54 protein-coding genes (1 of these 54 running past the window's edge) are annotated in these 57,479 nt (G+C 68.6%); 12 read left to right on the top strand and 42 right to left on the bottom strand.

Translation table 11 applies throughout. The features are described from left to right. From ctaD to AC1ROC_RS01050, 4 genes are all read right to left on the bottom strand, one after another. Positions 1–1,582, bottom strand: partial view of an aa3-type cytochrome oxidase subunit I gene (gene ctaD, locus AC1ROC_RS01065; RefSeq protein WP_085367930.1) — the 5' portion only. The gene continues 170 nt to the left of window position 1, outside the view; the window shows 1,582 of its 1,752 coding nt (coding positions 1–1,582); the start codon lies at positions 1,580–1,582; its stop codon lies beyond the left edge, outside the window. 11 nt (positions 1,583–1,593) lie between these two features. After that, a complete protein-coding gene (gene ctaC / locus AC1ROC_RS01060) occupies positions 1,594–2,481 on the bottom strand; it encodes an aa3-type cytochrome oxidase subunit II (RefSeq protein WP_085367932.1) in 888 nt (295 codons plus the stop codon). 143 nt (positions 2,482–2,624) lie between these two features. Beyond that, the gene (gene erpA / locus AC1ROC_RS01055; RefSeq protein WP_085367934.1) at positions 2,625–2,981 is read right to left on the bottom strand and encodes an iron-sulfur cluster insertion protein ErpA; all 357 of its coding nucleotides are present in this window, start codon (positions 2,979–2,981) and stop codon (positions 2,625–2,627) included. 103 nt (positions 2,982–3,084) lie between these two features. Continuing rightward, positions 3,085–4,512 carry a dipeptidase gene (locus AC1ROC_RS01050; RefSeq protein ID WP_492997545.1) on the bottom strand — a complete coding sequence of 476 codons (1,428 nt, stop codon included), beginning with the start codon at positions 4,510–4,512 and terminating at the stop codon, positions 3,085–3,087. 41 nt (positions 4,513–4,553) lie between these two features. On the opposite strand from AC1ROC_RS01050, the gene AC1ROC_RS01045 reads away from it, so the two are divergent. Then, entirely contained in the window at positions 4,554–5,150 is a 597-nt protein-coding gene (locus tag AC1ROC_RS01045) for a DUF3043 domain-containing protein (RefSeq protein WP_085367938.1), read from the top strand. Between the two features lie 2 nt (positions 5,151–5,152). Further along, the gene (locus AC1ROC_RS01040; protein ID WP_492997543.1) at positions 5,153–6,076 is read left to right on the top strand and encodes an RNase H family protein; all 924 of its coding nucleotides are present in this window, start codon (positions 5,153–5,155) and stop codon (positions 6,074–6,076) included. Here AC1ROC_RS01040 and AC1ROC_RS01035 read toward each other — a convergent pair. From AC1ROC_RS01035 to hisD, 3 genes are read right to left on the bottom strand one after another with little or no spacing between them, the layout of a single operon-like run. Then, positions 6,041–7,084, bottom strand: a complete 1,044-nt coding sequence (locus tag AC1ROC_RS01035) for a quinone-dependent dihydroorotate dehydrogenase (RefSeq protein ID WP_492997541.1) — start codon at positions 7,082–7,084, stop codon at positions 6,041–6,043. The genes AC1ROC_RS01040 and AC1ROC_RS01035 overlap by 36 nt on opposite strands. Positions 7,085–7,110: 26 nt before the next feature. Continuing rightward, positions 7,111–7,593, bottom strand: coding sequence for a transcriptional regulator NrdR (nrdR, locus tag AC1ROC_RS01030; RefSeq protein ID WP_085367944.1), 483 nt, complete (start codon positions 7,591–7,593; stop codon positions 7,111–7,113). Positions 7,594–7,647: 54 nt separating this feature from the next. Beyond that, the gene (gene hisD, locus AC1ROC_RS01025; protein ID WP_492997538.1) at positions 7,648–8,952 is read right to left on the bottom strand and encodes a histidinol dehydrogenase; all 1,305 of its coding nucleotides are present in this window, start codon (positions 8,950–8,952) and stop codon (positions 7,648–7,650) included. 63 nt (positions 8,953–9,015) lie between these two features. Between hisD and AC1ROC_RS01020 the strand changes: the two genes are divergently transcribed. After that, the gene (locus AC1ROC_RS01020; protein WP_168689641.1) at positions 9,016–9,576 is read left to right on the top strand and encodes a flavin reductase family protein; all 561 of its coding nucleotides are present in this window, start codon (positions 9,016–9,018) and stop codon (positions 9,574–9,576) included. Between the two features lie 7 nt (positions 9,577–9,583). Here AC1ROC_RS01020 and dnaE read toward each other — a convergent pair whose 3' ends face one another. The 21 genes from dnaE to AC1ROC_RS00915 form a co-directional block, all read right to left on the bottom strand. Continuing rightward, positions 9,584–13,054, bottom strand: coding sequence for a DNA polymerase III subunit alpha (gene dnaE, locus AC1ROC_RS01015; protein WP_492998895.1), 3,471 nt, complete (start codon positions 13,052–13,054; stop codon positions 9,584–9,586). Positions 13,055–13,144: 90 nt separating this feature from the next. Beyond that, the gene (locus AC1ROC_RS01010) at positions 13,145–14,065 is read right to left on the bottom strand and encodes an RluA family pseudouridine synthase (protein ID WP_085367952.1); all 921 of its coding nucleotides are present in this window, start codon (positions 14,063–14,065) and stop codon (positions 13,145–13,147) included. A 2-nt stretch (positions 14,066–14,067) separates the two neighbouring features. After that, positions 14,068–14,613, bottom strand: a complete 546-nt coding sequence (lspA, locus tag AC1ROC_RS01005; protein ID WP_085367954.1) for a signal peptidase II — start codon at positions 14,611–14,613, stop codon at positions 14,068–14,070. A gap of 31 nt (positions 14,614–14,644) precedes the next feature. Continuing rightward, complete coding sequence (locus AC1ROC_RS01000) at positions 14,645–15,520, bottom strand: DivIVA domain-containing protein (protein ID WP_168689644.1); 876 nt, start codon at positions 15,518–15,520, stop codon at positions 14,645–14,647. Positions 15,521–15,670: 150 nt separating this feature from the next. Then, a complete protein-coding gene (locus AC1ROC_RS00995) occupies positions 15,671–15,967 on the bottom strand; it encodes a YggT family protein (protein WP_085367958.1) in 297 nt (98 codons plus the stop codon). A 112-nt stretch (positions 15,968–16,079) separates the two neighbouring features. Then, positions 16,080–16,592, bottom strand: coding sequence for a cell division protein SepF (locus AC1ROC_RS00990; RefSeq protein ID WP_085367960.1), 513 nt, complete (start codon positions 16,590–16,592; stop codon positions 16,080–16,082). Between the two features lie 63 nt (positions 16,593–16,655). Further along, a complete protein-coding gene (locus tag AC1ROC_RS00985; RefSeq protein ID WP_168689645.1) occupies positions 16,656–17,357 on the bottom strand; it encodes a YggS family pyridoxal phosphate-dependent enzyme in 702 nt (233 codons plus the stop codon). Continuing rightward, entirely contained in the window at positions 17,323–18,495 is a 1,173-nt protein-coding gene (gene ftsZ, locus AC1ROC_RS00980) for a cell division protein FtsZ (protein WP_085367964.1), read from the bottom strand. The genes AC1ROC_RS00985 and ftsZ overlap by 35 nt, the downstream gene beginning before the upstream one ends. Before the next feature lie 154 nt (positions 18,496–18,649). Further along, positions 18,650–19,654, bottom strand: coding sequence for an FtsQ-type POTRA domain-containing protein (locus tag AC1ROC_RS00975; RefSeq protein WP_492997529.1), 1,005 nt, complete (start codon positions 19,652–19,654; stop codon positions 18,650–18,652). A 10-nt stretch (positions 19,655–19,664) separates the two neighbouring features. Next, positions 19,665–21,074 carry a UDP-N-acetylmuramate--L-alanine ligase gene (gene murC / locus AC1ROC_RS00970; RefSeq protein WP_492997527.1) on the bottom strand — a complete coding sequence of 470 codons (1,410 nt, stop codon included), beginning with the start codon at positions 21,072–21,074 and terminating at the stop codon, positions 19,665–19,667. A 56-nt stretch (positions 21,075–21,130) separates the two neighbouring features. Then, positions 21,131–22,204 (bottom strand): UDP-N-acetylglucosamine--N-acetylmuramyl-(pentapeptide) pyrophosphoryl-undecaprenol N-acetylglucosamine transferase, encoded by a 1,074-nt coding sequence (locus tag AC1ROC_RS00965; protein WP_492997525.1) that lies wholly within the window; start codon positions 22,202–22,204, stop codon positions 21,131–21,133. Next, entirely contained in the window at positions 22,201–23,445 is a 1,245-nt protein-coding gene (ftsW, locus tag AC1ROC_RS00960; protein WP_247597088.1) for a putative lipid II flippase FtsW, read from the bottom strand. Before ftsW ends, AC1ROC_RS00965 begins: the two co-directional genes overlap by 4 nt. Further along, entirely contained in the window at positions 23,411–24,952 is a 1,542-nt protein-coding gene (gene murD, locus AC1ROC_RS00955) for a UDP-N-acetylmuramoyl-L-alanine--D-glutamate ligase (RefSeq protein WP_085367972.1), read from the bottom strand. The genes ftsW and murD overlap by 35 nt, the downstream gene beginning before the upstream one ends. Further along, entirely contained in the window at positions 24,937–26,049 is a 1,113-nt protein-coding gene (gene mraY / locus AC1ROC_RS00950; RefSeq protein ID WP_085367974.1) for a phospho-N-acetylmuramoyl-pentapeptide-transferase, read from the bottom strand. Before mraY ends, murD begins: the two co-directional genes overlap by 16 nt. After that, complete coding sequence (locus tag AC1ROC_RS00945; RefSeq protein ID WP_492997522.1) at positions 26,046–27,473, bottom strand: UDP-N-acetylmuramoyl-tripeptide--D-alanyl-D-alanine ligase; 1,428 nt, start codon at positions 27,471–27,473, stop codon at positions 26,046–26,048. Before AC1ROC_RS00945 ends, mraY begins: the two co-directional genes overlap by 4 nt. Continuing rightward, positions 27,473–29,017 carry a Mur ligase family protein gene (locus tag AC1ROC_RS00940; protein WP_492997520.1) on the bottom strand — a complete coding sequence of 515 codons (1,545 nt, stop codon included), beginning with the start codon at positions 29,015–29,017 and terminating at the stop codon, positions 27,473–27,475. Before AC1ROC_RS00940 ends, AC1ROC_RS00945 begins: the two co-directional genes overlap by 1 nt. A gap of 11 nt (positions 29,018–29,028) precedes the next feature. Next, a complete protein-coding gene (locus tag AC1ROC_RS00935; RefSeq protein ID WP_085367981.1) occupies positions 29,029–30,777 on the bottom strand; it encodes a peptidoglycan D,D-transpeptidase FtsI family protein in 1,749 nt (582 codons plus the stop codon). A 20-nt stretch (positions 30,778–30,797) separates the two neighbouring features. Further along, positions 30,798–31,505 (bottom strand): cell division protein FtsL, encoded by a 708-nt coding sequence (gene ftsL / locus AC1ROC_RS00930; protein ID WP_492997518.1) that lies wholly within the window; start codon positions 31,503–31,505, stop codon positions 30,798–30,800. Next, entirely contained in the window at positions 31,502–32,455 is a 954-nt protein-coding gene (gene rsmH, locus AC1ROC_RS00925) for a 16S rRNA (cytosine(1402)-N(4))-methyltransferase RsmH (RefSeq protein WP_492997516.1), read from the bottom strand. Before rsmH ends, ftsL begins: the two co-directional genes overlap by 4 nt. Before the next feature lie 104 nt (positions 32,456–32,559). Further along, positions 32,560–32,991 (bottom strand): division/cell wall cluster transcriptional repressor MraZ, encoded by a 432-nt coding sequence (gene mraZ, locus AC1ROC_RS00920; RefSeq protein ID WP_085367985.1) that lies wholly within the window; start codon positions 32,989–32,991, stop codon positions 32,560–32,562. Between the two features lie 252 nt (positions 32,992–33,243). Further along, complete coding sequence (locus AC1ROC_RS00915; RefSeq protein ID WP_492997514.1) at positions 33,244–33,633, bottom strand: SCO2097 family morphological protein; 390 nt, start codon at positions 33,631–33,633, stop codon at positions 33,244–33,246. Between the two features lie 76 nt (positions 33,634–33,709). On the opposite strand from AC1ROC_RS00915, the gene AC1ROC_RS00910 reads away from it, so the two are divergent. Continuing rightward, positions 33,710–34,828 carry a polyprenyl synthetase family protein gene (locus tag AC1ROC_RS00910; RefSeq protein WP_492997511.1) on the top strand — a complete coding sequence of 373 codons (1,119 nt, stop codon included), beginning with the start codon at positions 33,710–33,712 and terminating at the stop codon, positions 34,826–34,828. Between the two features lie 19 nt (positions 34,829–34,847). On the opposite strand, the gene AC1ROC_RS00905 is transcribed toward AC1ROC_RS00910, so the two are convergent. Further along, positions 34,848–35,189 (bottom strand): Rv2175c family DNA-binding protein, encoded by a 342-nt coding sequence (locus tag AC1ROC_RS00905; protein WP_085367990.1) that lies wholly within the window; start codon positions 35,187–35,189, stop codon positions 34,848–34,850. A 238-nt stretch (positions 35,190–35,427) separates the two neighbouring features. On the opposite strand from AC1ROC_RS00905, the gene AC1ROC_RS00900 reads away from it, so the two are divergent. Continuing rightward, entirely contained in the window at positions 35,428–36,477 is a 1,050-nt protein-coding gene (locus AC1ROC_RS00900; RefSeq protein ID WP_492998893.1) for a LysM peptidoglycan-binding domain-containing protein, read from the top strand. A 91-nt stretch (positions 36,478–36,568) separates the two neighbouring features. After that, positions 36,569–38,485: a Stk1 family PASTA domain-containing Ser/Thr kinase gene (pknB, locus tag AC1ROC_RS00895; protein ID WP_492997509.1), complete on the top strand. Its 1,917-nt coding sequence runs from the start codon at positions 36,569–36,571 to the stop codon at positions 38,483–38,485. A gap of 85 nt (positions 38,486–38,570) precedes the next feature. Here pknB and AC1ROC_RS00890 read toward each other — a convergent pair whose 3' ends face one another. The 3 genes from AC1ROC_RS00890 to AC1ROC_RS00880 form a co-directional block, all read right to left on the bottom strand. Next, positions 38,571–39,899 carry a class II 3-deoxy-7-phosphoheptulonate synthase gene (locus AC1ROC_RS00890; RefSeq protein WP_143465573.1) on the bottom strand — a complete coding sequence of 443 codons (1,329 nt, stop codon included), beginning with the start codon at positions 39,897–39,899 and terminating at the stop codon, positions 38,571–38,573. A gap of 128 nt (positions 39,900–40,027) precedes the next feature. Then, entirely contained in the window at positions 40,028–40,717 is a 690-nt protein-coding gene (locus tag AC1ROC_RS00885; protein WP_085367997.1) for a lysophospholipid acyltransferase family protein, read from the bottom strand. A gap of 9 nt (positions 40,718–40,726) precedes the next feature. Then, positions 40,727–41,677, bottom strand: a complete 951-nt coding sequence (locus AC1ROC_RS00880; RefSeq protein ID WP_085367999.1) for an ROK family glucokinase — start codon at positions 41,675–41,677, stop codon at positions 40,727–40,729. A 146-nt stretch (positions 41,678–41,823) separates the two neighbouring features. Between AC1ROC_RS00880 and AC1ROC_RS00875 the strand changes: the two genes are divergently transcribed. Beyond that, the gene (locus AC1ROC_RS00875) at positions 41,824–43,653 is read left to right on the top strand and encodes an AMP-dependent synthetase/ligase (protein WP_085368000.1); all 1,830 of its coding nucleotides are present in this window, start codon (positions 41,824–41,826) and stop codon (positions 43,651–43,653) included. Between the two features lie 12 nt (positions 43,654–43,665). Here AC1ROC_RS00875 and AC1ROC_RS00870 read toward each other — a convergent pair whose 3' ends face one another. From AC1ROC_RS00870 to AC1ROC_RS00855, 4 genes are all read right to left on the bottom strand, one after another. Then, complete coding sequence (locus AC1ROC_RS00870; RefSeq protein WP_085368002.1) at positions 43,666–44,511, bottom strand: NAD-dependent epimerase/dehydratase family protein; 846 nt, start codon at positions 44,509–44,511, stop codon at positions 43,666–43,668. A gap of 38 nt (positions 44,512–44,549) precedes the next feature. Further along, positions 44,550–45,041, bottom strand: coding sequence for a peptide deformylase (gene def, locus AC1ROC_RS00865; RefSeq protein WP_492997502.1), 492 nt, complete (start codon positions 45,039–45,041; stop codon positions 44,550–44,552). A gap of 35 nt (positions 45,042–45,076) precedes the next feature. After that, positions 45,077–46,393, bottom strand: a complete 1,317-nt coding sequence (locus AC1ROC_RS00860) for a MinD/ParA family ATP-binding protein (RefSeq protein ID WP_492997501.1) — start codon at positions 46,391–46,393, stop codon at positions 45,077–45,079. 140 nt (positions 46,394–46,533) lie between these two features. After that, positions 46,534–49,938 (bottom strand): pyruvate carboxylase, encoded by a 3,405-nt coding sequence (locus tag AC1ROC_RS00855; RefSeq protein ID WP_168689653.1) that lies wholly within the window; start codon positions 49,936–49,938, stop codon positions 46,534–46,536. 80 nt (positions 49,939–50,018) lie between these two features. Here AC1ROC_RS00855 and AC1ROC_RS00850 point away from each other — a divergent pair, with 80 nt between their 5' ends. Continuing rightward, positions 50,019–50,825, top strand: coding sequence for a ParA family protein (locus AC1ROC_RS00850; protein ID WP_085368010.1), 807 nt, complete (start codon positions 50,019–50,021; stop codon positions 50,823–50,825). An 80-nt stretch (positions 50,826–50,905) separates the two neighbouring features. On the opposite strand, the gene AC1ROC_RS00845 is transcribed toward AC1ROC_RS00850, so the two are convergent. The 4 genes from AC1ROC_RS00845 to AC1ROC_RS00830 form a co-directional block, all read right to left on the bottom strand. Further along, positions 50,906–51,451, bottom strand: coding sequence for a MerR family transcriptional regulator (locus AC1ROC_RS00845; protein ID WP_085368013.1), 546 nt, complete (start codon positions 51,449–51,451; stop codon positions 50,906–50,908). Between the two features lie 142 nt (positions 51,452–51,593). Continuing rightward, positions 51,594–52,292 (bottom strand): transcriptional regulator FtsR, encoded by a 699-nt coding sequence (gene ftsR / locus AC1ROC_RS00840; protein WP_168689654.1) that lies wholly within the window; start codon positions 52,290–52,292, stop codon positions 51,594–51,596. Continuing rightward, positions 52,292–52,741: an FHA domain-containing protein gene (locus tag AC1ROC_RS00835; RefSeq protein ID WP_085368106.1), complete on the bottom strand. Its 450-nt coding sequence runs from the start codon at positions 52,739–52,741 to the stop codon at positions 52,292–52,294. The genes ftsR and AC1ROC_RS00835 overlap by 1 nt, the downstream gene beginning before the upstream one ends. A 67-nt stretch (positions 52,742–52,808) precedes the next feature. Next, positions 52,809–53,423, bottom strand: a complete 615-nt coding sequence (locus tag AC1ROC_RS00830; protein ID WP_256921843.1) for a CDP-alcohol phosphatidyltransferase family protein — start codon at positions 53,421–53,423, stop codon at positions 52,809–52,811. Positions 53,424–53,502: 79 nt separating this feature from the next. On the opposite strand from AC1ROC_RS00830, the gene AC1ROC_RS00825 reads away from it, so the two are divergent. From AC1ROC_RS00825 to AC1ROC_RS00810, 4 genes are all read left to right on the top strand, one after another. Next, positions 53,503–54,333, top strand: a complete 831-nt coding sequence (locus AC1ROC_RS00825) for a DUF1295 domain-containing protein (protein WP_179150706.1) — start codon at positions 53,503–53,505, stop codon at positions 54,331–54,333. Between the two features lie 65 nt (positions 54,334–54,398). Next, the gene (locus AC1ROC_RS00820; RefSeq protein WP_492997497.1) at positions 54,399–54,845 is read left to right on the top strand and encodes a HEAT repeat domain-containing protein; all 447 of its coding nucleotides are present in this window, start codon (positions 54,399–54,401) and stop codon (positions 54,843–54,845) included. 2 nt (positions 54,846–54,847) lie between these two features. Further along, positions 54,848–55,219, top strand: a complete 372-nt coding sequence (locus AC1ROC_RS00815) for an RNA-binding S4 domain-containing protein (protein ID WP_168689657.1) — start codon at positions 54,848–54,850, stop codon at positions 55,217–55,219. Continuing rightward, a complete protein-coding gene (locus AC1ROC_RS00810) occupies positions 55,219–56,031 on the top strand; it encodes a DUF72 domain-containing protein (protein ID WP_168689658.1) in 813 nt (270 codons plus the stop codon). The genes AC1ROC_RS00815 and AC1ROC_RS00810 overlap by 1 nt, the downstream gene beginning before the upstream one ends. A 4-nt stretch (positions 56,032–56,035) precedes the next feature. Here AC1ROC_RS00810 and AC1ROC_RS00805 read toward each other — a convergent pair whose 3' ends face one another. Continuing rightward, positions 56,036–56,425, bottom strand: a complete 390-nt coding sequence (locus AC1ROC_RS00805) for a VOC family protein (protein WP_168689659.1) — start codon at positions 56,423–56,425, stop codon at positions 56,036–56,038. A 67-nt stretch (positions 56,426–56,492) separates the two neighbouring features. Further along, positions 56,493–57,443 (bottom strand): DnaJ domain-containing protein, encoded by a 951-nt coding sequence (locus AC1ROC_RS00800; RefSeq protein WP_434948880.1) that lies wholly within the window; start codon positions 57,441–57,443, stop codon positions 56,493–56,495. Between the last annotated feature and the right edge of the window lie 36 nt (positions 57,444–57,479).

The raw sequence follows: 57,479 nt of genomic DNA, 5'->3' as shown, positions 1-57,479 counted from the left end.
TGGCCCACTCGAGCGAGCGGCCGTAGCCCCACGGGTCGTTGACCGTGACCTTGGGCGCATTGCGCGCCGTGAGGTACACGTTCACGAAGAACGGGATCATCGAGACGGCCAGGATTCCGGCGCCGATGGACGACAGCTGGTTCATCCAGGTGAAGCCGTCGGACGGCAGGTACGTGGCGTACCGACGCGGCATGCCGACGACACCCAGCCAGTGCTGCACGAGGAACGTGGTGTGGAAGCCGATGAACAGCAGCCAGAAGTGCCACTTGCCGAGGCGGTCGTTGAGCATCTTGCCCGTCCACTTCGGCCACCAGAAGTAGAAGCCGGCGAACATCGCGAACACGACGGTGCCGAAGACCACGTAGTGGAAGTGCGCGACGACGAAGTACGTGTCGGACACGTGGAAGTCGAGCGGCGGGGACGCCAGGATGACACCCGTCAGACCACCGAACGTGAAGGTGATCAGGAAGCCGATCGACCACAGCATCGGAGACTCGAACGTGAGCGAGCCACGCCACATGGTGCCGATCCAGTTGAAGATCTTCACGCCGGTCGGCACCGCGATGAGCATCGTCATCAGCGAGAACCAGGGCAGCAGGACCGAGCCGGTCACGTACATGTGGTGCGCCCACACGGTGACGGACAGGGCCGCGATGGCGATCGTCGCGTAGATGAGGGTCTTGTATCCGAAGATCGGCTTGCGGCTGAACACCGGGAAGATCTCGGACACGATGCCGAAGAACGGCAGCGCGATGATGTAGACCTCCGGGTGACCGAAGAACCAGAACAGGTGCTGCCAGAGCAGGGCTCCGCCGTTGGCCGCGTCGTAGATGTGCGCGTCGAAGACACGGTCGGCCGCGAGGGCGAACATGGCGGCGGCGAGCACCGGGAAGGCCATCAGCACGAGGATCGAGGTGACCAGCGTGTTCCAGGTGAAGATCGGCATGCGGAACATGGTCATGCCGGGGGCGCGCATCGTGATGATGGTGGTAATGAAGTTCACGGCGCCGAGGATCGTTCCGAAGCCGGACAGACCGAGGCCGACCACCCACAAGTTGCCGCCGATGCCTGGTGAGAACGTGGTACTCGATAGTGGCGCGTATGCGAACCAGCCGAACGATGCCGCACCCTGCGGGGTGAGGAAGCCGGCGACCGCGATCAGCGATCCGAAGGAGTAGAACCAGTACGCCAGCGCGTTCAGACGCGGGAAGGCGACGTCAGGAGCACCGATCTGCAGCGGCATGAGCACGTTGGCGAAGCCGGCGAACAGCGGCGTCGCGAACATGAGCAGCATGATCGTGCCGTGCATGGTGAAGAGCTGGTTGTACTGCTCCTTGGTCTGCACGACCTCCAGTCCGGGCTCGAACAGCTGAGCACGGATGATGAGCGCCATCACACCGCCGATGAGGAAGTAGATGAACGACGAGATCAGGTACATGTACCCGATCGTCTTGTGGTCGGTCGACGTGATGTAGTTCACGAGGATGTTGCCCTTGCGCTCCACCTGGTTGGCGCCGAGGGCCGGATTGGCCTTCGGTGCCGGCGCCGTGGTGGCCGCTGGGGCCGGTGCTGTCGTCGTCATTCGTGGATGCCCTACTCGTTACCCTTGGGAGCGCCCGTTCCGGGCAGGTTCTGATTACGGTCGTACTCGGAGCCCAGCTGGCCCTCGAAGCCCTTGTCGCGGAGGCTCTTGATGTGGGCGTCGTACACGTCCTGCGGAACGATCTTCACGTTGAAGAGCATCGCAGAGTGGTACTCGCCGCAGAGCTCGGCGCACTTTCCGACGAAGGTGCCGGTGCGGCCGGTCGTCTCGAAGTACATGTAGTTGGTCTTGCCCGGGATGATGTCTTTCTTGTAGAGCATCGCGGGAACCCAGAACGAGTGGATCACGTCGCGCGAGTCGAGCTGGATCGTGATCTTCTTGCCCTCGGGCAGGTACAGGGTGGGGATCTCGCCCTCCTGCACGGAACCGGGGGTGGCGCTCGCGTCGTCCGGCTGCACCTGGATGCCCGGGTCGTAGACGTTGTCGCTCACGTAGTTGAAGTCCCACGCCCACTGCTTGGCGTAGACCTGGATCTTGAGGTCCGGCTTGGCGTACGGCTGCTCGATCGCGTTCTGGTCCCTCGCCGTGAAGGCGAAGAAGCCGAGGACGAGGATCAGCGGGACGATCGTGTAGAAGATCTCGATCGGCATGTTGTAGCGCATCTGGACCGGGAGACCGGTCTGACCCGTACGGCGGCGGTACACGATGACCGCCCAGACGATGAGACCCCAGACGATCACGCCCACGATGAGGAGGACGATCCAGCTCGTCACCCACAGACCGCTGATGCGCTCGGTGTGGTTGGTGACGGGCTCCTTACCCTCGACGAATCCGGGAAGGAATCCGTTCAGCTGTGCCTGCGTGCATCCCGCAAGAACGACGACGAGCGTCGCTGCGATCGGGATGGCAGCCCATCGGAGACGGCGATTGTGACGCACCGGTGACCTTTCGAGTGACTCATGGACAGTTCACACGTAACTGTATTTGGCTGTATCCACCCTACTCCGCCGCACGCGCCGATTTGAACAGAAAGGGCCGCCCCGATGGGGCGGCCCTCAACCTTTTCGTGTGTTATAGCGACTCAGTGGAACGAGTCTCCACAGGCGCACGAACCGGATGCGTTGGGGTTGTCGATCGTGAAGCCCTGCTTCTGGATGGTGTCCTCGAAGTCGATGGACGCGCCATCCAGGTACGGGACGCTCATCTTGTCGACGATGACCTCGACGCCGTCGAAGTCGACGGTCGCGTCGCCGTCGAGCATGCGCTCGTCGAAGTAGAGCTGGTAGATCAGGCCGGAGCATCCACCGGGCTGGACGGCGACGCGCAGACGCAGGTCGTCGCGGCCCTCCTGCTCGAGCAGGCTCCTGACCTTGCTCGCCGCGGCATCGGACAGCCCGACGCCGTGCGCCTTCGTCTCGGTCAGCGTTGTGTCGGTCATGGGACTCCTCTTACGGGTCTTGTTCGGACTTCTGGACGAAATCTGGGACGATTCTACGTCGGAAAACCGGGAAATCGCCCCGCGCATTCCGCAATCGGCGCGACTACGCCTCCGTGCGCCCGTCGAGCCGCGCGAGGAGCAGGGCCTCGGCGAGGATCGCGCGCTTGAAGACGCCGAGGTGCAGGGACTCGTTCGGGCTGTGCGCACGGGAGTCGGGGTCTTCGACGCCGGTGACCAGGATCTGCGCCTCCGGGAACTCGCGGACCAGGTCGGCGATGAACGGGATGGACCCTCCGATGCCGGTCTCGACCGCGTCCTTGCCCCAGGCGTCCGTCATCGCCCGCTTGGCCTCCGTCGCCGCCCAGCCGTTCGTGTCGACCAGGAACGCCTCCCCGGTGTCGACGTCGTCGATGGCGACGTGCGCCCCGAACGGCGCGTTGGCGCGCAGGTGGCGCTCCAGGGCCGCGTACGCATCCGCGGCCGGCTGGCCGGGAGCCACGCGCGCGCTGATCCGCACGGAGACGCTCGGCAGCAGGGTGTTGGATGCGTTGGCGACGCTCGGAGCGTCGATGCCGGTGACCGTGATGGTCGGCTGCGACCACATCCTGGACAGGATGGGACCGGTGCCGATCGGCGTCACGCCGTCGAGCAGCGCCGCCTCCTCGCGGAACTGCTCCTCGCTGAGGGCGGGCGGCTCCGCCGCGTCCGTCCTGGCGGTGAAGCCGTCGACGGCCACCGAGCCGTTGTCGTCGTGCAGGGTGGCGAGCAGCTTGACCATGGCGAGCATCGCATCCGGTGCTGCTCCCCCGTACATGCCGGAGTGCGACGCGTGCTCGAGCGTGGAGACGGTGAGCCGGAAGGTCACATTGCCGCGCAACGACACGGTGAGCGCGGGAGTGTCGACGTCGACGTTGTCCGAGTCGGCGACCACGATCACGTCTGCTTCGAGCGCCGCCTTGTTCTGCTCCAGGAAGTTCGCGAAGGAGCGGGAGCCGAACTCCTCCTCCCCCTCGATGAACACCGCGAGGCCGAGGTCGAAGTCGTTCCCGAGCGCATCCACCAGCGCCCGCACGCTCGCGACGTGCGCCATCACGCCCGCCTTGTCGTCCGCCGCCCCGCGGCCGTACATCCGGTCTCCGCGCACGGTCGGCTCGAACGGCGGCGTGTTCCAGTCCTCGTCCTTGCCCTGCGGCTGCACGTCGTGGTGGGCGTAGAGCAGCACGGTCGGGCGGCCGTTCTTCGCCGCCCGGGTGGCGAGCACGGCGGGCTGGCCGGACTCCTCGCCGTCTCCGATCGGCGCGCGCTTGATCTCGACGCTCTCGAACGCCCCCGTGTCGCGCAGCAGCGTCGCGACGGCGTCGGCGCTGGCCGCGACGTTCGCCGGGTCGAACGCCGACCAGGACACCGACGGGATGCGCACGAGCGCCGCCAGGTCGGCGACGGTCGACGGCAGGGCGGCCTCCACGCTGGAGCGCACCGCCTCCTCCGCTGCTGTGGGTTCGGTGGGCGGGGTCTGCTGTCCGTTCGTCATGACGGTAATCTTAAGCGGACCCCACTATCGAAGGCTTGACGTTGGCAAAACGAGAGAACCCGCAGGCGACCAAGGCAGAAGCCCCGGCCGTCGAGACCGCAGAAGAGACGGAAGAGCGTCTGAGGCAGGGCAAGGGCGCCCCGACCCCGACCCGCCGTGAGCAGGAGGCCGCCCGCAAGCGCCCCCTGGTGCCCGAGGACCGCAAGGAGGCCGCCCGCCAGGCCCGCGCGAAGACCGCCGAGGCCCGCGAGAAGGCACGCGTCGGCATGGCCGCCGGCGACGACCGCTACCTCACCGCGCGCGACCGCGGACCGCAGCGACGCTACGTGCGCGACTACGTGGATGCGCGTTTCAGCATCGGCGAATACCTCATCCCGGTCATGCTGCTCGTGATCGTGCTCTCCTTCCTTCCCGGGTACTTCCAGGTCTACGGCCTGCTCGCGCTCTGGGCGTTCTTCGCCATCGCCGTGATCGACTGCTTCGTGCTCGGCATGCTGGTGCGCAAGCGCCTGCGCGAGAAGTTCGGAGAGAGCAAGGTCGAGCGCGGCGTGCGCTGGTACGCGGCCATGCGTGCTCTGCAGCTGCGCGTCATGCGCCTGCCGAAGCCGCAGGTCAAGCGCGGCCAGTACCCCAGCTGACCGTGACGATCGTCGCAGCGGCGGACGGCTCCGCACTAGGCAATCCGGGTCCGGCAGGGTGGGCGTGGTACGTCGACGACACCACCTGGGCGGCCGGCGGATGGCCGCACGGCACGAACAACCAGGGCGAGCTGATGGCCGTGATCGACCTGCTCGACTCCACGGCGCACCTCGATGAAGACCTGCGCATCCTGTGCGACAGCCAGTACGTCATCAACGCCGTCACCAAGTGGATGCCCGGCTGGAAGCGAAAGGGCTGGCGCAAGGCCGACGGCTCCCCCGTGCTCAACCGCGAACTGCTGGAGCGGCTGGACCGCGCTGTGCAGGGTCGCCGGTACACCTTCGAGTGGGTCAAGGGCCACGCCGGTCACGCGCTGAACGAGGCGGCCGACGTGCGCGCCCGCGCGGTCGCGACGGCGTACCAGAAGGGCGACCCCATCCCGATCGGACCGGGCTGGCCCGGCCGTTCGCGCACGGACGAGGCGACGGGAGAGGTCATCGAGGCGACCGGGACTGCGACCGGCGGCCCGGCTCAGGAGAGCGTCGAGCTCGACCTGTTCGCCGACCTGGCGCCCGCGGAGACCGACGCAGAGGTCGTCGCCCGGCTGGAGCAGGAACTGCTCGATCCGGCCGTGCGCGCGGACGCCTCGCGCGTTGCGGCACTGCTGCACCCCGACTTCGAGGAGATCGGCCGCTCGGGACGCCTCTGGGGGCGCGACGCCATCGTGCAGGAGCTGTCGGCGGAGACCGACGAGTCCGCAGCGGGTTTCGAGCTGCTCGGCACCGAGGCGCTCTCCCCCGAGATCATCCTGCTCACCGCCCGCACCGTGGATGCGCGTGGCAGCTCGCTCCGCAGCTCGCTGTGGCTGCGGGTCAACGGCCGCTGGCGGCTACGCTTCCACCAGGGGACGCCGGAGGCGGAGTAGCCCGCGGTTGATCTGCCTCGCCCACAGCGGGCCGAGGTAGAGGAACGCGGTGTATCCCTGCACCAGGGTGGCGCCGGCATCCAGTCGCGCCTGCACGTCGGCGGCGGACTCGACGCCGCCCACCGAGATGACGCACAGGTCGGCCGGGACGTTCGCGCGGATCAGCCGGAGGACTTCGAGCGACCGGTCGGCGAGCGGGGCGCCGGAGAGGCCTCCCGCTCCCGCGGCCTCGACGACGGCCGGATCGGTGAGCAGACCCTCGCGCGAGATGGTCGTGTTGGTGGCGATGATGCCGGCGAGGCCCAACTCGACGACGAGGCCGGCGATCTTCACGACCTGCTCGTCGGTGAGGTCCGGCGCGATCTTGACCAGCAGCGGCTTCTGCCCCGCCACCTCCTTCACGGCCGCGAGCAGCGGGGAGAGGAGCTCCAGCTCCTGCAGTCCGCGGAGGCCGGGCGTGTTGGGTGAGCTGACGTTGACGACGAGGTAGTCGGCGACCGGAGAGAGTGCGCGGGCGCTGGTCAGGTAGTCCGCGGTCGCATCCTCGACGGCGACGACCCTGCTCTTGCCGATGTTCACGCCGAGCACCGGGCGGCGGCTGCTGCGCACGACGCCGAGCAGACGGTTGGCCGCGACGGCGGCGCCCTGATTGTTGAAGCCCATCCGGTTGATGACGGCGCGGTCCGGGATGAGACGGAACAGGCGCGGCTTGTCGTTGCCCGGCTGCGCGATGGCGGTGATGGTGCCCACCTCGACGTGGCCGAAGCCCAGCTGACCGAGCCCGATCACGGCCTCGCCGTTCTTGTCGAACCCGGCGGCGACGCCGAACGGCGAGTCGAACCGCAGTCCGAGCGCCTCGACGGCGAGCGACGGGTCCGGCGCGGTGAACCGGCGCACGAGGCGGCCAAGACCGAGCACAGGGAGGGCTCGGATGACCAGGAACGCCAGGTGGTGCGCGCGTTCGGGATCGAGCTTCGACAGGACGAGGGAGAAGAGTGTGCGATACATGCCTGTACGAGGATACCGGGCGTGGGTCAGGCTGTGCCCGCCTGCGCATCCACCGGTGCGCCGTGGTGCTCGATGCGCAGCTGCTGGATGGCGTCGTCGAAGTCGTCGAGGGAGTCGAAGCCCTGGTAGACGCTCGCGAACCGCAGGTAGGCGACCTCGTCCAGCTCGCGGAGCGGAGGGAGGATCGCGAGACCGATGTCGTTCGCCTCGATCTGCGACGCACCGGTGGAGCGGATGGTCTCCTCCACCTTCTGCGCCAGCACGGCGAGGTCGGAGTCTGTCACCGGACGGCCCTGGCACGCCTTGCGGACGCCCAGCACGATCTTCTCCCTGCTGAACGGCTCGGCGACCCCGCTGCGCTTGATCACGCTGAGGCTCGCCGTCTCCGTGGTGGAGAAGCGCCGGCCGCACTCCGGGCACTGCCGGCGCCGACGGATCGAGAGGCCGTCGTCGCTCGTGCGGGAGTCGATGACACGGGAATCCGGGTGGCGGCAGAAAGGGCAGAACATGGTGACACCGATTCTACCGTCCGGCAGACCCCATCCGGGGGATGCTGCGGTGCTCTAGAGGAAACGCGCGGTCACGGCCTCGCCGTGGGCGGGCAGATCCTCGGCGCCGGACAGGGCGACGATGCGGTCGGCGACCTGCTGCAGGGCAGGCCGGTCGTAGCGGATGACCTGCTGCGGGCGCAGGAACGAGTACGCACCGAGTCCGGACGAGAAGCGCGCCTGTCCGCCGGTGGGCAGCACGTGGTTGGAGCCGGCGAGGTAGTCGCCGAGGCTCACCGGGGAGTGCGGGCCGAGGAAGATGGCGCCGGCGCTCTCGATCCTGGCGAGCACCGCATCCGGGTTCTCGGTCTGGATCTCCAGGTGCTCAGGACCGTACGCGTTGCTGAACGCGGCGGCGGCGGCGAGGTCGTCGACCAGCACGATGGCCGACTGCTGGCCGGACAACGCGGTGCGCACGCGCTCGGAGTGCTTGGTAGCGGACGCGAAGGCCTCCAGCTCCGCGGCCACGCGGTCGGCGAACGCCGGGCTGTCTGTGACGAGGAGGGAGGCCGCCGCCTCGTCGTGCTCGGCCTGGCTGACCAGGTCGGCCGCGACGAACCGCGCATCCGCCGTGTCGTCGGCGATGACCAGGATCTCGGTCGTCCCCGCCTCGGAGTCGATGCCGGTCTGGCCGCGGACGACGCGCTTGGCGGCGGCGACGTAGATGTTCCCCGGTCCGGTGATCACCTGCACGGGATCGAGCCCGATGTCTTCGACACCCCAGGCGAGCGCACCGATCGCGCCTGCTCCCCCCATCGCGTACACCTCGTCGATGCCGAGCAGCCCTGCCGCGCCGAGGATGGCCGGGTGCACCGCTCCCCCGAACTCGCGCTGCGGAGGACTGGCCAGAGCGATGGATGCGACCCCGGCGACCTGCGCAGGAACCGCGTTCATCACGACGCTCGACGGGTAGACGGCCTTGCCGCCCGGAACGTAGAGCCCTGCGCGCTCGACCGGCTGCCAGCGCTGCACCACCGTTGCTCCCGGTCCGATGCGGGTCTCCGCGGCCGGGGGCACCTGCGCCGCCGTCGCCTCGCGCACGCGGGCGATGGCCTCTTCGAGCGCCTCCCGGACGTCGGCGGGAAGGTTCTCGACCGCGCGGTCGATGTCCTCCTGCGGCACCCTGATCGACGCCGGCGCTCCCCCGTCGAACCGCTCCGCCTGGGCGGCGAGGGCGGAGGAACCATGCGCCTTCACGTCGTCGATCAGACCGGAGGCGACGTCGAGTGCGACGGACACATCCACGACGGGACGGGGCACGAGGCGCTGGAACGCGGCACGGGTAGGCTGGATTCCGCGGAGATCAATGGTGTGCATCATGACCAGACAAGACTATCCGCAACCCGGAATAGCCAGGAGCCCACCCGTGCTTGTTGTATACGTATGAATAGTTCGCCGCAGTCTCAGAACCCGACGCCCGAGCAGGCACCGCGGCCGTCCGACCGCATCGAGCCGGATGTCACGCCCGACCTGACCGCGTTCCGCCAGTCGTTCCGCCGGCATGCGGCGGGCGTCGCGATCATCACCGCTCTCGCACAGGACGGCACCCCCGTCGGCTTCACGGCCACCTCGCTCGCGTCGCTGGCCGCCGTGCCGCCGCTGGCGACGTTCAACATCGCCCGCTCGGCATCGAGCTGGCCGGCCATCTCCGAGACCGACCGCGTGGTCATCCACATGCTCGGCGTGCGCAACCGTGCCGTGGCCGAGAAGCTCGCGGGCGACAACGCGCTCCGCTTCGACGGCGACCACTGGTACCCGGGCCCGCACGGCCTCCCCATCATCAAAGACGTGACCAGCTGGATGGTCGGCCGCATCGTCGAGCGCGTCTCCGTGCACAACAACGCGGTGGTGGTCGTCCAGATCGAGGACGGCGAGGTCGGAGACGACGACGCCGCCCTGCTCTACCACGAGCGCCGCTACCTCACCCCCGGCGAAACCGCCTGACCGGCCACTAGACGAGGCAGTTGGGGCCGAGGAGGCCCTTCAGTTCGCCGTAGAGGTCGGCGCTGATGGTGACCGGCTTGGGGACCTCGAAGACGCGCGCGACCTGGCCCTTCACGAGGCGCAGGCGCACCTCGTTGTCGCCCGGGTGCCTGGCGAGCACCTCGGCGAGGGTGGTGACCGTGTCCGTCGTGGCCCGCTGATCCGGCATCGTGATCATGAGGGGCCCCGTGCCGACGCTCTGACCGAGATCGGGCGTCATCAGGCTGAACGCGTGCAGGTTCATCCCGTCGTCGCGGAGGCTGACCCTGCCGCGCACCACGACGATCGCGTCGCCCTGCAGCATCGGCGAGAACTCCTGGTACGCCTTGCCCATGAACATCACGGTCAGCTCGCCGCCGAAGTCCTCGACCTGGATCATCCCGTACTGGTTGCCGGAGGCCTTCGCCACGCGGTGCTGCACGCTCGTGACGAGACCGGCGATCGTGACCGTCTCGCCGTCCTGGATGTTGTCGGAGCCGACGAGGTCGGCGATCGACGTGCTCGCCAGCTTGGCAAGCGGCAGTTCCAGCCCGGCCAGTGGATGGTCGGAGACGTACAGCCCGAGCATGTCGCGCTCGAACGCCAGCTTGTCGCGCTTGCCCCACTCCGGCCGATCCGGGATGTGGTGCTGCGACGCCGTCTGCTCGTCCTCGCCCCAGAGGCTGTCGAAGTCGAAGCCGACATCGCCGTTCGCCTCGTTGCGCTTGATCTTCACCGCGGACTCGACCGCGTCCTCGTGCACCTCGACGAGCGCACGCCTGGTGTGGCCGAGCGAGTCGAACGCGCCGGCCTTGATCAGCGACTCCACCGTGCGCTTGTTGGCAGCGTGGATCGGCACCTTGGTGAGGAAGTCGTGGAAGGAGTCGAACCTGCCCTTGGTCTCCCGCGCCTCCCGCACGCCCTCGACGACGTTCGCGCCCACGTTGCGCACGGCGCCCATCCCGAAGCGGATGTCGGTGCCGACGGCGGCGAAGTAGAGGTTGGACTCGTTGACGTCCGGCGGGAGCACCTTGATGCCCATACGGCGGCACTCGTTGAGGTAGAGCGCCATCTTGTCTTTGGAGTCTCCGACGCTCGTCAGCAGCGCCGCCATGTACTCGGCCGGGTAGTGCGCCTTGAGGTACGCGGTCCAGTACGAGATGACGCCGTACGCGGCGGAGTGCGCTTTGTTGAACGCGTAGTCGGAGAACGGGAGCAGGATCTCCCAGAGCTTGTTGACCGCATCCATCGAGAACCCGTTGTCGCGCATACCGCCCGCGAAGCCCTCGAACTGCTTGTCCAGCTCCGACTTCTTCTTCTTGCCCATCGCGCGGCGCAGGATGTCCGCCTGGCCGAGCGAGAAGCCGGCGACCTTCTGTGCGATCGCCATCACCTGCTCCTGATAGATGATGAGGCCATAGCTGGTGGACAGGATCTCGGCGAGCGGTTCGGCCAGTTCGGGATGGATCGGCGTGATCTCCTGCAGGCCGTTCTTGCGCAGTGCGTAGTTCGTGTGCGAGTTCGCGCCCATCGGCCCAGGGCGGTACAGGGCGATGAGCGCCGAGATGTCCTCGAAGTTGTCCGGCTTCATCAGCCGGAGCAGGGAGCGCATCGGGCCGCCGTCGAGCTGGAACACGCCGAGCGTGTCTCCGCGGGAGAGCAGGTCGTACGCGCCGCGGTCGTCGAGCTCGAGGTCTTCGAGGACGAGCTTCTCTCCGCGGTTGGCCTCGATGTTGTCGAGGGCGTCGTTGATGATCGTGAGGTTGCGCAACCCCAGGAAGTCCATCTTGATCAGCCCGAGCGACTCGCACGCCGGATAGTCGAACTGCGTGACGATCTGGCCGTCCTGCTCGCGCTTCATGATCGGGATGATGTCGATCAGCGGGTCGGACGACATGATGACGCCCGCCGCATGCACACCCCACTGGCGCTTCAGGTTCTCCAGCCCCAGGGCCGTGTCGAAGACGGTCTTGGCCTCCGGGTCGCTCTCCACGACCGCCCGGATGTCCACCGCCTCCTTGTAGCGCGGGTGGTTCTTGTCGAAGATCCCGGTGAGCGGGATGTCCTTGCCCATCACGGGCGGCGGCATCGCCTTGGTGAGCTTGTCGCCCATCCCGAACGGGAAGCCGAGCACGCGCGAGGAGTCCTTCAGAGCCTGCTTGGCCTTGATGGTGCCGTACGTGACGATCTGGGCGACGCGCTCCTCGCCGTACTTCTCCGTGACGTACTTGATCACCTCGCCACGGCGCCGGTCGTCGAAGTCGACGTCGAAGTCGGGCATGGAGACGCGGTCGGGGTTGAGGAAGCGCTCGAAGATCAGTCCGTGGCGCAGCGGGTCGAGGTCGGTGATGCGCATGGCGTACGCCGCCATCGAGCCTGCACCGGAGCCACGGCCGGGGCCGACCCTGATGCCGTTGCGCTTCGACCAGTTGATGAAGTCGGCGACCACCAGGAAGTATCCGGGGAAGCCCATCTGCGAGATGACGCCGATCTCGTAGTCCGCCTGCTTGCGGACCTCCTCGGTGATGCCTTCGGGGTAGCGCTCGTGCAGCCCCTTCTCGACCTCCTTGACGAACCAGCTCTGCTCCGTCTCGCCCTCCGGCACCGGGAAGCGCGGCATGTAGTTGGCGGAGGTGTCGAACTTCACGTCGCAGCGCTCTGCGATGGCGAGCGTGTTGTCGCAGGCCTCGGGGTGGTCGCGGAACAGCTGACGCATCTCTTCCGCGCTCTTCAGGTAGAACTCGTCGGCGTCGAACTTGAACCGGTTGGGGTCGTCGAGCGTCGAGCCGGACTGCACGCAGAGCAGCGCGGCGTGGCTCTTCGCGTCTGCTGCGTGCGTGTAGTGCAGGTCGTTGGTGGCGACGAGCGGGATGTCCAGCTCCTTCGCCAGCCGGATGAGGTCGGCCATGATGCGGCGCTCGATGCCGAGCCCGTGATCCATGATCTCGGCGAAGAAGTTCTCCTTGCCGAAGATGTCGCGGAACTCGGCGGCCGCCTTCTTCGCCTCGTCGTACTGGCCGAGCCGCAGCCTGGTCTGCACCTCGCCGGACGGGCAGCCCGTGGTGGCGATGATGCCCTTGGAGTAGCGGTTCAGCAGCTCCCTGTCCATGCGGGGCTTGAAGTAGTAGCCCTCCGTGGACGCGAGCGACGACATCCGGAAGAGGTTGTGCATCCCCTCCGTGGTGGCCGCGAACATCGTCATGTGCGTGTACGCGCCGGAGCCGGAGACGTCGTCGCCGCCACCGTCGCCCCACCGGATGCGCGTGCGGTCGGTGCGGTGCGTGCCCGGCGTGAGGTACGCCTCCGTGCCGATGATCGGCTTGATGCCGGCCTCGGTGGCGGTGCGCCAGAAGTCGAAGGCGCCGAACATGTTGCCGTGGTCGGTGACGGCGACGGCGGGCATGCCCTGCTCAACGGCGGCGTCGACGAGCGGTTTGATGCGCGCGGCACCGTCGAGCATCGAGTACTCGCTGTGGACGTGGAGATGGACGAAGGAGTCGGTCGGCACTGTTTCTCCGGGTCGAGGTGAGGGCTTAAGACTACGTCGGACCTACGACGCGCGGAGCACGTCGAGAGCGTGTTGCAGATCCTCCGGGTATGTCGTGGTGAAGGTCACCCACTCCCCCGTCGACGGATGCTCGAACGCGAGCTGCACGGCGTGCAGCCACTGCCTGGTGAGGCCGAGCCTGGCCGACAGCGTGGGGTCTGCGCCGTACATGGCGTCACCGACGCACGGGTGCCGCTGGGCAGCCATGTGCACACGGATCTGGTGGGTGCGCCCGGTCTCCAGGTGCACTTCGAGCAGGCTGGCCGACGGGAACGCCTCGATGGTCTCGTAGTGCGTCACCGACGGCTTCCCGCCCGCGACGACCGCGAACTTCCAGTCGGACTTCGGGTGGCGGCCGATCGGCGCATCCACGGTGCCGACCAGCGGATCGGGGTGGCCCTGGACGACCGCGTGGTAGATCTTCTCGACGGTGCGGTCGTGGAACGCCCGCTTGAGGTGCGTGTACGCCCGCTCGGACTTGGCGACCACCATCAGGCCGCTCGTGCCCGCGTCGAGCCGGTGGACGATGCCCGCCCGCTCCGCGGCACCGGAGGTGGAGATGCGGAACCCGGCGGCGGCGAGGGCGCCGAGCACCGTCGGTCCCTCCCAGCCGGCTGCCGGATGCGCTGCGACGCCGACGGGCTTGTCGATCACGACGATGTCGTCGTCGTCGTGCACGATCGTGAGCTCGGGCACCGCGATCGGGACGATCTTCACTTCGGTCTTCGGCTGCCAGCTCACCTCGAGCCAGCTCCCGGCGGAGAGCCGGTCGGACTTGTCGACCTGGCGGCCGTCGACGCTCACGCCGCCCGCCTCGGTGATCTCGGCCGCGAAGCTGCGGGAGAAGCCGAGGAGCTTGGCGAGGCCCGCATCCACCCGGGAGCCTTCGAGGCCGTCCGGGATGGGGAAACTCCGGGATTCCATGGCTAGCCGGCTGGCTTGTCGTGCGGGTCGGGCTCCGCCTCGGCGGCGACGGCTTCCGCCTCCGCCTCCTCCTCGTCGTCCGTGCGCTTGCCGTCCAGGCCGATGCCGCGGATCGTGAGGATCAGGAACAGCACCATGCTCGACACGATGGCCACGTCGGCGAGGTTGAAGATCGCCGGCAGGAGCGGGATCTGCAGGAAGTCGACCACGTGGCCGACCCCGAAGCCCGGCTCCCGGAAGAGCCTGTCCGTCAGGTTGCCGAGCAGGCCACCGAGCAGCAGTCCGAACAGGACCGCCCAGGCCGCCGACCGGATGCGCGGGGCGTACCAGATCACGAAGCCGAGGACACCGACGCCCACGATGGAGAAGATCCAGGTGGACCCGCTGCCGATGGAGAACGCAGCTCCCGCGTTCTTGACGAAGTTGAACTGCAACAGCTGGCCGAGCACCTCGACCCGCTGACCCTCATACAGGTTCTGCACCACCAGGACCTTGGCGATCTGGTCGACGAGGTACACGACGAGCGCGACGACGCCGAGGACCGCCAAGGCCCGGATGCTGACCTTGGCGCGGGAGGTACTAGCCTCCAAAGCCGGGGAAGACCGGGGGCTGCTGGCCCTGGTCCTGGCCGCTGGCGTTGTCGCCTGCGTTGGCGGAGACCGGGGCGGGGACCGCACCGGAGTTGACGTTGGCCGACGCGTCCTGCGAACCGGTGCGCGGCGCTGCGTAGCTGCCCGTGCCGGAGACCGACGAGCTCTCGAGGTCGCGGAGCTGGCCCTCGATGTAGCCCTTCAGCTTCTCGCGGTACTCGCGCTCGAACGAGCGGAGGCCGTCGATGCGGCTCTCGAGTGCCGTGCGCTCCTGGTCGAGGGCGCTGATCTGCGCGCGCTGCTTCGACTCGGCCTCTGCGACGATGCGGGCGGCGGTGGCGTGCCCCTCCGCGATCAGCGAGTCGCGCTTCTCGATGCCCTCGCGCACGTGCTCCTCGTGCAGGCGGCGAGCCAGCTGCAGGAGGTTGTTGGTGCTGTTCGGGTCGGAGGCGTTGGCGTCCGGCGCGGTGTACGCGGCCGATGCCCCGCCCGCTGCCGCTGCCGCTGCGACGGGAGCCGCTGCGGTCGCGGGGGCGGCCTGAGCGGCCTGCTGCGCTTCCGCGAGGCGCTGCTTGAGCTCCTCGTTCTCCTTCTGCAGGCGAGCGACCTCGCCGTTGTCGGCCGCGGGGGCCGCCGCGACGGGAGCCGGGGCTGCGCCGCCCTGACCACCGCTGCGCTGCAGTTCGGCGATGCGCGAATCGCTCGCCACGAGGCGCTGCTTGAGCTCCTCGTTCTCCTGGTTCAGACGACGCAGTTCGACGACGACCTCATCGAGGAAGTCATCGACCTCGTCCTGGTCATAGCCCTCACGGAACTTCGTCGGTTGGAACCGCTTGTTGACTACATCTTCCGGAGTCAGCGCCATGGCAAGCCACCTTAGATCTTGGGGTACGAACAAAAATTGCGTTCAGCCAACGCTAGCAAAGAGCGCTGGGGGTGCGCACTCCGCCGTCGCTCATCGGTCGTCGGCTCGTCAACACTACATCCCGAGCAACGCCCGACTGGCGACCGACTCTCAGGTAAGTCCGACAGTCACGTACAGGCCGATGATGACCACCAGCATGGTGAGGCTCCAGCCGAAATCGATCGCGATCGGCCCCATCGACAGCGGCGGGATGATCCTGCGGAAGAACTTGATCGGCGGGTCCGTCACGACGTATGCGGACTCCGCGAGCACCAGGCCGAAGCCGCGGGGGCGCCATCCCCTGCTGAAGGTGCGCACCAGGTCGAGCACGAAGCGCGCCCAGAGCACGAAGAAATAGATCAGGAGCAGGTAGTACGCCACAGTGGCGACGATCGCGAGGACAAACACGAGTCTCAGTATGGACGAAAGCGCGCCGCCCCAGCTGGGAACGGCGCGCTCTCGGAGTGTCTGCGGCTATCGTTTCGCTCTCGGCGAAGCGGGCTCAGGCGTGGGTGAGGACTCAGGCCTGGGCGAAGAAGGAGGCGTCGACCTCCGCGTCCTGGCCGCCGTGCTCGCCGGAGACGACGACGTGCGACGGGGACAGCAGGAAGACCTTCGGCGTCACGCGCTCGATCTTGCCGTAGAGGCCCTGCGAGAGGCCGCTGGCGAAGTCGATCAGGCGGCGCGCGTCTCCTTCGCTCATCTGCGACAGGTTGATGATCACCGGGATGCCTTCGCGGAAGGATTCGGCGATCGCCTGGGCGTCGCGGTACTGGCGGGGGTGGACCGTGAGGATCTCGTTCATTTCCTGTACCGAAACATTCCGTGCGGTGGACGATTTGCGCAGCGGGGTCACCGGAGCGCGACCGGCCACGGGAGCGACCGGTGCAGGGTGGGGGACGGGCGCGACGGGGGCCGGGTGCTGCTGCGGCGCCTGCTGGCGCTGCGGCTGCTCCTGAGCCTGCTCGTCGTACTCGAGCTCTTCGTCGGCGAGGCCGAGGTAGACCATCGTCTTCTTCAGCGGGTTGGACATGCGATCCTCCGTGTAGACCTGTGCGCCGTCGCTTTCCAGGCACGACGAACTTTCTCTTCGAGATTAACCGGGCTGCGGGCGATTCCCGGTAATGGCGGTGCCAATACGAAGGTGTGTCGCCCCTTCCGCGATGGCGTCCGCGTAGTCCTGCGACATCCCGGCGGAGATGCTCACCGCGTCCGGCGCGATGCGGCGCACGCGCTCGCTCGCCAGCAGGACGCGCTCGAACGCCCGCCTCGGCTGCTCGTCGATCGGAGCGACGGCCATCACACCGAGCAGGCGCAGCCCGGGTGTGGCGAGGACGTGGTCGACCAGCGGTTCGAGATCGCGGTCGGCGACGCCGCCGCGTGCCGGGTCGTCGGTGAGGTTGAGCTGCACGAAGCAGTCGACGTCCGACTCGTCGGAGCGCAGAGCATCCACCAGCGACACGCGGTCGACCGAGTGGATGACGGACGCGTACGCACGCGCCTGCCTCGCCTTTTTGCTCTGCAGCTGCCCGACGAAGTGCCAGCGCAGGTCGAGGTCGGCGAGTTCCGCCGCCTTGGCCTGCGCCTCCTGGTGGCGGTTCTCCCCCACGTCGTGCACGCCGAGCCCGGCAAGCTCGCGCACGAGCGACGCCGGATGGAACTTGGTGACGACGATCGTCGTCAGTTCCTCCGGCGAACGCCCGGCGGCGCGGGCGGCATCGTCGATGCCGGCCCGCACGGCGCCGAGCCGCTCGGCGAGCGGGCTACTTGAGGAAGTCGGGGATGTCGAGGTCGTCATTCTCGTCGTCGAAGGCTGGGTCCTTGGGCGCGGCGTCGGACACGGGGCTCTCCCCCGCCGACCAGGCGTCGGTGGACGGGGATGGGATGTCCTCGGCGTCGAGCGCAGCGGTGCTCGCCAGTCCGTCGTCGTCTCCGGCCTCCACGAAGGTGGTGCGGCGCGCTTCGGCGAGCTGCGTCTTGGCGTTCGGCTCTCCTCCGTCGAATCCGGCGGCGATGACCGTCACGCGCACCTCGTCACCGAGGGTGTCGTCGATGACGGCGCCGAAGATGATGTTGGCCTCCGGGTGCACGGCCTCCTGGACCAGGCGGGCGGCGTCGTTGATCTCGAAGATGCCGAGGTTCGAGCCACCCTGGATGGAGAGCAGCACGCCATGGGCTCCGTCGATGCTCGCTTCGAGCAGCGGGGACGCCACGGCGAGTTCCGCCGCCTTGATAGCACGGTCGGCGCCGCGCGAGGAGCCGATGCCCATGAGCGCGGAGCCCGCGCCCTGCATGACCGACTTCACGTCGGCGAAGTCGAGGTTGATGAGGCCCGGGGTGGTGATGAGGTCGGTGATGCCCTGGACACCGGCGAGGAGCACCTGGTCGGCGGTGGAGAACGCCTCGAGCATGCTGATCCCGCGGTCGCTGATCTCCAGCAGCCGGTCGTTCGGCACCACGATGAGGGTGTCGACCTCTTCCTTCAGGCGCTGCACACCGGCCTCCGCCTGCTCCGAGCGGCGCTTGCCCTCGAAGCCGAACGGCTTGGTGACGACACCGATGGTGAGCGCGCCGATCGACTTGGCGATGCGCGCGACGACGGGCGCGCCGCCCGTGCCGGTTCCGCCGCCCTCGCCCGCGGTGACGAAGACCATGTCCGCGCCGGCGAGCGCTTCCTCGATCTCCTCCGCGTGGTCCTCCGCAGCACGGCGGCCGACCTCGGGGTCCGCTCCGGCGCCGAGCCCGCGGGTGATCTCACGGCCGACGTCGAGCTTGACGTCCGCGTCGCTCATCAGCAGTGCTTGCGCATCCGTGTTGATGGCGATGAACTCGACGCCGCGAAGCCCGAGTTCGATCATCCGGTTGACGGCGTTGACGCCGCCACCGCCGATGCCGACGACTTTGATCACGGCGAGGTAGTTCTGATTTGATGTCACGTCCGGCCTCCACTGGGAACCTTCAACCTCAAGTCGAGGCTTAAAGTTATGCTCAGTATGCAATTCTTGATTCGACGTTAGGTGCGCACGGGCTCAGCCCCCGTAGCGCGCGGGGCGTGTCGGAAAAGTCGGCACGCATCCGGGCGATCTCGCCCTATCCCGTCGTCACGCTGTGCGGCGACGAGACATCGAAGGTGCTCGCGTTGGATGCGCTCTTCAACAGGGCGGACAGGTCCGCCGCCTTCAGATCCGAGTCCTCCGCGCTTCCCCACACCACTTTCGCACCGCTGTCGCGCAGAGTGAAGCTCACATCGTCCGCCGTCGTCGCCGAGATGGTGTCCACCCGCGCGAGCAGGTCGGCGGGAAGCGCTCCGAGCACCTCGGCGGCCGCCGCGAATCCCGACTTGGCGTCGCGCTCCGCCGCAGCACCGGATGCGGTGATCAGCGGGTAGCCGTCCTGCCTGGCCTGAGCGGTCGCGATCGACACCTTCGCCGCATCCACCAGGGTGAAGGTGTTCCCGCTCTGCAGCACGCCGATCGGCTGGCGTTCGACGATCCTGACGACGATGGTGTTCGGCGGGTGGCTCTCGACGCTGTAGCTCCTGATCAGCGGGAACGCGGCCAGGTCGCCGCGGATCGCACCCTGGTCGACGAGCGGGAGCGGTTTGCCGAGCTGGTCGGAGAGCGCCTTCTTCACCGCGGAGACGTCGAGCCGGGAGGTTCCCGTGACGTCGATCGTGCGCAGCGCCATCAGCGGGGAGAACGCGGTCAGTGCGACACCGAGCACGAGCGCGACCACCACGCCGGCGGCGGAGAACCAGGCGATCTTCCTGCGCCTGGACCGCTTGGTGAAGCGGCGGACCTCCCCGCGCTCGACCTTCGCCCTCTCTTTCCTGGCGCGGCGCAGCTCGCGGCTGATCTCGCGGTTGGAGGGAAGGCGATCGTACGCGTCCGCGTGGCCTGTGGAGGGCTGCTGCGCCGTCTGCTGTGTCGTCTCCTGGGCGGCGGGCTGCTCATCCACCCGCGGCGGGATGATCGGGATGGGCTCGGTCGTCGCCGTGCTGCGCGGAGCCCTCCGCTCCGGCGCCTGCTGGGTCGGCGGTGCGACCGGCGGCTGCGCGGAGACAGCCGACGGGTCGAACCCCTGGGGACGCTTCACGACGGGACGGCTACTCTCGGACGCGGCGGAGCGAGTCGAGCAGCTGCGGGACGATGCGGTACACGTCGCCGCAGCCGAGCGTGATGACGAAGTCGCCGTCGCGGGCGATGTCGGCCGTGTGGTCGGCGGCGGCCTGCCAGTCCGCGATGAACGCGACGTGCTCCGGATGCGCGAAGCGGTCGGCGACGAGCGCCCCCGTCACGCCGGGCTCCGGGTCCTCCCTGGCGCCGTAGACGTCGAGGACGACCGTCTCGTCCGCGTACGTCTCGAGCGTCTCCGCGAACTCCTGCGCGAACAGGCGGGTGCGGCTGTAGAGGTGCGGCTGGTGCACGGCGATGATCCTGCCGGAGCCGACGACCGTGCGCGCAGCGGACAGGGCGGCGGCGACCTCGGTCGGGTGGTGGGCGTAGTCGTCGTAGACGCTCACGCCGCCGACGGTGCCGTGCAGCTCGAAGCGGCGCTCGGTGCCGCCGAACTCGGCGATGGCGGCGAGCGACGCTGCGGGCTCGAAGCCGAGTCCGGTGAGCACAGCGAAGGCGCCGGCTGCGTTGATCGCGTTGTGACGGCCGGGCACGCGCAGCTGCGCGGAGTACTCCGCGCCGTCGTAGGAGAGCGTGAAGGCGACGGGGCCGTCCGTGACGATCGAGTGGACGCGGACGACGGCATCCTGGGCCTCGCCGAAGGTCACGATGCGCTTGTCCGGCGCCTCGGCGCGCAGCTTCGCCGTGACGTGGGTGGCACCCGCGTCGTCGGACGAGACGACCACCAGCTCGCTCGCCTCGCGGGCGAACGTGACGAAGGCGTCCTCGAAGGCCTGCAGGGAGCCGTAGTGGTCGAGGTGGTCGGGATCGACGTTGGTGATCAGCGCGACCGCCGTGTCGTAGAGGAGGAACGAGCCGTCCGACTCGTCGGCCTCGACGACGAACAGTTCGCCGGAGCCGGCCTGCGAACTCTTGCCGAGCGACTCGATCACCCCGCCGTTGACGAAGCTCGGGTCTTCGCCCAGGCCGAGCAGACCCGTGACGATCATGCCGGTCGACGTGGTCTTGCCGTGCGCGCCCGCCACGGAGACGAGACGCTTGCCGTGGATCAGCCAGGCGAGCGCCTGCGAGCGGTGCAGCACCGGCAGTCCCTTGGCGAGGGCGAGCTGGTACTCCGGATTGTCCTGCCAGAGCGCACCGGTGACGACGAGCGTGTCCGCGTCGCCGACGTTGGCCGCATCGTGCCCGATCGCGATGGTCGCGCCGAGCTCGCGGAGGGCGAGGACGTTGGCGGACTCGCGGGCGTCCGAACCGGTCACCGTGTACCCGGCCTCGAGGAACAGGCGGGCGATGCCGCTCATGCCCGAACCGCCGATGCCCACGAAGTGCAGGGCGCCGAGCTCGTCGGGGAGCGTCATGGTGAGGTCGGGTTTGATCACGGGAACTGCTTTCGGTCGGGACGGAATCGCACCATCAAGTATGAACGGTACGCGCCTTAGAGCGCGCTTCGGATGAGCGACACCATGCGGTCGGAACCGTCACGGACTCCCGCGCTCGCGGCGCGCGCGCCCAACTCCGCGACGGCACGGCCGTCGCCGTCGCCGAGCAGAGGGAGCAGCTTCTCATCCACCCACGACGGGAGGAACGCGGCGTCGTCGACGAGGATTCCCCCGCCGGCCTGCACGACACCGGCCGCGTTGAATCGCTGCTCGCCGTTCCCGACGGGGAACGGCACGTAGACGGCGGGGATGCCCAGGGCAGCGAACTCGGACACGGTCGCCGCTCCTGCGCGTGCGACGGCGACGTCGGTCAGCGCGAAGGCGAGGTCCATCCTGTCGCAGTACTCGATCAGGCGGTAGTGCTCGATGCCGGGGTCCGTCAGCTCGCCACGGCCGCCCTGGATGTGCAGGATCTGATACCCGGCGGCGACGATGGCCTCCGCACGGTCTGCGATGGTCCTGTTGATCCGGCGGGCGCCGAGCGAGCCTCCGGTGACGAGCAGCGTCGGACGAGCGGCGTCGAGGCCGAACTCGGCGGCGGCGAGCGGCCGTGCTTCCGCCCTGTCCAGCTCCTCGATCTCCACGCGCAGCGGCATGCCGACGAAGGTGGCGTGCGGGAGCTTCGTGCCGTCGAACGCGACGCCGACGTGGGAGGTGTACCGGGCGCCGAGCCGGTTGGCGAGCCCCGGCTTCGCGTTCGCCTCGTGCAGCACCAGCGGCACACCGGCCTTCCGCGCCGCGGAGTATGCGGGAGCCGACGCGTATCCGCCGAAGCCGACGACGGCGTCGATGCCGCGCTCCCGGATGAGGGAGGTCACGGTGCGGATCGTTTTGCGGTACTCGCCGGGGAACCGCAGGGCCGCAGCGTTCGGCCTCCGCGGGAACGGCAGCTTCGGGATGGTCGCGAGCTCGTACCCGCGGTCGGGCACCAGCCGGGCCTCGAGGCCCTCCGCCGTGCCGAGCACGAGCACCTCGGCCGACGGGTCGTCGCGGCGGAGCCGGTCGGCGACGGCGAGCAACGGGTTCACGTGACCGGCGGTGCCCCCGCCGGCCAGAAGGTAGCTGGTCACTCCGCCGAGCCGTTCGCGACGCGCTCGCGGCGCGCCTCCCGGCCGGTCTCCCGGGCGAAGGACAGGACGATACCGATGGCGATCATGGAACTAATCATCGCAGTGCCTCCCGCAGAGATCAGTGGGAGTGGCACGCCGAGCACCGGGATCACCCCCAGGACCACCGCGATGTTCACGAACGCCTGGCCGATCAGCCACACCATGATCGCCGCCGTCGTCACCCGCGCGAACGGGTCGGTGGAGGCGTGGATGATGCGCAGAAACACGATGGCGAGCAGCACGAACAGGATGAGCACGACCGCCGCGCCGATGAGTCCGAGCTCCTCGCCGATGATCGCGAAGATGAAGTCCGTGTCCGCAGCGGGGAGCCAGGACCACTTGGAGTGCGAGTTTCCCAGCCCGACGCCGAACACGCCGCCGGAGGCGAGCGCGTAGAAGCCGTTGTCGATCTGCCAGTTGACGTCGGGGTTGGCCGCGGAGGATCCGCCGAAGAGCGCGGCGATGCGGCCGAGCCGCGACTCACTGGAGATCGCGACGAGGAACGCGAGAACGGCGATCCCGAGCGTCCCGACGGCCAAGTGCCTGAGCCGCACACCGGCGAAGAACAGAGCGCCGAGCACGATGGCCGCCATGATCATGGTCGTTCCCAGGTCGCCGCCGAGTGTGACGAGCAGGATGGCGCCTCCGCCGATCGGCACGACGGGCACGGCGACGTGCTTCCACTGCCAGAGCATGTCCTTCTTGCGGGCGAGCACCACGCCCAGCCAGACGACGAGCGCGACCTTGATCGCCTCGGACGGCTGAAGGGTCTGCGATCCGACCTTCAGCCAGTTGCGGTTGCCGCCGATCTCCATCCCGAGCGGGGTGAAGAGCACGAGCAGCTGCAGGAAGCAGGCGATGGCGAGGAAGAACCAGATGGTCTTCTTCCAGAACCTGCTGGGCAGGCGCGAGACGAGGAACATCAGCGGGAGGCCGATCAGCGCGTACGCGCCCTGGGACCAGAACCGGGAGAAGAAGTTGTCCGTGTCATTGTGCGACTCGACCGACGACGACGACAGCACCATCACCAGGCCGAACACCACCATGAACAGGGTGATGCCGAGCAGCAGGAAGTAGTTGGCCGATTCGGCCTGGACGGCTTTGCCGAGCGAGATCCGTGCCGTCAGACCGGCGAGCTTCGACGAGGAGGCTCCGGATTTCCCGAGATCAGGCCTCTCCAGGGTGCGAGGCGGATTGGTCACCCGCCTCACCTCCAAAGAACTCGTTGACGGCCGCCTGGAAGCGGCGGCCTCGCTCTGCGTAGTCGGAGAACTGGTCCATCGACGCCGCAGCAGGAGCGAGGAGGACGGTGTCCCCCGCCTGTGCGACGCCGCCGGCCAGCCTGACCGCCGTCGGCATCACATCATCAGTCTCGTCGGCGTCCACCTCGTAGACGGGCAGGCCGGGGGCGTGTCGCGCGAATGCCGAGCGCAGCGCATCCCTGTCGACGCCGATCAGCACGACGGCGCGGAGCCGGCCGACGTGGGCGCGGACCAGCTCGTCGATGTCGACGCCCTTGAGCAGGCCGCCCGCCACCCAGACCACGGACTCGTACGCGCGCAGCGACGCATCCGCCGCGTGCGGGTTGGTGGCCTTCGAGTCGTCGACCCAGTGCACGCCGGCCTCGATGCGCACCAGCTCGATGCGGTGGGCGTCCAGGCGGAACGCGGACAGCACATCCCGGATGGCGATGGGCTCGACCCCGTACGAGCGGGCGAGCGCGCTGGCCGCGAGGATGTTGGCGACGACGTGCGGGGCGGCGAGCCCGGCCTCGCGCAGTTCGTCGAGCGTGGTCAGCTCGATGGCGGTCGTGAACCGGTCTTCGAGGAAGGCGCGGTCGCAGAGGATGCCGTCGACGATGCCGAAGTCGCTCGGGCCGGGGACGTCGAGCCCGAAGCCGATGGCGCGCGCGCCGTCGATCACCTCGGCCTCCTCGACCATCTCCCGCGTCGCGAGGTCGGCCTTGTTGTAGACGCAGGCGACCTGGGCGTTCTGGTAGACCTTCGCCTTCGCCGCCTTGTACGCGTCGAGCGAGCCGTGCCAGTCGAGGTGGTCGTCCGCGATGTTCAGGCAGGCGGCGGAATAGGGAGACAGCTCCCCTCCCGCGTTCCTGTTCACCCAGTGCAGCTGGTAGCTGGACAGCTCGACCACGAGCACGTCGAAGCCCTGCGGGTCGCGGATGGCGTCGAGCACCGGGATGCCGATGTTGCCGCACGGGGCGGCGCGGTATCCGCCGGCGACGAGCATGGTCGCGGTGAGCTGCACCGTCGTGGTCTTTCCGTTTGTGCCCGTGACGGCGATCCAGTCGGCCGGCGCGCCCACTTTGTCGCGCAGACGCCAGGCCAGCTCGACGTCTCCCCAGATCTGCGTGCCGCGGCCGTCCGCCCAGGCGAGCAGTGGATGGTCGGGGTGGAAGCCGGGCGATGCGATCACGAGCTCGGGGTCGAACTCGGTCAGGCGCGCGGGCGGCGCGCTCAGGTCGGACTCCTCCAGCAGCTCCGCCCCGATGACCTCGAGCAGCATCGCGCGCTCGTCGTCGGCCTTCGCCGTGACCACGAGCACCTCTGCGCCCAGCTCGGCCAGGGTGTCCGCCACCGAGAAGCCGGTCACGCCGAGGCCGTACACGGCGACGCGGAGGCCGCGCCAGTCCGCGTGCCAGCTGTTCAGGGCCGCCAGGCGGTCGTCGAGGTCTGTCACGTCGCCAGCCATTCGAGGTAGAAGCTTCCCACCCCGGCCGCGACCAGCAGGCCGCCGATGATCCAGAACCGGACGACGACCGTCACCTCCGCCCATCCCTTCAGTTCGAAGTGATGGTGGATCGGGCTCATCAGGAAGATGCGTTTGCCGTGGGTGAGTTTGAAGTACGCGCGCTGCACGATCACCGAACCGGCCTCGATGACGAACAGGCCGCCGATGAGGACCAGCAGCAGCTCCGTGCGGCTGAGGATCGCAAGAGCGGCGACGGCGCCGCCGAGGGCCAGGGATCCGGTGTCGCCGAGGAAGATCTGCGCCGGCGACGTGTTCCACCAGAGGAACCCGACGACCGCGCCGACGATGGCCGTCGCGACGATCGCCAGGTCGAACGGATCGCGCACGTCGTAGCACTTGGCGACGTTCGCCGGATCGAGCTTGATGTTGGAGCAGGACTGGATCGACTGCCAGAAGCCGATGATGATGTACGCGCCGATGGCGAGGATGGATGCGCCGGACGCCAGCCCGTCGAGACCGTCCGTGACGTTCACGCCGTTGGACGTGGCCGCCACGATGAAGTTGATCCAGATCAGGTACAGGCCGTAGCCGACGATCACGCCGATGGCGCCGAATTTCGTGATCGACATGAAGTCGATCGGCAGGTCGCGGATGAGCGAGACGCTCATCGTCGCCGGGGTGTCCCCGTTGCCGTTCGGGAACATGATCGCGAGGAACGCCCACACGGTCGCGACGACCACCTGGCCGGCGACCTTGGCCCAGCCGGTGAGGCCGAGGCTGCGCTCACGTCTCGTCTTGAGGAAGTCGTCGATGAAGCCGACGACGCCGAGCCCCACCATGAGGAACAGCACCAGCAGTGCGGACACACTCGTGCCGTCGCCGGTCAGCAGCAGAGCGACGAAGTAGCCGAACAGCGTGCCGAGGATGACGACGATGCCGCCCATCGTGGCGGTGCCGCGCTTGGCGTGGTGGCTCTGCGGCCCGTCGTCGCGGATGAACTGGCCCCACTGCAGGCGGCGGAACAACCGGATGAAGACGGGTGTGAGGAACAGGGTGAACGCCATCGACAGCGCACCGGATGTCAGCAGAGCTCTCACGAGAACAATTCTCCCAGTCGATCGCCCAGAAAGCGGAGCCCTGCGGAGTTCGACGACTTCACGAGCACCGTGTCGCCCGCGGCGAGGGAGCCCTGGAGGTGCTCGAAGGCGGCGTCCGGCGTGTCGAAGTACTTGGATTCGCCATCCCACGACCCCTCGTTGATGGTCGAGATGTGCATCCGGCGCGCGGCGGGGCCGACCACGATCAGCTGGTCGATGTTGAGACGGACGGCGAGCAGACCGATCCTGTCGTGCTCCTCGCCGGAGAACTCGCCCAGCTCGCTCATCTCGCCGAGCACGGCGACGGTGCGTCCGCCGGGCTCCGCGATCTGCGCGAGGGTCTTGAGGGCGGCGGCCATCGAGTCCGGGCTCGCGTTGTACGCGTCGTTGACGACGGTGACGCCGCGGGCACCGCCCATGACCTCCATCCGCCAGCGCTCTGCACGGGTCACGTTCTGCAGCCCGGCGACGATCGCGTCGATGCCGACGTCGAGCGTGTGCGCGGCAGCAGCGGCGGCGAGGGCGTTCATCACGTGGTGCTCGCCGAGCACGCGGAACTGCACGGCACGGCTCTCGCCGTTCGGCAGGTGCAGCTCGAAGGACGTGCCGCGAGCGCTGGACACGATGCCGGTCGCACGCACGTCGGCACGCTCGTCCAGCCCGAACCACAGGACGCGCGCAACGGTCTTGTCTGCCATCGACGCGACCCGCGGGTCGTCCAGGTTCAGGATCGCGACGTCGGAGTCGAGCAGGTCGCTGACCATCTCGGTCTTCGCGGCGAGGGTGGCCTCGATGCCGCCGAACTCCCCGGCATGGGCGAGCCCGACCTTGAGCACGATGCCGATGTCCGGGCGAGCCATGCGCACGAGCCTGGCGATCTCGCCGATGCCGCTCGCGCCCATCTCCGCCACCAGGAACTCGGTCTGCTCGGTCACTTCGAGCATGGTGACGGGAGCGCCGACCTCGTTGTTGAACGATGCGCGCGGCGCGATGGTCGGGCCGACCTGCTCCAGGATCTCGCGGAGCAGATTCTTGGTGGTCGTCTTGCCGTTCGAGCCGGTGACGCCGACGATCTTCAGCAGGCCGAGGGCGCGGACGCGCGCGATGACCTCTGTCGCGAGGTCGCCGAGGGCGACGACGGTGTCCTCCACCACCAGCTGCGGAACCGGACGGCTCCACTCCGCGGTGTCGAGGGCGTGGTCGACGACGATGAGGGATGCTCCCGCATCCACCGCCTGCGGCACGAACAGGTGCCCGTCGGTGAACTCGCCGCGCTTGGCATAGAAGATGGTGCCGTCGACGACCTCGCGGGAGTCGGTGGTGGAGAGCCCATCGACGACGGTCTCCTCGGTCGCTCCCGTGCCGTCGAGCACGAGGGAGCCACGGGTGGCGGAGGCGATCTCCGCCAGCGTCAGGCCGATCATCAGAGCCACCCTGCCTCTCGGAGCGCCAGCTTGGCGTCGTCGCGTGCCGAATACGGGATGCGCTCCCCCGCCACTTCTTGGTAGTCCTCGTGTCCTGGGCCCGCGTAGAGCACAACGTCTCCTTCTCCGGCGAGGGAGAGGGCGGTCCGGAAGGCGGCGCGGGGGTCGGCGACCTCGTACAACTCCAGGTCGGGGACGGCTCCGCGCGCTCCGTCGAGGAGCGTCTGGCGGATGGCCGCCGGGTCTTCCCAGCGCGGGTGGAAGTCGGTGATGACCACCGCATCCGACCCTCTGGCCGCGATGGCGCCCATGTCGGTGCGCTTGGTCGTGTCCCTGTCTCCGTCCGCGCCGAAGACCATCACGATCTTGCCGTCGCTGACCTTGCGCAGCGCGCTGAGGGTGGACAGGAAGGCGTCGGGGCTGTGGCCGTAGTCGATGAACACGACGGGGCCGCGGTCTCCGGAGATGCGCTCAGCGCGGCCGGGGATGTACGCGTCGATGCCGCCGTCGCGGTCGAGGGCTGCTCCGATGGCGTGCAGGTCGTAGCCGGACTCCACCAGCATGATGATCGCGAGCGCCGCGTTCGCCGCCATGTACGCGCCGAGTAGCGGAACCCGCGACTCGAGTCTGGCGCCCTCCGGGCCTTCCAGGACGAACCCGGTGTGCTCCAGCGTCTCGTCGGTGACGGTCATGGTCCACTCCGCGTCGGCGCCGGGCGATGTCGACAGCGTGGTGACCGGGATGCGCGACTGCTCGACCAGGGCGCGGCCCCAGTCGGAGTCGACGGTGATGACGCCGCGGCGCGCGCGGTCGGGCTGGAACAGTTCGAGCTTCGCCGCGAAGTAGTCGTCCATCGCGTCGTAGTCGTCGAGGTGGTCGTGGCTGAGGTTGGTGAAGCCGACGACGTCGAAGACGATCCCGTCCACGCGGTGGCGGCTGAGCGCCTGCGCCGAGACCTCGATGGCGACGGCCCGGACGGCCTCCTCGCGCATCCTGGCCAGGAGGGCGTGCAGCTCGCTCGCCTCCGGGGTGGTCAGCTTGCTGGTGATCGCCGTGCTGCCGATCCTGCGCTCCGCGGTGGAGCTGAGGCCGGACACGACGCCCAGCTGGCCGAGGATCGCGTTCAGCAGGTACACGACGCTGGTCTTGCCGTTCGTGCCGGTGACGCCGAACAGCGTCGCCGCGTTCTCGTCCGTGCGGTAGATCCACGCGGCGACAGCGCCGAGCGCTGCACGCGCATCCTGGGTGACGATCACGGGCAGGCCGCTGTCTGCCGCGAGCTCCGCCCCCTCCTCGTCGGTCAGGATCGCGACGGCGCCGGCCTCAGCGGCCTTGGCCGCGTAGCTCGCGCCGTGGGCGTTGCGCCCTGGCACGCCGACATAGAGGTCTCCTGGCTCGATCGCCGTCGTCGCGAGTGCGACTCCGGTGACCTCGACAGCATCGAGATCGCCGCGCCATTCCAGCCCGAACTCCCTGGCCAGCTGTGCGAGCGGTCGGGCGACGGGATGTTCGGGGCGCAGGGACGTAGGCGCCGGTCCTGTCACGGGGCTCACTTTCAGTAGTACGGAGGGTAGTCGGCCGGGGTGGACGTCGAAGGCTTCACCCGGTAGGTCTTCAGCACCTGACTCATGATCGTGTGGAACAGCGGAGCGGCTGCTGCCGACGAAGTAATGGTAGTCGGGTATCCGAGGTTGACCGAAACGACGTACTGCGGATCGTCGACGGGAGCGACCCCCATCACCGAGACGTAGTACGACGGGAGGTAGCCGCCGTTGCCGTCCGGCTGCTGCGCCGTTCCGGTCTTCGCGGCGACCCGGTAGCCGGGGATCTGCAGCTGTTTCGCGAGCTCTCCGCTGGTCACGACGCTCTCCATCATCCCGAGCGTCGTGTTGGCCGCGTCGGCCGAGACGACCTGCGTCGGCTTCCGGTTCGGAGCGTCGACGACCGTGCCGTCGGATTTGGTGCATCCCTCGACGAGCGACAGCGGGATGCGCTTGCCGCCGTTGGCGAGGGCCTGGTACGCGCCGACCATCTGCACCTGGGTCGCGGAGACGCCCTGGCCGAACATGGTCGCGTACTTGGTCTGGTCGTCCCAGTCGGCCACCGGGTTCAGGATGCCGTCGGACTGGCCGGGGTACGGCACGCCGGTGGCGTCGCCGATGCCGAACTTCTTGAGGTAGTCGTAGCGGGTCTGGTCGGTGAGCGCCTTGCCGAGCAGGGACATCCCGACGTTGGACGAGTTCATCAGCACGCCGGTGAGGGTGAGTCGTTCCGGGTCGTGGTAGCCGGAGTCGTGCAGGTCGGCGCCCTGGCCGGAGACGAAGCGGTACGGTGCGAGCACTTCGCTCGTCGGGCTGGCCTTGCCCTGGTCGATGAGCATGCTCGCGGTGAGCGCCTTGAACGTCGAGCCCGGCTCGTACGGCGTGGTGAAGGGGAGCAGACCCCAGTACTGCGAATCTGTCGCGTCGATGTTGTTCGGGTCGAGGGCCGGCCACTGCGCGATCGCCTTGATCTTGCCCGTCTTCGCCTCCGCGACCGTGACGAAGCCGAACTTCGAGCCGGTGGATGCGACCTGTTGCGCGAGTGTCTGCTCGGTGAACCACTGCAGGTCGCGGTCGATGGTGAGCTTGAGCGTCCCGCCGTCCTTCGCGGGCTTCTGCGTGACGGTGCTGCCGGGGATCGCGACGCCGTCTGCGCCGCGCTGGTAGGTCTGCGACCCGTTCTCGCCGGCGAGGCAGGTGTTCTCGCTGTCCTCGAGTCCGCCGAGGCCTCCGGCCGAGACGAAGCCGAGGAGGTTGCCGGCGACAGCGCCGTTCGGGTAGGTGCGCGCCGGCACCTTGGTGAAGGTGAGCCACGGATACGGGAGCTTGTCGAGCTTGGTGAACGCACCGACGTCGATGCCCGTCTTCACGAGCGCGTACTGCGACTTCGGGTTGGCCTTGAGGGCGTCCTCGATGATCTTCTGCACCGCGGCGCCGCCCTGGCCGGTGATCGCGCCGATCTTGCCTGCCGCCTCCACCATCTTGGCCTGGCCGTCTTTGCCGGCCACCGCGTCCTTGGGAGAGACGGCGGCGGTGTACTTGTACACGGTGTCCGCCAGCACGGTGCCGTTCGCGTCGACGATGCTGCCTCGTGCCCCGAGGAGCTTCGTCTCGACCTCTTTGGCGTTGACGGACTTCTTCTGCAGCTCGGCGGCGTTGACGACCTGGATGTCGACCAGTTTGCCGCCCAGGATGCCGACGGTCGCCGCGACGGCGACGACGGTGATGGCGGTCCTGCGCCGCATCATCTTTCTCGTAAGCACGATTGGAACTCGTCCCCGCGTCAGTGCGTCACCGGGGTCGGCAACGCTCCGTCCAACGGTACGGGCGGAGGTGTCGCCGCCTTGTCCGGCGCGCTCGTGCCTCCGGAATTCCCAGTTTCGGCGCCCGTCGCCGTCGCGCCCGCTGCCTGGCCGGCGCCCTGGCCCGCGCTCTGCCCTGCGGCCGCGCCGCTGAGCGGCGTCGCCGTCGCGTTGGCGGCCGGGGTCTTCGCCGCGGCGAGCGGCACGCCGGCGAGCAGCGAGTTCGGGACGAGGTTGCCCTGACCGCCGGTCACCGTGCCCGCCGCCCCGTTGGCCGGGATCGGGGCGCCGAGGACCGCGCCGTCGGACAGCCGGAGGTAGACGGGGTTGCTGTTGGTCACCATCCCGAGCGCGTTGGCGTTGGCCGCCAGGTTCTGCGGGGAGGAAAGCCGGTTGAGGTCTTCCGACGCGGCCTGGTACGAGCGCTGCAGTTCGGTCTGCTTGTCCTGCAGCGTGTTGAGCTGGTACGCACCTTGCGAGACGGCGATGCTCATCAGCAGCTGCGCGACGACGACGCCGAACAGCACGCCGACCGCGATGATCGCGTAGACGGTGCGCGGGCGGGCGCGGCGCTGGCTCCTGGTGGTGACGACCTCGAGGTGGCTCGGCCGCTCCTCGACCTCCTGCTGCGGTGCTGTGCGGCCGATCCAGCCGACGGATGGGCGCTTCTCCGCCAGATTGGTGCTCACGAGCCCCTCCTCACGCGTTCGGCTGCACGGAGACGAACGGGTGTCGCTCTCGGGTTGGCCGCCTTCTCTTCGTCATTCGCCAGCTCGGCGCCGCGGATCAGCAGCTTCAGCTCCGGCCGGTGCTCCGGCAGCTCCACCGGCAGTCCGGCTGGGGCGCTGGAGGTGGACCTCGTCTGCAGCTCGCGCTTCACGATCCTGTCTTCGAGCGACTGGTACGCCTCGACCACGATGCGGCCCCCGACCGCGAGCGCATCGATGGCGGCGGGAATCGCCCGCTCGAGCACGGACAGCTCCTGGTTGACCTCGATCCGCAGCGCCTGGAAGACGCGCTTGGCCGGGTGTCCCTGACGCTGGACGGCCACCGGGGTGGCCTTGGTGATCACGTCGACCAGCTGGGCCGACCGCACGAACGGCTCGACCTCGCGGGCCGCGACGATCTTCTGGGCGAAGCGCGCCGCCAGCTTCTCCTCGCCGTACTCACGGAAGATGCGGCGCAGGTCCGCCTCGCTGTACTCGGCGAGGATCGTGGCCGCCGTCAGCTCGCTCGTGCCGTCCATGCGCATGTCGAGCGGCGCATCCTTCGAGTACGAGAAGCCGCGCTCCACCCTGTCGAGCTGCAGCGATGAGACGCCCAGGTCGAAGAGGATGCCGTGCACCTCGTCGATGCCCAGCCCGTCGAGCGCATCCTGGATGCCGTCGTAGACCGTGTGCACCAGGTGGATGCGGTCGCCGAACCGCGCCAGCCGCTCCCCCGCGATGGCGAGGGCGTCCGGGTCGCGGTCGAGGCCGACCAGGGTGACGTCGGGGAAGCGCTCGAGGATGCCGGCCGAGTGCCCTCCCATGCCGAGGGTGGCATCGACGAAGACGGCTCCCGGCTTTTCGAGGGCGGGGGCCAGCAGCTCGATGCAGCGCTCGAGGAGTACCGGGGTGTGAATCTGATCGTCGGTCATGATGCGAGAGGACCGGCTCCTGAATCCTGATCCCCATCCATTCGGTACCTGGCGCCGGGGAAGTGCGTCAGGGCGATGAATGGCTGGGAGTCAGGCGTCAGGGGCTAGAAGAGTCCCGGAATCACCTCCTCTGTGGTGTTGGCGAATGTTGCTTCCTGCTCCGCCAGGTAGGTCTCCCATGCCTGTGCGTCCCAGATCTCCGCGCGGCTTCCCGCGCCGATCACGACCAGGTCGCGATCGAGTCCCGCGTACGAGCGGAGGGCCGTCGGCACCGTCACGCGGTGCTGCTTGTCCGGAACCTCTGCGCTCGCCCCGGAGAGGAAGACGCGGAGGTAGTCGCGGGCCTGCTTGCTCGTCACCGGCGCCTGGCGGATCTTCTCGTGCAGCGCCTCGAACTCGCGCTGACTGAAGACATAGACGCAGTGCTCCTGGCCGCGAGTGAGGACGATGCCGGACGCGAGCTCATCCCGGAATTTGGCCGGCAGGATGATGCGCCCTTTTTCGTCGAGTTTGGGGGCGTACGTACCGAGAAACATCGGTGACTCCCCCCACTCTTCCGGCCAAGGTTGCGGTGTGGCTCCACTTTACTCCACAACCATCCACAAAATCAGCAATTTCGGGAATAAATCCCCGTTGTGGGGTCAAACTGCCCCAGAAAATCAAGGATTTTCACGGTGGAGGAAAGTGGATGGATTTGGGACGCCAGTGGCGTGAAAAGGGCACAAAAAAAGGGCCGATCCGAAGATCGGCCCGAAAAGGGAGTGCGGTGGAGCGCGGTGGGTGGCGGGCTAGCCCTGCCCGTCCTGGCGCTTGTCCCAGCGGTCGTTGAGCTTGTTCATGAACCCGGCCTGGGCTGCCTTGCCCTGCTTGGCGCCCCGGGAGGACGACGACGTGGCCGCATCCGGATCCGGCGCGATGCGCTTACCGGGGGCGATGGCCAGCAGGACGCCGGCGAACATCACCACGAAGCCGAGGATGCCGACGAGCGGCTGCTGCACGAAGACCCCGGTGACCAGGGTTCCGATGCCGAGCACGGCGATCAGGATGCCGAGGACGATCGACCGGTATGCGGGGCGAGCTCGCGTGCCCCCGACCTTCGCGACGAAATCTGCGTCGTTCTGATAGAGGCTGCGCTCCATCTCTTCGAGGAGGCGCTGCTCATGTTCCGAAAGCGGCATCCGTTTCCCCCTCTTTCCCGGGTTCGTGGCGTTGTGAGCCTGATTCTAGTCCCGCCGCGATGGCTAGGCTAGGCGTGTGTCAGAAAGCATTCGGTTCGTCGACCTCATCCAGTCCAGAATCGATGGGTTCCTCGATGCACGCGCATCCATTCTCGTCTCCATAGCGGACGAACTCTCCCCGATCGCGGCTTACTCCCGGGATTTTCTCAGCGGCGGCAAGCGTTTCCGCGCACTGTTCTGTTTCTGGGGCTGGCAGGCGGTCCGATCGGCCGGAGACGATGACATCGAGGCGCCCATCACACCGGGCGGCCCGCTCGACGCCGTGGTCTCCGCCGCGAGCGCCCTGGAGGTGTTCCACGCCGCAGCGCTCGTGCACGACGACATCATCGACAACTCGGACACCCGCCGCGGCGCACCGGCCGCCCACCGCCGCTTCGAGGAGCTGCACGCTGCGAACCGCTGGCAGGGTTCCGGCGCCGCCTTCGGCACGGGAGCCGCGACCCTGCTCGGCGACCTGCTGCTGATCCTGAGCGACGAGCTGTTCGACGAATCGCTCACCGACGTGGTCAGCCCGTCGGCCAGGAGGGCGGCGCGGGCCGAGTTCAACAGGATGCGCATCGACGTGATGGCCGGTCAGTACCTCGACATCTTCGAGGAGATCGGCTGGAGCAGCCAGCCGGACACCGACCAGCTGGAGCGCGCCGAGCGCGTCATCGTCTACAAGTCGGCCAAATACAGCATCGAGGCTCCCCTGCTCATCGGCGCGAGCCTCGCCGGAGCGACGCTCGGCCAGCTCGACGCCCTGCGCTCGTTCGGCCTCCCGCTCGGGATCGCGTACCAGCTGCGCGACGACCTGCTCGGAGTGTTCGGCGACGCGTCCGTCACCGGAAAGCCGAGCGGCGACGACCTCCGCGAGGGCAAGCGCACGGTGCTGATCGCGCTCACCAGGGAGGCCATCCCGAGCGGAGCGCGCTCCACCCTCGACGAACTGCTCGGCGACCCGTCGCTGACGGCGCAGCAGATCGAGACCATGCAGATGACGATCCGGGCATCCGGAGCCGTCGACAAGGTGGAGAAGCTGATCGCCGACAACGTGGCCAGGGCGATCGAGGCGCTCGAGTCCGCACCGATCGGCGCGCAGGCCAAGGCTCAGCTGCGCGAGCTGGCCGTGACGGTCACCCGCAGGAACTACTGACGCGCCAGAGGGCGACCACTCAGGCGAGAGCCTGGGCGACCCTCCGCACCTCGGCCTTGCGGCCGGCGCGCAACGCGTCGATGGGAGCGGCCCCGAGGGTCTCCTCCTCCTCGATCAGCCAATCGACGGCCTCTTCGTCGTCGAACCCTGCGTCGCCGAGGACGATCAGGGTGCCGCGGAGCTCTCCGAGCGGCTGGCCGTCTTTGATGAAGTCGGACGGGACCTTGAGGACGCCGTCGATGCGCTTGGCCGCGAGGTGGCGGTCGTCGATCAGGCGGCGGACCCGGCTGACGCCCAGTCCGAGGGAGTCGACGAGGTCGGGAATGGTCAGCCACTCGCGGGCTGGGGCTTGCTCAGTCACGTCTCAAGCCTCCCACGAGACGGGGCGGAGCGTGAGCGCATCCAATTGTTACGATCATGTAAACTCAAATCACATCCGTCACACTAATTGACTCCTTATTCATTGTGTGTCAGCGTGGAGGCTCGCAACACAGCACGGAGGTGGACGTTCTATGTCGATTCTCGACAGCAGCGCCGAATCAACGACGGACACTCCGACGCGCGCTCAGCGCCGCACGACGCGCTCGCTCTTCGGCACCGTGCCCATCGCCATCGCCAGCTCGGTGGCCGTCACGCTCGGCCTGGTGACCCCCGCCCACGCAGAAGTGCAGAGCGGTGAGGCGGAGCGCGCCAAAGAGAAGGCGCCGCAGAAGACCGGCGAGAACTCCACCGTGAGCTCCATCGGCGGCGGCCAGACCGCATCCACCGCCCGAACCGCCGTCGCGTCCGCTCCCGCGAGCTACCGCGTGCAGAACGGAGACACCGTCTCCGGTATCGCCGGACGCTTCGGCCTCTCCACCGCGAGCATCCTCGCCCTCAACGGGCTCAGCTGGAAGAGCCTGATCTTCCCCGGCCAGGTGCTCGCCCTCAGCGGAGGGGCCGTGGCCACCCCCGTCACCGCTCCGTCGCCCGTTCCCGCCGCGAGCAAGTACAAGGTCGCGTCCGGAGACACCATCAGCGGCATCGCCGCCCGGTTCGGCGTGGCGACCAGCGCCGTCCTGAGCGCCAACGGCCTCAGCAGCTCCAGCCTCATCTTCCCCGGTCAGCTCGTGACCATCCCCGGGATGGCGACCGCCGCGGTGAACACGCCGCACGCCGTGGCCCCTGCTCCCGCGCCGGCTCCGGCTCCGGCGCCTGTCGCTCCCGCCCCCATCCCCGCCCGGGCCACCGGCGCCGTCGTCGCACTGACCGACGAGATGCGGGCGAACGCCGCCGTCATCGTGCAGGTCGGCCGACAGGAGGGCGTGAGCGACCAGGGCATCGTCATCGCCCTCGCCGCCGCCGCCCAGGAGTCCGGGATGCGCAACGTGCGCTACGGAGACCGCGACTCGCTCGGCCTGTTCCAGCAGCGCCCGAGCACCGGATGGGGCACCCCCGACCAGATCCTCGACCCGCGTTTCGCAGCGACCGCCTTCTACGGCGGCCCGCACAATCCGAACGCGGGACGCACCCGCGGTCTGCTCGACGTCCCCGGCTGGACGTCGATGACCGTGACCCAGGCCGCCCAGGCCGTCCAGATCTCCGCGTACCCGGACGCGTACGCGAAATGGGAGGCGTCGGCGCGGGCCTGGCTCGCCCAGCTCGGCTGATCGGGCGCCGGATGGTCACAACGCGATCACGGCCCGGCCGTTCACGGTGTTTTGCAGGCTTCGCGCAGACCCCTTTCCCTAAACTCGACTCGTGACCACGAGCCAGACCGATCCCATGATCGGCCGTCTTATCGACGGCCGCTATCAGGTGCGCTCGCGGATCGCCAGAGGCGGCATGGCGACGGTGTACCTCGCCACCGATCTGCGCCTCGAGCGCCGGGTCGCCATCAAGGTCATGCACGGCCACCTCGCCGACGACAGCACCTTCAAGAGCCGCTTCGTCCAGGAGGCGCGCTCGGCCGCCAGGCTCGCGCATCCCAACGTCGTCAACGTGTTCGACCAGGGCCAGGACTCCGACATGGCGTACCTGGTGATGGAGTACCTGCCGGGCATCACGCTGCGCGACCTCCTCAAGGACTACGGCAAGCTCACCCCCGAGCAGACCATCGACATCATGGAGGCCGTGCTCTCCGGGCTCGCCGCCGCGCACAAGGCGGGGATCGTGCACCGCGACCTCAAGCCGGAGAACGTGCTGCTGGCCGACGACGGCCGCATCAAGATCGGCGACTTCGGGCTCGCCCGCGCCGCGAGCGCCAACACGGCCACCGGGCAGGCGCTGCTCGGCACCATCGCATACCTCTCCCCCGAACTCGTCACCCGTGGTGTGGCCGACGCGCGCAGCGACATCTACGCGCTCGGCATCATGATGTTCGAGATGCTCACCGGCGAACAGCCATTCAAGGGCGAGCAGCCCATGCAGATCGCGTACCAGCACGCCAACGACGCCGTGCCGTCGCCGAGCAGCAAGAACCCCTCGGTTCCTCCCGAGCTCGACGACCTCGTGCTCTGGGCGACGGCGAAAGACCCCGACCAGCGTCCGAAGGACGCCAGGGAGATGCTCGACCGTCTCGTCGAGGCGGAGAAGGCGATCAGGGGCGAGACCGCGTCCTTCCAGCCCACGATGGTCATGCCCCCGGCCTTCGGCCCAGGCATCGCCGACGGCGACACCCAGATCATCAACCCCGCCATCCGGCAGCAGGTCGCATCCACCACTCCGAGCAGCATCGACACGCTCACGGCAACGGCGAAGCGCAGGAGGGGCAAGGGATGGTGGCTGTTCGCGCTGGTCATCCTGCTCGCCGGCGTCGCGGGCGGCACAGGCTGGTACTTCGGCTCGGGGCCCGGCTCGATGGTGCAGATCCCGAACGTGGCGAGCAAGACCCCGGAGGCGGCGGCGGCCCAGCTGAAGGCGCTCGGCTTCCAGACGGCGCTCGGGCAGGAGTACAGCACGACGATCGCGACCGGCCTGGTCTCGAACACCGATCCTGAGCCCGGCGCGTCCGCGAACCGCGGCAGCACCGTCACGATCAAGGTCTCTCAGGGGCCGAAGCCGATCGACGTTCCCGCCCTCGCCGGCCAGCCGATCGACAAGGCCAAGACGCTGATCACGGGCGCGGGCGCCCAGGTCGGCCCGATCGCGCAGCAGTTCGACGCCAAGGTGCCGAAGGACACGGTGCTCGCCGCCTCGACGGCGGAGGGCGCCGACCTGTCCGGCGGCGGCAAGTACTTCGAGGGCGCGAAGGTGAGCCTCGTGGTCTCGGCCGGCCCCATCCCGTCGGTGGCCGGCAAGTCGGTCGCCGACGCGACGGCGATCCTGAAAGACGTCGGGCTGCTCGTCGATGCCGGCCCGCAGAGCTACAGCGACACGGTCCCCGAGGGCGACGTCATCCAGGCCCAGGCGCAGAGCGACGCCCCGGTGAAGCCGGGCGACACCCTGCTGCTTGAGACGTCGAAGGGCCCGGAGCCCGTGCCGGTGCCCGACGTGGCCGGCAAGACCTGGATCGACGCCAAGAAGATGCTCCAGGACGCCGGCTTCCAGCTCGACTACGACAAGACCGCAGACATCCTCCCAGGCGTCGCCATCGTCGCGAGCACCAACCCGGCAGCGGGCACCGACGTCACGAAGGGCTCGACCGTCAAGGTCGCGTTCAAGCCCATCTTCGGCTGATCACGCAATCGAGTCCGAACTTATTCACGCGACGCGCCGCGCGCGGCGTGAACAAGTTCGGACTCGATGATGCGGGGAGCCGGGGTCAGCGGGCCGCGAGCTCCTCGGCGACGAGGAAGGCGAGCTCGAGCGACTGCATGTGGTTGAGGCGCGGGTCGCAGAGCGACTCGTAGCGGGTCGCCAACGTCTCCTCGTCGATGTGCTCCGAGCCGCCGAGGCACTCGGTCACGTCGTCGCCGGTCAGCTCCACGTGGATGCCGCCCGGGTGCGTCCCCGCGGCGCGGTGCGCCTCGAAGAAGCCCTTGACCTCGTCCACCACGTCGTCGAAGCGACGCGTCTTGTAGCCGTTCGGAGTCGTCAGGCCGTTGCCGTGCATCGGGTCGGTGACCCACAGCGGGCGGGCGTCGGACGCCTTGATCGCTTCGAGCAGTGGGGGAAGCGCATCCCGGATCTTGCCGGCACCCATCCGCGTGATGAACGTCAGACGCCCTGGCTCGCGGTTCGGGTCGAGCTTCTCGATGAGCTCCAGCATCGTCTCCGGGGTGGTCGACGGGCCGAGCTTCACGCCGATCGGGTTGCGCACCCTGGACAGGAAGTCGACGTGCGCTCCATCGAGGTCGCGCGTGCGCTCCCCGATCCAGATGAAGTGCGCCGACGTGTTGTACGGGGTGCCCGTGCGCGAGTCGATGCGCGTCATCGGACGCTCGTAGTCCATGAGCAGGCCCTCGTGGCTGGAGTAGAACTCCACGCGCTTCAGCTCGTCGAAGTCGGCGCCTGCCGCCTCCATGAACTTGATCGCGCGGTCGATCTCCTTGGCGAGGCCCTCGTAGCGCTGGTTGGCCGGGTTCGCTGCGAAGCCCCTGTTCCAGCTGTGCACCTGGCGCAGGTCGGCGAAACCACCCTGCGTGAACGCCCGGATGAGGTTCAGCGTAGATGCGGCCGTGTGGTAGCCCTGCACGAGCCTGCGCGGGTCGGCCTGGCGCGACTCCGGCGTGAAGTCGTAGCCGTTGACGATGTCGCCCCGGTATGCGGGCAGCGTCACGCCGCCGCGCGTCTCCGTGTCGCTGGAGCGCGGCTTGGCGAACTGCCCGGCCATGCGTCCCATCTTGATGACAGGCATGGATGCGCCGTAGGTCAGCACCACGGCCATCTGCAGCACGGTCTTGACCCTGTTGCGGATCTGGTCGGCCGTCGCGCCTGCGAAGGTCTCTGCGCAATCACCGCCCTGCAGCAGGAACGCCTTGCCGTCTGCCGCGCGGCCGAGCCGCTCGCGCAGCTGGTCCACCTCGCCCGCGAAGACGAGAGGGGGCAGCGTGGCGATCTCCGCGGAGGCCGCTGCCGCCGCATCTGGGTCTGGCCAGGTCGGCTGCTGCTTGATCTCGAGCGTGCGCCAATAGTCCAGGCCCTCGATCACAGACTCGTCAGCCAAAACGACGGGATCGGAGGTGTCTAGCACTGGTCTTCCGCTCAGTTCAGGGCGTGCCTCGAAATCGGCATGCCGATGGGTGGTTTCGGCGCACGGGCGGCGCCGGGTACTTGAGCCTACCGTGAAAGCGCTGCGCGCTTTTCCTTCACGCTACTGGCGTAGACATCCACGTACTCCTGCTCGCTCAGCGCGTGCAGCCGGTACATGATCTCGTCGGTAACCGAGCGCAGGATGAACCGGTCGCCCTCCATCCCTTCGAACCGGGAGAAGTCGATCGGTTCGCCGATGATGATGCCGATGCGGCCGATCTTCGGCAGGCGCGTTCCGATCGGCATGATCTTCTCGGTGTCGACCATCGCGACGGGGACGACGGGCACCTCGCCCTCCAGGATCATCCTGGCCACGCCGGTGCGGCCGCGGTAGAGCTTGCCGTCCGGGCTGCGCGTTCCCTCCGGATAGATGCCGAGGATCTCGCCGCGCGAGAGCACGGCGAGGCCGGTGTTGAGCGAGTCCTCCGACGCCTTCCCGCCGGAGCGGTCGATCGGGATCTGGCCGGTCGCGGTCATGAACGACTTGGTCGCCCAGCCTTTGAAGCCCTTCCTGGTGAAGTAGTCGCTCTTGGCGAGGAAGGAGACGTGCCGGTCGACGACGAGCGGCAGGAAGATCGAGTCGATGAACGACAGGTGGTTGCTGGCCAGGATGACGGCGCCGTTGGCCGGCACGTTCTCGAGCCCGACGACCCACGGGCGGAAGATCCCCTTCAGCAGGGGGCCCGCGATCAGGTGCTTCATCAGCCAGTAGAACACCGGCTCAGCCTAACGTGCGGTCGCGTGCAACCGTGCGAGGTCGGCGGCGCCGACCACTCCGGCGTCGTTCACGAGCTCGGCGATGCGGAACTCCGGCTCCGGGTGGAAGCCGCGCGCTGGGAGGTTCTCCAGGTAGGCGAGCCTGATCGGCTCGAGCAGCAGCTCCCCCGCCTGGGCCACGCCGCCGCCGAACACGAACAGCTGGGGGTCGAGCACGGCGCCGAGGCTCGCGCAGGCCTGGCCGAGCCAGTCGCCGAGCTGCCGGAGCGCCGCAAGCGCGCCGGGGTCGCCCGCCATGATCAGCTCGCTGATGTCCGTGCCGCTGAGCGAGCCCTTCCTGGAGCGCACGTCTGCGAGGGTCTGCCCGATGCCGCCCGCGTCAGCGAGCTCGTTCGCCATGCGCTGCAGGGCGCGGCCGGAGCCGTACTGCTCGATGCAACCGTGGGCGCCGCAGCCGCACGGCAGGCCGCCGGGGACGACGCGCATGTGGCCGACCTCCGCCCCGGCGCCGAAGCCGCCGCGGAACAGCCGGTCGCCGCTGACGATCGCGCCGCCGACGCCGGTGCCGATCGTGAGGATCACCATGTCGCTGACCAGGCGTCCTGCTCCGTAGCGGAACTCGGCCCATCCTGCGGCGTTCGCGTCGTTCTCGATCAGGATCGGCAGGTCGAGGCGCTTCTCGAGCTTCTCCCGGAACGGCTCGTTGCGCCAGTTGATGTTGGGGGCGTAATAGACGGTGGACTGCGCGGCGTCGATGAAGCCGGCGGCGGCGACTCCGGCCCCCGCGATCTCCTCCGGGCCGTCGGAGAGCCGCTCGATCATCTCGACGACGGCGTTCTCGATCTCGTGCGGCTGTGCTGCGTCGGTGGGCACCCTGTCCTCCCGGATGATTGTGCCCAGTTCGTCGACGACTGCCCCTGCGATCTTCGTTCCGCCGATGTCGATACCGATCGCGTGCACAGACAGCCTTTCGTTCAGTTGCGGGTAACGCGCGGGAGTCGGCGAGCGCCAGAAGACTCACATCCGCACCATCTAGAGTGTAGTTACCCAGTTCGGCGGAAGCCATCTGGCCGCCTGATGTCCACCCCGGTACCGAGGGAGCTACCGTGAAACAGTTCGATTCACCCGCCATCGTTCCAGCAGACCCAGAGGCGAACGCCACCGACCTTCTGGTCGATCGTGTCGCTGCGACTCCGGATGCGCCCCTGTTCAGCCTCCCGGACGGCGACGGCTGGAAAGACCTCACGGCGGCGGAGTTCCTGCGCCAGGTCGTCGCCCTGTCGAAGGGTTTCGTGCAGGCGGGGATCCAGCCGGGCGACAAGATCGGCCTGATGTGCAAGACCCGCTACGAGTGGTCGCTGATCGACTTCGCCGTCTGGTTCGCCGGCGGCGTGCTCGTCCCGATCTACGAGACCTCCTCCCCCGCCCAGGTGCAGTGGAACATGAGCGACTCCGGCGCCATCGCCGTGATCCTGGAGACGCCGGAGATGTTCGCCAGGTTCGACGAGGTGCACGCCGACCTCCCGGACATCGGCAACGTGTGGCAGATCCACCTCGGCGACCTGGACAAGCTCGCCGCTTCCGGCACGGCCATCCCGGACGGCGAGATCGAGCGCCGCAGGAACCTCGCGCGCGGTGACGACATCGGGACGCTGATCTACACCTCCGGCTCGACCGGCAGGCCGAAGGGATGCGTCCTCACGCACTCCAACTTCGTCGAGCTGTCCCGCAACTCGGCGGAGGCGCTCAAGGAGGTCGTGATGCAGCCGGGTGGCGCATCCACTCTGCTGTTCATCACGACCGCGCACATCTTCGCGCGCTTCATCGCCGTGCTCTGCGTGACGGCCGGGGTGAAGGTCGGCCACCAGGCGGACACCAAGCAGCTGCTTCCCGCGCTCGCGAGCTTCAAGCCGACATTCCTCCTCGCCGTCCCCCGGGTGTTCGAGAAGGTGTACAACTCGGCCGAGCAGAAGGCGGAGTCCGGCGGCAAGGGCAAGATCTTCCGCAAGGCCGCCGCCGTGGCCGTCGAGCACTCCCAGGCCGTCGAGGCCGGAGCCGTGCCGTTCGGCCTGCGCCTGCGCTTCGCGATCTTCGACCGGCTGGTCTACAGCAAGCTCCGCGCTGCGATGGGCGGCCGGGTGAAGTACGCCGTGTCCGGCTCCGCGCCGCTCGGCGCGCACCTCGGCCACTTCTTCCACAGCCTCGACATCAAGATCCTGGAGGGCTACGGCCTCACCGAGACCACGGCGCCCGCCACGGTGAACCGGCCGGACACGTTCCGGATCGGCACGGTCGGCCCCGCCCTGCCCGGCGTCTCCCTGCGTCTCGCGGACGACGACGAGATCGAGGTCAAGGGCATCAATGTCTTCAAGGAGTACTGGAAGAACCCGGAAGCGACAGAGGCGGCGTTCGACGACGGCTGGTTCCGCACGGGTGACCTCGGCTCGTTCGACGACGACGGCTTCCTCACGATCACCGGCCGCAAGAAGGAGATCATCGTCACCGCGGGCGGCAAGAACGTCTCCCCCGCTGCACTGGAGGACCCGGTGCGGGCGAACCCGCTGGTCAGCCAGGTGATCGTCGTCGGCGACCAGAAGCCGTTCATCGCAGCGCTGGTCACGCTCGACACCGAGATGCTGCCCACCTGGCTCGCCAACAACGGCGAGGACAAAGACATGACGCTCGCGGAAGCGTCGGTCAACCCGGCCGTCTACGCCGAGATCGAGCGGGCCATCGAGGCGGCGAACGGCAAGGTCTCCCGCGCGGAGTCCATCCGGAAGTTCGTGATCCTGTCGACGGACCTCACCGAGGCGAGCGGACACCTCACGCCGAAGCTCAGCATCAAGCGCAACGTGATCCTGGCCGACTTCGCCGACGTGATCGACGGGATCTACAGCGGAGCCCCGGCGACGCAGGGCATCTCACTGGCGCACTAGCGCAGCGGCAGGTCAGACCTCGTCCCGCCAGGTGTGCTCCGGCTCATAGCCGAGCACCCTGCGGGCCTTGGCGATCGACAGCAGCGAGTCGTTGACCCCCAGTTCGCCCTTCAGGGGCACGCCGGGGAACACCTCGGCGACGAGCTCGGCGTTCGGGCGGGTCATCACGGTGTCGGCCGCGGCGATGATGAAGCGGTCGAACCCGGTGGTGTCCCATTCCAGCGCCCGCAGGATCGCCTGCGCGCCGTCTCTGGCGTCGATGTAGCCCCACAGGTTCCACTTGCGCGCCTGCGCGTCCGCATCGAAGCCGGGGAACGCCGCGTAGTCCTCCGGGTTCATCACGTTCGAGAACCGCAGCGCCACGATCTTGAGCGCTGGATCCCAGCGCACCAGCTCGATGGCCAGCTGCTCCTCGAGGTGCTTGACGAGCGAGTACGTGCTCTCCGGACGGGCCGGGTAGTCCTCGTCCACCGGGATGTACGGCGGCGGCACGTCGAACGGCAGGCCGAGCACGGTCTCGCTCGACGCGTACACGATGTTCCGGATGCCCGCCCTGCGCGCCGCCTGGAACACGTTGTACGTGACCCGGATGTTGTTGTGGAAGGTCGCGACGTCGCTCAGGATGCCCGGTGCGGGGATCGCGGCGAGGTGCACGATCGCGTCGAAGCCGTCGTGCACGTCGTTGACACCGAGGATCGCGTCGATGGTCTGGCCGTAGTCGGTGAGGTCGACACGGACGAAGCCGGGACCACGCTCCCCCGTCGCATCCAGATTGACGACGGTGTTGCCCGCCGCCCTCAGCTCGCGGACGACCGTGCGCCCGAGTTTTCCTGATCCACCGGTGACCGCGATACGCATATCGCCAGTCTAGGCGTCAGACGGACCCAGGCGGCCGATCAGAACCAGTCCGACTCGCGGACCTGCTTCATCGCCTCGCGCCTGCTGTCCTTGTCCAGCCGGTCGAGGTAGAGCTTTCCGTCGAGGTGGTCGGTCTCGTGCTGCAGCGCCTGCGCCATGACGCCGGTGCCCGACACCTCGATCTCGTTGCCGTCGAGGTCGATGCCGCGCACTGTCGCCGACGGGTAGCGGGTGGTCTTGAACCAGAGGCCAGGGACGGACAGGCAGCCCTCGTCCACCAGCTCCGGCTCTCCGGACACCTCGACGAGCACCGGATTGATGACGTAGCCGATCTCGCCGTCGACGTTGTAGCTGAACGCGCGCAGGTTCACGCCGATCTGCGGGGCGGCGACGCCCGCTCGCCCGGGCGGCAGCACACTGTCCACCAGGTCTTCCACCAGGCCGCGCACGCCGTCGTCGATGTCTCCGATGGGCTCGGACACGGTCTTCAGGACGGGGTCGCCGAACAGGCGGATCTGACGTTCGGTCACAACTGTCTCCTTGGCAGGGGCACGGGATGCGCGGCTCAGGCGCGGGTGGTGGGCAGGCCCTCGACCACCAGGGCGGCGAGCGTGCGCGCCGACTGCTTGGTCAGGGGCTTCAGGTCTTTGTACGACACGACGGAGCCCGCGGCCAGCTGCGCGTCGTACGGGATGCGCACGACGTCGCGGACGCGCGACAGGAAGTGCGACTCGATCTCCTCGAGCTTCACCAGGTTGGTTCCCTGGGTGGCTGTGTTGAGCGCCACGACGGCGTTCCTGACGAGGTCGCCGTAGCCGTTCGCCTCCAGCCAGGTTAGCGTCTCGGACGCGAGACGCGCCTCGTCGACGCTGCCGCCGGAGACGATCACCACGGAGTCTGCGCGCTGCAGGGTGGCCCGCATCACCGAGTGGACGATGCCGGTTCCGCAGTCGGTGAGCACGATCGAGTAGAACCGGGCGGACAGGTCGGCGACCACGTTGTAGTCGTTCTCGTCGAACGCCTCGGAGAGCAGAGGGTCGGTGTCGGAGGCGAGGATGTCGAGCCTGGTCTCATCGCGGGAGACGAGGGCGGAGAAGTCGGTGAAGCCGCCGATGCTCGCGGCCTTGTGCACCACATCCCGCACCGTTGCACGGGTCTGCTTGGGGACGCGCTCCGACAGGGTGCCGCGGTCGGGGTTCGCGTCGATCGCGACGATGCGGTCTTCGCGGGCATCGGCCAGCGCCATCCCGAGCAGGGTGGTGACGGTGGTCTTGCCGACGCCGCCCTTGCGGGTGAGCACGGGGACGAAGCGCGTTCCGCCCTCGAACTGCTTCTGGATGCGGTGGTCGAGCTCCTTGCGGGCGCGCGCCTTGGCGGAGTCGCCGAGGTTGACCATCCGGAAGGTGACGTTGTAGACGAAGCGCTGCCAGCCGCCCTCCGGGCCGGGGCGGGTGTTGCGGTTGACCTCCAGCAGGCGGTCGGCGGTGAGCATGGCGGCCGGCTCCGGCTGCTGCGAGTGCTCGCCGCGCAGGCGCCCGCGGCGGGACTGCGAGAACGGGTCGGACGACGGCAGATCCGGCACGTCGCGCTGCGCGTCCTGGACCGAGTCCGCTGCGATGGTGCCGGTGGGACCGGTGGCGTGCCGGGAGGCGACGATGGCGACCGACATGGTGGTCGGCTCGGCGGGCGACGCGACGAAACCGGGGTCGACCGGGACCTCGTCGATCGCGACGGCGGCCTCGTCCTCCGGCACCTCGGGCGCCGGGGCAGGCGGAAGGTCGACGGCGATGCTGAGATTCTCCGGAACCGAGATGGTCAGATCGTCGTCAGGCGACACGAGCGGCCCCGGTTCGGGGCGCTCGGGCTTGAGGTTGTCTGGCACGGATCACGTCTCTTTCTGCCGCTGCACGCGGCGCCCACCAGTTTAGCTGGCCGCCGCGCACAGCAATCGAGTCCGGACTTGTTCACGCGACACGCCGGGTGAAGCGTGAATAAGTCCGGACTCGATTGTGAGGGGGGGGATCAGGCGGGGGCGACGACGACCAGGAGGTCGCCCGCATCCACCTGCTGGGTCTTCGGGATGGCGAGGCGCTCGATGGTGCCGGCGATGGGGGCAGTGATGGCCGCCTCCATCTTCATCGCCTCGATGGAGGCGACGGCCTGCCCTGCTGCCACCGTGTCACCGACCGCGACCTGCAGGGTCACCACTCCGGAGAACGGGGCGGCCACCTGGCCGGGCTTGGCGCTGTCGGCCTTCTCGGCGGCCTTGGACTCGACGACGATGCCGCGGTCGCGCACGAACACCGGCCGGAGCTGGCCGTTGAGCGTGGTCATGACCGTGCGCATCCCCTTCTCGTCCGCCTCGCCGATGGCTTCCAGGCCGATGTAGAGGCGAACGCCCTTGTCGATCTCGATGACGTGCTCCGTGCCCTGCTTGAGACCGTAGAGGTAGTCGAGCGAGTCGACGACGGACAGGTCTCCGAAGAGCTCCCGCATCTGCTCGTAGATGCGCGTGGGAGCCGGGAAGAGCAGGCGGTTGAGCGTCGAACGACGCTCCTCGCTGGAGCCTTCCAGCGCCTTCGCGTCGGCGGCCGAGAGGTCTTCGACGCCGACCTTGACGGTCTTGCCCGCGAGCACCTTGGTGCGGAACGGCTCCGGCCAGCCGCCGGGCAGCTCGCCCAGCTCGCCGGCCATGAAGCCGACCACCGAGTCCGGGATGTCGTAGTTCTGCGGGTTCTCGGCGAAGTCGGCCGGGTCGGCGTGCACGGCGGCGAGGTGCAGCGCGAGGTCGCCGACGACCTTCGACGACGGCGTCACCTTCGGGATGCGGCCCAGGATCTGGTTCGCAGCCGCATACATGTCCTCGACCAGCTCGAAGTCCTCTGCGAGGCCGAGCGCCTTGGCCTGCTGACGCAGGTTGGAGAGCTGGCCACCGGGGATCTCGTGCTTGTACACCCGGCCTGTCGGGCCCGGCAGGCCGGACTCGAACGGACGGTAGACCTGGCGCACGGCCTCCCAGTACGGCTCCAGCGCGTTCACCGAGGCGAGCGAGATGCCCGTGTCGCGCTCGGTGTGTGCGAGGGCCGCGACGAGGGCGGACGCGCTCGGCTGGCTGGTGGTGCCCGCCATCGGCGCGCTCGCGACGTCCACGGCGTCCGCACCTGCGCGGCTGGCCGCGAGCAGGGTCGCCAGCTGGCCGCCCGGGGTGTCGTGCGTGTGGACGTGCACCGGGAGGTCGAAGCGCTCGCGGAACGCGGAGACGAGCTTCTCGGCCGCAGCGGGACGCAGCAGGCCCGCCATGTCCTTGATCGCGAGGATGTGCGCGCCGGAGTCCACGATCTGCTCGGCGAGCTTCAGGTAGTAGTCGAGCGTGTAGAGATCTTCGTTCGGGTCGAGCAGGTCGCCGGTGTAGCAGACGGCCACTTCGGCGACGGCGGTTCCCGTCGCGAGCACGGACTCGATCGCCGGACGCATCTGCGACACGTCGTTGAGGGCGTCGAAGATGCGGAAGATGTCCACACCGGTCGCGGCGGCCTCACGGACGAACGCATCCGTCACCTGGGTGGGATACGGCGTGTAGCCGACCGTGTTCCGGCCGCGCAGCAGCATCTGGATGTTCACGTTCGGCAGCGCTTCGCGCAGGGCGGCCAGGCGCTCCCACGGGTCCTCGCCGAGGAAGCGGAGCGCGACGTCGTACGTCGCCCCGCCCCAGGCCTCGACGGACAGGAGCTCCGGCGTCATGCGTGCCACGTACGGAGCGACGGCGAGCAGGTCGCGGGTGCGGACGCGCGTGGCCAGCAGCGACTGGTGCGCATCCCGGAACGTGGTCTCCGTGACGGCGAGGGCCGTCTGGTTGCGGAGGGCCTGCGCGAAGCCGGCGGGGCCGAGCTCCAGCAGCTTCTGGCGCGAGCCGGACGGTGCAGGAGCGCTCAGGTCGATCTTCGGCAGCTTGTCGACCGGTGCGTGGGTCTCCGGGCGGGCGCCGTTCGGCTGGTTGACCGTGACGTCGGCGAGCCAGTTGAGCACCTTCGTGCCGCGGTCCTTGGAGGCGCGGCCCTTGAACAACTCAGGGCGCTCCTCGATGAACGAGGTGCTGACGTCGCCGGCGATGAAGTCCGGGTCGTCGAGCACGGCCTGCAGGAACGGGATGTTCGTGGCGACACCGCGGATGCGGAACTCGGCCAGACCGCGGCGCGCGCGGCTGACCGCAGCGGCGAAGTCGCGGCCGCGGCAGGTCATCTTGGCGAGCATCGAGTCGAAGTGCGGGCTGATCTGGGCGCCCGGGTTGATGGTTCCGCCGTCGAGCCGGACGCCGCCGCCACCCGGCGAGCGGTACGTGGTGATCTTGCCGGTGTCCGGACGGAAGCCCGCGGTCGGGTCTTCCGTGGTGATGCGGCACTGCAGGGCGGCGCCGCGGATGTGCACCGTCTCCTGGCTGAGGCCGAGGTCGGCCAGCGACTCCCCCGCCGCGATGCGCATCTGCGACTGGACGAGGTCGACGTCGGTGATCTCCTCGGTGACCGTGTGCTCCACCTGGATGCGCGGGTTCATCTCGATGAAGACGTGCTCGCCTGCGCGCTCGCCTGCGGTGTCGAGCAGGAACTCGACGGTTCCGGCGTTCTCGTAGCCGATCGACTTCGCGAACGCGATCGCGTCGGCGTAGAGCGCCTGGCGGGTGGCGTCGTCGAGGTTCGGCGCCGGAGCGATCTCGATCACCTTCTGGTGACGGCGCTGCACGGAGCAGTCGCGCTCGAACAGGTGCATGGTCGCACCGTGCGAGTCGGCGAGGATCTGCACCTCGATGTGGCGCGGGCGCAGCACGGCCTGCTCCAGGAACATGGTCGGGTCGCCGAACGCGCTGTCCGCCTCGCGCATCGCCTCTTCGAGGGCTCCGCGGAGGTCGTCCTTGGTGTTGACGCGGCGCATCCCTCGTCCGCCGCCGCCTGCGACCGCCTTGGCGAAGATCGGGAAGCCGATCTCGTCCGCCTGGGAGATCAGGAGGTCGATGTCCTTCGACGGGGGCGTCGACTTGAGCACGGGGACGCCGGCAGCGATGGCGTGCTCCTTGGCCGTGACCTTGTTTCCGGCCATTTCGAGCACGCGCGGCGGCGGGCCGATGAACGTGATGCCGGCCTCGCGGGCGGCCTCCGCCAGCTCGGGGTTCTCGGAGAGGAAGCCGTATCCGGGGTAGATCGCATCCGCGCCGGACTCCTTCGCGACGCGGATGATCTCCTGCACATCGAGGTACGCACGCACCGGGTGGCCCGGCTCGCCGATCTGGTACGCCTCGTCCGCCTTGAGGCGGTGCATGGAATTGCGGTCCTCATACGGGAACACCGCCACAGTTTGAGCGCCGAGCTCGTAAGCGGCCCTGAAGGCCCTGATGGCGATTTCACCGCGGTTGGCAACGAGGATCTTACGGAACATGGGGACCTTTCGAGCAGGGGGCTACGCCACACAGCAAACGGTTAGGTTCTCTAAGACTAGTGAAGGTAACGTGGCTTCTTGTGCACGTACTCAGCGTTAGTTCCCTCAAGGGCGGTGTCGGAAAGACCACAGTGACGCTTGGACTGGCCTCCGCGGCGTTCGCCAAGGGGCTCCGAACGCTCGTGGTCGATCTCGACCCGCAATCGGACGTGTCCACGGGCATGGACATCCAGGTGGCAGGCCACCTCAATGTCGCCGATGTCCTGGCATCCCCGAAGGAGAAGATCGTCCGTGCGGCGATCGCCCCCTCCGGCTGGACGAAGGGCCGCAGCGGCAAGATCGATGTCATGATCGGCAGCCCGTCCGCGATCAACTTCGACGGCCCGCACCCGAGCATCCGGGACATCTGGAAGCTGGAGGAGGCGCTGGCGAACGTCGAGCACGACTACGAGCTCGTGCTGATCGACTGCGCCCCGTCGCTGAATGCGCTCACCCGCACGGCGTGGGCGGCCAGCGACCGCGTCGCCGTCGTCACGGAGCCCGGCCTGTTCTCCGTCGCCGCCGCCGACCGTGCGCTGCGTGCGATCGAGGAGATCCGCCGCGGCCTCTCCCCCCGCCTGCAGCCGCTCGGCATCATCGTGAACCGTGCCCGCGTCCAGTCGCTGGAGCACCAGTTCCGCATCAAGGAGCTGCGCGACATGTTCGGCCCGCTCGTGCTCTCCCCTCAGCTGCCGGAGCGCACGTCGCTGCAGCAGGCGCAGGGCGCGGCGAAGCCGCTGCACGTCTGGCCGGGCGAGAGCGCGCAGGAGATGGCGCACAACTTCGACATGCTGCTGGAGCGCGTGCTGCGCACGGCCCGCATCGGCGAGTACGCGGTCGCGCCCTAGCTAGCCCTGCCGGAAGCCGGACACTCGCCTGAGGAGTCGGCTGACCCTCCGCGCGTGCGGAGGGTGCTGAGGATTCGGGCTCAGGAGGCCTTGGAGGCGCGACGAGCGGCGAGCTCGTCCATGGAGTCGGTCTGGGTGTCGAGCTCGACGAGGCTCGACTCGACCTCGCGGAGGACCTTGCCGACGGCGATGCCGAAGACGCCCTGGCCGCGGCTGACGAGGTCGATGACCTCGTCGTTGGAAGTGCAGAGGTAGACGCTCGCGCCGTCGCTCATCAGCGTGGTCTGGGCGAGGTCGTTGACCCCGGATTCGCGCAGCTGGTTGACCGCGGTGCGGATCTGCTGCAGCGAGATGCCGGTGTCGAGGAGGCGCTTGACGAGCTTCAGAACCAGGATGTCGCGGAAGCCGTAGAGGCGCTGCGAGCCGGAGCCCGCGGCACCGCGGACCGTCGGTTCGACGAGTCCGGTGCGCGCCCAGTAGTCGAGCTGGCGGTACGAGATGCCAGCCGCGCGGGCGGCGACGGCTCCTCGGTACCCGTTCGCGTCGTCCATCTCGGGGAGGCCGTCGGTGAACAGCAACCCCAGATCGTACCGGGCCGCGTCGTTGTCACGACTCAGTTCACTCATGGGTTCGCCTCTCGCCCGATCTTGGGATGCGCATGTTCGACAGGCGCATCATCCACGGTACCCATGCTCAGGGTCGCGGGCAACGACATTCGCAGTTTGACTATCGGCGTGTCGAGCCGATCCGTCAGTGGGGGTCGCGCGGTCACGGCTGGATGCGCGACAGAGCCGACCGGATGATGCTGCCGCGCACCACATCCAGCTGTCCGGCGATCTCGCGGGCGAGCTCGGCGGTCTGCGCCCTGCTCGACACGTCGTTGCGCCGGGCGATCGGCACGAGGGCCGTCTCGATGAGCCCGAGTTCGCGCTGCGCTGCGGCCCGGAAGCCGCGCAGGTGGCGGGGTTCGATGCCGTGCCGCTGCAGCTCGACGAGCGCGCGGAGCACGGCCAGCGTCTCCTCGCCGTAGACCTCGGCGGGAGCGATGACGGAGGCGGTGATCGCGTCCTGCAGGAGCTCCTGGGTGGCCTGCGCCTCGCGCAGCAGCTCGCCGCGCTTGAACCGCCTGCCGGTCGGCAGCATCGACGGCCCAGCACTGGGGGCTGCGCCCGGCATCGGCGGGTTGAGGCCTGCATCCAGGTCGGCCAGGTACGCCTTGATGACCTTCAGCGGCAGGTAGTGGTCGCGCTGCATCCCGAGCACGATGCGCAGTCGCTCGACGTCGTCCGGCGAGAACTTGCGGTACCCGGATGCTGTGCGCGCCGGGGACACCAGCCCGCGCTCCTCGAGGAAGCGCAGCTTCGACGACGACAGGTCGGGGAACTCGGGCGTCAGACGCGCGAGCACCTGGCCGATACTGAGCAGCGCAGGCGAGCCAGCCCGTGCGCTCGCTGCTTGCCGTGCCACTAGTTCGGGGCCGACGCTGCGAGGTCGAGGCGCGAGGCGTAGAACGTGAGGCGGAACTTGCCGATCTGCACTTCGGCGGAGTCGGAGAGCAGAGCGCTCTCGATGCGGACCCCGTCGTAGTACGTGCCGTTCAGCGACCCGAGGTCACGGACCTCGAACGCCGTGCCGCGACGCGTGAACTCCGCGTGGCGGCGGGAGACGGTCACGTCGTCCAGGAAGATGTCGGCGTTGGGGTGTCGCCCTGCGCTCGTCACATCGGCGTCGAGCAGGAAGCGCGCGCCGGTGTTCGGACCGCGGCGGACGATCAGCAGAGCCGAACCGGACGGCAGGGCCGCGATGGCCTCCTGCTCCTCCGGTGAGATCTCCCCATCCATCGGGTACATCTTCGACACGAACTCCTCGCCGAAGCGTGCGGTCGTGTCTTCGTTCCCCGCGGCTGAATTACGCAGGGGGTTGTTCTCGGCGTCATCCGCCGGCCCATTCGGGTAAGTCTCGTCAGGCACCGTCAACCTCCTCTTATTCCAGCGTATCGGATCGTCCGGCCCCGTCGTCCGCCGGAAGGCGGATTACGCGGGCTGTTTCTCCGATATACACAAAACCGGCCCACCAGTAGAGGAAGGCCCCCCACAGCGCGAACGCCCAGCCGAGCGGCAGGGAGAAGGGCGCGAGAGCATCGAATGCCTCTCCGAGCATGAGAAGCGGGAGCGCCCAGAACAGGCAGAATGTGGCCACTTTCCCCAGGTGATGCACGGGAAGCGGGCCGAAGCCGTGGTTCGCGAGGATGACCCCGAGCACCGCGAGCATCACATCCCGCGCCACGATGATCGTCACCAGCCACCACGGGATGACGTCCCGCCAGGCCAGCCCGATCAAGGCTGCGAAGATGTACAGGCGGTCGGCGGCCGGGTCGAGCAGCTGACCGAGCCTCGACACCTGGTTGAGCCGTCTGGCGAGGAAACCGTCGAGGAAGTCGGTGATGCTCGACACCACGAGAACGAGCAGCGCGAACGCATCCTGACCGTCGATCACGAACGCCAGGAACACCGGCACCAGGGCGAGCCGGAAGAAACTCAGGATGTTCGGGATCGTCAGGACCCGCGAACTGACCTCGCGCGCACCGACACCATCCACGGGATACGAGTCTAGTGATTCCGTTCTCCGTGCCGGGAGGCTCCCCGGCGCGCGGCGAATGCGTGCATAAGATGTGGGCGTGGAGCCATTCATCGTCAGTCTCTGGATACTCGTCGGCGTCTGCGTCGTCACCTGGGTGCTCTCGCTCATCACCGGCGAGCACTCCTGGGTCGACCGCATCTGGTCGATCGTGCCCGTCGCATACGTCTGGGTGTACGCCGGATTCGCCGGACTGCAGGATGCGCGGCTCGACCTGATGGCGATCCTCGTCACCCTCTGGGGCATCCGACTCACCTTCAACTTCGCGCGCAAGGGCGGGTACGCGCCCGGCGGAGAGGACTACCGCTGGGCGGTGCTGCGCGGCAGGATGCCCGGCTGGCAGTTCTGGCTGTTCAACCTGTTCTTCATCGTGATCTACCAGAATGTGTTGCTGTTCCTCATCACCCTCCCCGCCTGGACCGCCTACCTGCACCAGACGCCGCTCGGCGTGCTCGACATCGTCTGCGCCGTGGTGTTCCTCGCGTTCCTGGTGGGCGAGACCGTGGCCGACCAGCAGCAGTGGAACTTCCACCAGTGGAAGAACGCGGAGAAGGCTGCGGGGCGCGACCCGCAGCCGCGCTTCCTGCAGAGTGGGCTGTTCCGTGTCTCCCGGCACCCCAACTTCTTCTTCGAGCAGGCACAGTGGTGGGTGCTCTTCCTGTTCGGCTGCGTGGCGGCCGGGTCCATCCTGCAGTGGACCGTGATCGGGCCGCTGCTGCTGACCGGGCTGTTCATCGGGTCGACGGTGTTCACCGAGAGCATCTCGGTGTCCCGCTACCCCGAGTACGCGCAGTACCAGCGGCGCACGTCGCCGATCGTGCCGTGGCCGCCGCGGCGCAACGGCGACGAGCCGGCACCCGCTGCTCCGTGACCGCGGCGCGACGGCCCCGGCGTGCCAGCCGCGCGAAGGTCGGAGCGAGCGCGTACCGTTGACGCATGTCGTGCATTCGGTTCAACACCCCGGCCCAGCGTCAGGTGATGCGTGAGCACCGACCGGCGATGCTCACCGCGGAGGAGGCGGCGGCGCTGCACCCGTCTCCCCCGGTCACCGAGAGCAAGATCCGCCGGCTGAGGCTGCTCGCCTCCGACCCGAACCCCAAGATCCGGGAGAGCGTCGCGAGCAGCTACAACACTCCGGACGACCTCTTCCTCACCCTCGCGAACGACCCGGACGCCGGCGTGCGCGGCTGCGTCGCGAAGAACGAGGCGACCCCCTGCGACATCCTCCGGATGCTCGCGGACGACCGCTCCGAGACCGTGCGCGGCTGGGTGGCGATCAACTACTTCGTGCCCACCGACGTGATGGACAAGCTCGCCACCGACAGGAGCAAGACCGTCCGCAGCCTCGTGAAGTGGAAGAGCCAGCTGGCCGAAGCGGTCTGATCGTGGCCGAACCTGCGAGCGTCCGCGTCGACTCCTGGGCGTGGGCCGTGCGCCTCTACAAGACGCGCTCCGCCGCATCCACTGCCACCAAAGCCGGGCACCTGCGGGTGAACGGCGACAAGGCCAAGCCGGCGACCCCGGTCAGGATCGGCGACGAGGTGCGCGCCAGGGTGGGCGACACCGAGCGCATCCTGATCGCCAAGCGGCTGATCGTGAAGCGGGTGGGCGCCGTCGTCGCCGCGGAGTGCTTCGACGACCTGACTCCCCCGCCCCCTCCGAAGGTGGAGGCGCCGTCCGCCGTGCTGCGCGAGCGCGGCGCCGGGCGTCCGACCAAGCGGGACAGGCGCATCCTGGATCAGCTGCGGGGGCGCTGATGGCGGTCGCCAGGATCGGGATCTCCGGCTGGACGTATGCGCCGTGGCGCGGCACGTTCTACCCGAAGGGACTTCCGCACCGGGCGGAGCTTGAATATGCAGCGGAGCGGCTCGACTCGATCGAGATCAACGGCAGCTTCTACGCCCTGCAGAAACCGGCGAGCTACCGGCGCTGGGCGGAGGAGACGGCCGACGACTTCGTGTTCTCCGTGAAGGGCGGGCGGTACATCACGCACATCCTGCGGCTGAAGAACGCGCGGGAGGCGGTGGCGAACTTCTGCGCGTCCGGCGTGCTCGCGCTCGGCGCGAAGCTCGGGCCGATGCTCTGGCAGGTGCCGCCGAACCTCGCGTTCGACCCGGAGGCTGTGACCGCGTTCTTCGCGATGCTCCCCCGCACGACGACCGCCGCTGCCGCCCTCGCGGCGGAGACGAGCCTGGACGAGGACAGGACGTTCCTCGACCCGGGCGCGGAGCGGCCCATCCGGCACGCGATGGAGGTGCGGAACCCGTCGTTCGACGTTCCGGAGTTCACCGCCATCGCGCGGGATGCGGGGGTCGCCATCGTCGTCGCGGACACCGCAGGGCGCTTCCCCGTGATCCGGGAGACCACCACGGACTTCCAGTACGTGCGGCTGCACGGCGACGAGGAGCTGTACACGAGCGGGTACACGCCGGAGGCGCTCGCGCGCTGGGCCGCGGACATCCGGGGCTGGCTCAGCGACGGGCTGGACGTGTACGCGTACTTCGACAACGACGCGAAGGTGCGCTCACCCGTCGACGCGATGGCGCTGCGGGCGCTCCTGGCCGGCTGAGCGCTCAGTCCTCGATCACGGACACCACATTGCCGGCCGGATCGCGGAACCAGGCGATGTTCGGGCCCCGGTCCACCTCTTTGCCGCGCAGGACGCCCTTGGCGTCGGTCGGCAGGTTCGGGTCGTCGTAGATGTCGGTCTTCACGCCCTTGGCGTTGAGCTCGTCGACGGCGGCGTCGATGTCCGGCACCACCAGGTTCAGGATGGTGAAGCTCGCCGGGCTGTGATCCGGCTTGGGGTAGATGAACACGTGACCGCCGGCCGGCAGGGCGAGGTCGAGGTTGCCCATCGGGCCGTCGGTGATGTTCAGGCCGAGGGTGTCGCCGTAGAACGCCTTCGCCGCAGGGATGTCGTCGACGCTGAAACCGCTGAAGATGTCGAGTGAAGTGACCATGTGCCCACTCTGCTCCCTCGCGCCTGCCGCGTCCAGGGGCCGAGGTCTTGGTGCCCGACATCCTGGGTCAAACGAACCGGATGCTCTCCTGCAGGCGAGTGCGCAGTTCGAACGCGCGGTCGACGCTCTCCCTGCCCGCCGCATTCGCGCCGTTGCGGAGCACCTGCGGCAGCAGGGACCGGCGCACGAGCAGCGATCCGGAGAGCCGGCCACGCTCGATGCGGTCGTACGGCACGGCCAGCGCGTCGTCCGGGACGACGATGATCAGGCCGGTGAAGCGCACGCCGACCTGGCGCGAGAAGGTTTTGGAGTCGCGCAGGAGGTCGTGGAACGGCTCCTCGTCGCGGTCGACCGCCTCACCGACGATGTCGCCCTTGGAGAGCTTCACCTCGCTGCCCCAGTCGGCGGAGCGGATCGCGAACAGGCCGGCCGGGCCGAGCACGACGTGGTCGAGCTTCGCGTCGGAGCGGGGATGCACGGAGACGTCGTTCCAGATCGTGAACCCGATGCCGAGCCCGGCGACGGCGCGCGCCGTGGCCTCCTCGGCGAGCGCGACGGCGAGCAGATGGCGGATCTCGCGCGGTGCCGAGCGGACCAGCCCAGGGTCGTACGGGTCGTCGAGCTCGGTGCCCCTGCCCATCCACTCGCGCATCAGGTGCAGGTAGCGTTCGCGAGCCTGGCCCCCGGGGTGGCCGTAGCTGCGGGCGCGGACGGTGGCGCCGCGGGACTGGGAGCGGGTGGCGTGGAAGGTGGCGCTGAAGCCGTTGCCTGCCGCCCCGTCGGCGCTGACGTCGCCGGCGTATGCCGCCTCGCCGCGGTCGTAGCGGGCGCGGTCGTCCGGCTCTCCGACGAGCTCCCAGGCGTCCTGCACCGCTTGGAATCGGGCGGCTGTCCCGCCGGTGTCCGGGTGCGTCTCGCGCAAGAGCCTGCGGTACGCGCGGCGCAGCTCCTCGTGGCTGACGGTGGATGCGACGCCGAGCACCTCGTATGGAGTGGGCGAAGCCGGGCTGTCGCTCATCGCTCGTTCGTCTTTCTCGGCCGGTGTGGTGCGTGC

This window comes from Leifsonia sp. GW821-FHT13C05 (assembly GCF_058806515.1).
The sequence above is the reverse complement of the archived record's forward strand: the minus strand, read 5'-3'. Positions and strand labels throughout refer to the sequence as shown.

Coding starts and splice junctions, on each gene's coding strand:
- erpA (WP_085367934.1), bottom strand. CDS start 2,981: ATGACCGACACAACGCTGACCGAGACGAAGGCGCACGGCGTCGGGCTG.
- AC1ROC_RS01050 (WP_492997545.1), bottom strand. CDS start 4,512: ATGACGAACGGACAGCAGACCCCGCCCACCGAACCCACAGCAGCGGAG.
- AC1ROC_RS01035 (WP_492997541.1), bottom strand. CDS start 7,084: ATGTATCGCACACTCTTCTCCCTCGTCCTGTCGAAGCTCGATCCCGAA.
- nrdR (WP_085367944.1), bottom strand. CDS start 7,593: ATGTTCTGCCCTTTCTGCCGCCACCCGGATTCCCGTGTCATCGACTCC.
- hisD (WP_492997538.1), bottom strand. CDS start 8,952: ATGATGCACACCATTGATCTCCGCGGAATCCAGCCTACCCGTGCCGCG.
- AC1ROC_RS01020 (WP_168689641.1), top strand. CDS start 9,016: ATGAATAGTTCGCCGCAGTCTCAGAACCCGACGCCCGAGCAGGCACCG.
- dnaE (WP_492998895.1), bottom strand. CDS start 13,054: ATGCTCGACGGTGCCGCGCGCATCAAACCGCTCGTCGACGCCGCCGTT.
- AC1ROC_RS01010 (WP_085367952.1), bottom strand. CDS start 14,065: ATGGAATCCCGGAGTTTCCCCATCCCGGACGGCCTCGAAGGCTCCCGG.
- AC1ROC_RS01000 (WP_168689644.1), bottom strand. CDS start 15,520: ATGGCGCTGACTCCGGAAGATGTAGTCAACAAGCGGTTCCAACCGACG.
- AC1ROC_RS00990 (WP_085367960.1), bottom strand. CDS start 16,592: ATGTCCAACCCGCTGAAGAAGACGATGGTCTACCTCGGCCTCGCCGAC.
- AC1ROC_RS00985 (WP_168689645.1), bottom strand. CDS start 17,357: ATGACGACCTCGACATCCCCGACTTCCTCAAGTAGCCCGCTCGCCGAG.
- murD (WP_085367972.1), bottom strand. CDS start 24,952: ATGGCTGGCGACGTGACAGACCTCGACGACCGCCTGGCGGCCCTGAAC.
- AC1ROC_RS00945 (WP_492997522.1), bottom strand. CDS start 27,473: ATGATCGGCCTGACGCTGGCGGAGATCGCCTCCGCCACCCGTGGCTCC.
- rsmH (WP_492997516.1), bottom strand. CDS start 32,455: ATGACCGACGATCAGATTCACACCCCGGTACTCCTCGAGCGCTGCATC.
- mraZ (WP_085367985.1), bottom strand. CDS start 32,991: ATGTTTCTCGGTACGTACGCCCCCAAACTCGACGAAAAAGGGCGCATC.
- AC1ROC_RS00915 (WP_492997514.1), bottom strand. CDS start 33,633: ATGCCGCTTTCGGAACATGAGCAGCGCCTCCTCGAAGAGATGGAGCGC.
- AC1ROC_RS00870 (WP_085368002.1), bottom strand. CDS start 44,511: ATGCGTATCGCGGTCACCGGTGGATCAGGAAAACTCGGGCGCACGGTC.
- AC1ROC_RS00855 (WP_168689653.1), bottom strand. CDS start 49,938: ATGTTCCGTAAGATCCTCGTTGCCAACCGCGGTGAAATCGCCATCAGG.
- AC1ROC_RS00845 (WP_085368013.1), bottom strand. CDS start 51,451: ATGAGTGAACTGAGTCGTGACAACGACGCGGCCCGGTACGATCTGGGG.
- AC1ROC_RS00820 (WP_492997497.1), top strand. CDS start 54,399: ATGTCGTGCATTCGGTTCAACACCCCGGCCCAGCGTCAGGTGATGCGT.
- AC1ROC_RS00810 (WP_168689658.1), top strand. CDS start 55,219: ATGGCGGTCGCCAGGATCGGGATCTCCGGCTGGACGTATGCGCCGTGG.
- AC1ROC_RS00805 (WP_168689659.1), bottom strand. CDS start 56,425: ATGGTCACTTCACTCGACATCTTCAGCGGTTTCAGCGTCGACGACATC.
- AC1ROC_RS00800 (WP_434948880.1), bottom strand. CDS start 57,443: ATGAGCGACAGCCCGGCTTCGCCCACTCCATACGAGGTGCTCGGCGTC.